This window comes from Pseudomonas sp. microsymbiont 2 (genome assembly GCF_054788395.1).
In genome coordinates this window covers 3,564,859-3,619,502 of the sequence record NZ_CM139112.1, presented here as the reverse complement: position 1 = coordinate 3,619,502, position 54,644 = coordinate 3,564,859, and the positions used below count along the sequence as shown (strand labels likewise).

General features: G+C 62.8%; 58 protein-coding genes and 1 tRNA gene (2 of these 59 only partly in view). 32 read left to right on the top strand and 27 right to left on the bottom strand.

Annotated features, from left to right (window positions below; all coding sequences use genetic code 11):
- Window positions 1-1,097 carry the 5' portion of a GMC family oxidoreductase gene (locus ACYUME_RS16175; protein ID WP_460415747.1) on the bottom strand. Its footprint begins 598 nt before the window's first position, so the window shows 1,097 of its 1,695 coding nt (coding positions 1-1,097); the start codon lies at window positions 1,095-1,097; its stop codon lies beyond the left edge, outside the window.
- A 187-nt stretch (window positions 1,098-1,284) separates the two neighbouring features.
- Here ACYUME_RS16175 and ACYUME_RS16170 point away from each other — a divergent pair, with 187 nt between their 5' ends.
- The 8 genes from ACYUME_RS16170 to ACYUME_RS16135 all read left to right on the top strand — a co-directional run bounded on the left by ACYUME_RS16170 (window position 1,285) and on the right by ACYUME_RS16135 (window position 9,673).
- Window positions 1,285-2,211, top strand: coding sequence for a LysR family transcriptional regulator (locus tag ACYUME_RS16170; protein WP_460415745.1), 927 nt, complete (start codon window positions 1,285-1,287; stop codon window positions 2,209-2,211).
- Window positions 2,212-2,357: 146 nt separating this feature from the next.
- Window positions 2,358-3,152 carry a class II aldolase/adducin family protein gene (locus ACYUME_RS16165; RefSeq protein WP_158020248.1) on the top strand — a complete coding sequence of 265 codons (795 nt, stop codon included), beginning with the start codon at window positions 2,358-2,360 and terminating at the stop codon, window positions 3,150-3,152.
- Window positions 3,153-3,173: 21 nt separating this feature from the next.
- Entirely contained in the window at window positions 3,174-4,625 is a 1,452-nt protein-coding gene (locus ACYUME_RS16160) for an aldehyde dehydrogenase family protein (RefSeq protein WP_011533781.1), read from the top strand.
- Between the two features lie 149 nt (window positions 4,626-4,774).
- The gene (locus tag ACYUME_RS16155; protein ID WP_011533782.1) at window positions 4,775-5,512 is read left to right on the top strand and encodes an SDR family oxidoreductase; all 738 of its coding nucleotides are present in this window, start codon (window positions 4,775-4,777) and stop codon (window positions 5,510-5,512) included.
- Window positions 5,513-5,541: 29 nt separating this feature from the next.
- On the top strand, window positions 5,542-6,441 hold the full coding sequence (locus ACYUME_RS16150) for an SDR family oxidoreductase (protein WP_011533783.1): 900 nt from the start codon (window positions 5,542-5,544) through the stop codon (window positions 6,439-6,441).
- Between the two features lie 50 nt (window positions 6,442-6,491).
- Window positions 6,492-7,265, top strand: a complete 774-nt coding sequence (locus ACYUME_RS16145; protein ID WP_011533784.1) for an SDR family oxidoreductase — start codon at window positions 6,492-6,494, stop codon at window positions 7,263-7,265.
- 93 nt (window positions 7,266-7,358) lie between these two features.
- A complete protein-coding gene (locus tag ACYUME_RS16140; RefSeq protein ID WP_460415742.1) occupies window positions 7,359-9,134 on the top strand; it encodes a monovalent cation:proton antiporter-2 (CPA2) family protein in 1,776 nt (591 codons plus the stop codon).
- Window positions 9,131-9,673 carry a DUF924 family protein gene (locus tag ACYUME_RS16135; RefSeq protein WP_011533786.1) on the top strand — a complete coding sequence of 181 codons (543 nt, stop codon included), beginning with the start codon at window positions 9,131-9,133 and terminating at the stop codon, window positions 9,671-9,673. Before ACYUME_RS16140 ends, ACYUME_RS16135 begins: the two co-directional genes overlap by 4 nt.
- Before the next feature lie 425 nt (window positions 9,674-10,098).
- On the opposite strand, the gene ACYUME_RS16130 is transcribed toward ACYUME_RS16135, so the two are convergent.
- Complete coding sequence (locus tag ACYUME_RS16130; RefSeq protein ID WP_460415740.1) at window positions 10,099-11,061, bottom strand: LysR substrate-binding domain-containing protein; 963 nt, start codon at window positions 11,059-11,061, stop codon at window positions 10,099-10,101.
- A gap of 142 nt (window positions 11,062-11,203) precedes the next feature.
- Here ACYUME_RS16130 and gtdA point away from each other — a divergent pair, with 142 nt between their 5' ends.
- From gtdA to ACYUME_RS16110, 4 genes are all read left to right on the top strand, one after another.
- Window positions 11,204-12,259 carry a gentisate 1,2-dioxygenase gene (gtdA, locus tag ACYUME_RS16125; protein WP_011533788.1) on the top strand — a complete coding sequence of 352 codons (1,056 nt, stop codon included), beginning with the start codon at window positions 11,204-11,206 and terminating at the stop codon, window positions 12,257-12,259.
- Window positions 12,260-12,276: 17 nt separating this feature from the next.
- Window positions 12,277-12,975 carry a fumarylacetoacetate hydrolase family protein gene (locus tag ACYUME_RS16120; RefSeq protein ID WP_460415739.1) on the top strand — a complete coding sequence of 233 codons (699 nt, stop codon included), beginning with the start codon at window positions 12,277-12,279 and terminating at the stop codon, window positions 12,973-12,975.
- Between the two features lie 367 nt (window positions 12,976-13,342).
- Window positions 13,343-13,984 carry a maleylacetoacetate isomerase gene (gene maiA, locus ACYUME_RS16115; RefSeq protein WP_460415737.1) on the top strand — a complete coding sequence of 214 codons (642 nt, stop codon included), beginning with the start codon at window positions 13,343-13,345 and terminating at the stop codon, window positions 13,982-13,984.
- 36 nt (window positions 13,985-14,020) lie between these two features.
- Window positions 14,021-15,235 carry a 3-hydroxybenzoate 6-monooxygenase gene (locus ACYUME_RS16110; RefSeq protein ID WP_460415735.1) on the top strand — a complete coding sequence of 405 codons (1,215 nt, stop codon included), beginning with the start codon at window positions 14,021-14,023 and terminating at the stop codon, window positions 15,233-15,235.
- 266 nt (window positions 15,236-15,501) lie between these two features.
- Here ACYUME_RS16110 and ACYUME_RS16105 read toward each other — a convergent pair whose 3' ends face one another.
- Window positions 15,502-16,458, bottom strand: coding sequence for a LysR family transcriptional regulator (locus ACYUME_RS16105; protein WP_460415733.1), 957 nt, complete (start codon window positions 16,456-16,458; stop codon window positions 15,502-15,504).
- 41 nt (window positions 16,459-16,499) lie between these two features.
- Between ACYUME_RS16105 and ACYUME_RS16100 the strand changes: the two genes are divergently transcribed.
- From ACYUME_RS16100 to ACYUME_RS16090, 3 genes are all read left to right on the top strand, one after another.
- Window positions 16,500-16,931, top strand: a complete 432-nt coding sequence (locus ACYUME_RS16100) for a GFA family protein (RefSeq protein ID WP_460415732.1) — start codon at window positions 16,500-16,502, stop codon at window positions 16,929-16,931.
- 138 nt (window positions 16,932-17,069) lie between these two features.
- A complete protein-coding gene (locus ACYUME_RS16095) occupies window positions 17,070-17,690 on the top strand; it encodes a tyrosine-type recombinase/integrase (protein WP_460415731.1) in 621 nt (206 codons plus the stop codon).
- Between the two features lie 152 nt (window positions 17,691-17,842).
- Entirely contained in the window at window positions 17,843-18,403 is a 561-nt protein-coding gene (locus tag ACYUME_RS16090; RefSeq protein ID WP_460415730.1) for a nucleotidyltransferase family protein, read from the top strand.
- A 144-nt stretch (window positions 18,404-18,547) separates the two neighbouring features.
- Here the strand turns inward: ACYUME_RS16090 and ACYUME_RS16085 are convergent, their stop codons facing one another.
- The 11 genes from ACYUME_RS16085 to ACYUME_RS16035 form a co-directional block, all read right to left on the bottom strand.
- Window positions 18,548-18,766 (bottom strand): HNH endonuclease, encoded by a 219-nt coding sequence (locus tag ACYUME_RS16085; RefSeq protein WP_460419377.1) that lies wholly within the window; start codon window positions 18,764-18,766, stop codon window positions 18,548-18,550.
- Window positions 18,767-18,917: 151 nt separating this feature from the next.
- The gene (locus ACYUME_RS16080) at window positions 18,918-19,109 is read right to left on the bottom strand and encodes a hypothetical protein (RefSeq protein WP_460415729.1); all 192 of its coding nucleotides are present in this window, start codon (window positions 19,107-19,109) and stop codon (window positions 18,918-18,920) included.
- Window positions 19,106-19,669 carry a hypothetical protein gene (locus ACYUME_RS16075; RefSeq protein ID WP_460415727.1) on the bottom strand — a complete coding sequence of 188 codons (564 nt, stop codon included), beginning with the start codon at window positions 19,667-19,669 and terminating at the stop codon, window positions 19,106-19,108. Before ACYUME_RS16075 ends, ACYUME_RS16080 begins: the two co-directional genes overlap by 4 nt.
- A 212-nt stretch (window positions 19,670-19,881) precedes the next feature.
- Window positions 19,882-20,841 (bottom strand): carbohydrate kinase family protein, encoded by a 960-nt coding sequence (locus tag ACYUME_RS16070; RefSeq protein ID WP_460419376.1) that lies wholly within the window; start codon window positions 20,839-20,841, stop codon window positions 19,882-19,884.
- Between the two features lie 41 nt (window positions 20,842-20,882).
- Entirely contained in the window at window positions 20,883-22,373 is a 1,491-nt protein-coding gene (gene xylB, locus ACYUME_RS16065) for a xylulokinase (protein ID WP_460415726.1), read from the bottom strand.
- A gap of 16 nt (window positions 22,374-22,389) precedes the next feature.
- On the bottom strand, window positions 22,390-23,865 hold the full coding sequence (locus ACYUME_RS16060; RefSeq protein ID WP_460415724.1) for a mannitol dehydrogenase family protein: 1,476 nt from the start codon (window positions 23,863-23,865) through the stop codon (window positions 22,390-22,392).
- A gap of 365 nt (window positions 23,866-24,230) precedes the next feature.
- On the bottom strand, window positions 24,231-25,343 hold the full coding sequence (locus ACYUME_RS16055) for an ABC transporter ATP-binding protein (RefSeq protein ID WP_460415723.1): 1,113 nt from the start codon (window positions 25,341-25,343) through the stop codon (window positions 24,231-24,233).
- A gap of 178 nt (window positions 25,344-25,521) precedes the next feature.
- Window positions 25,522-26,355: a carbohydrate ABC transporter permease gene (locus ACYUME_RS16050; protein WP_011533227.1), complete on the bottom strand. Its 834-nt coding sequence runs from the start codon at window positions 26,353-26,355 to the stop codon at window positions 25,522-25,524.
- Between the two features lie 10 nt (window positions 26,356-26,365).
- The gene (locus tag ACYUME_RS16045) at window positions 26,366-27,289 is read right to left on the bottom strand and encodes a carbohydrate ABC transporter permease (RefSeq protein ID WP_460415721.1); all 924 of its coding nucleotides are present in this window, start codon (window positions 27,287-27,289) and stop codon (window positions 26,366-26,368) included.
- 70 nt (window positions 27,290-27,359) lie between these two features.
- Complete coding sequence (locus ACYUME_RS16040) at window positions 27,360-28,670, bottom strand: ABC transporter substrate-binding protein (RefSeq protein WP_460415719.1); 1,311 nt, start codon at window positions 28,668-28,670, stop codon at window positions 27,360-27,362.
- A gap of 275 nt (window positions 28,671-28,945) precedes the next feature.
- The gene (locus ACYUME_RS16035) at window positions 28,946-29,851 is read right to left on the bottom strand and encodes an AraC family transcriptional regulator (protein ID WP_279887001.1); all 906 of its coding nucleotides are present in this window, start codon (window positions 29,849-29,851) and stop codon (window positions 28,946-28,948) included.
- A gap of 353 nt (window positions 29,852-30,204) precedes the next feature.
- On the opposite strand from ACYUME_RS16035, the gene ACYUME_RS16030 reads away from it, so the two are divergent.
- Window positions 30,205-30,501 carry a DUF3077 domain-containing protein gene (locus ACYUME_RS16030; RefSeq protein WP_460415717.1) on the top strand — a complete coding sequence of 99 codons (297 nt, stop codon included), beginning with the start codon at window positions 30,205-30,207 and terminating at the stop codon, window positions 30,499-30,501.
- A gap of 102 nt (window positions 30,502-30,603) precedes the next feature.
- Here ACYUME_RS16030 and ACYUME_RS16025 read toward each other — a convergent pair whose 3' ends face one another.
- Window positions 30,604-31,377, bottom strand: a complete 774-nt coding sequence (locus tag ACYUME_RS16025) for a hypothetical protein (RefSeq protein ID WP_460415715.1) — start codon at window positions 31,375-31,377, stop codon at window positions 30,604-30,606.
- A gap of 257 nt (window positions 31,378-31,634) precedes the next feature.
- On the opposite strand from ACYUME_RS16025, the gene ACYUME_RS16020 reads away from it, so the two are divergent.
- A complete protein-coding gene (locus tag ACYUME_RS16020) occupies window positions 31,635-32,381 on the top strand; it encodes a sulfite exporter TauE/SafE family protein (RefSeq protein ID WP_460415713.1) in 747 nt (248 codons plus the stop codon).
- A 157-nt stretch (window positions 32,382-32,538) separates the two neighbouring features.
- Window positions 32,539-33,282, top strand: a complete 744-nt coding sequence (locus ACYUME_RS16015; RefSeq protein WP_460415711.1) for a hypothetical protein — start codon at window positions 32,539-32,541, stop codon at window positions 33,280-33,282.
- A 41-nt stretch (window positions 33,283-33,323) separates the two neighbouring features.
- Here ACYUME_RS16015 and ACYUME_RS16010 read toward each other — a convergent pair whose 3' ends face one another.
- Window positions 33,324-34,907 (bottom strand): methyl-accepting chemotaxis protein, encoded by a 1,584-nt coding sequence (locus ACYUME_RS16010; RefSeq protein ID WP_460419375.1) that lies wholly within the window; start codon window positions 34,905-34,907, stop codon window positions 33,324-33,326.
- Between the two features lie 261 nt (window positions 34,908-35,168).
- Window positions 35,169-36,368, bottom strand: a complete 1,200-nt coding sequence (locus ACYUME_RS16005; protein ID WP_460415710.1) for an NAD(P)/FAD-dependent oxidoreductase — start codon at window positions 36,366-36,368, stop codon at window positions 35,169-35,171.
- 260 nt (window positions 36,369-36,628) lie between these two features.
- On the opposite strand from ACYUME_RS16005, the gene ACYUME_RS16000 reads away from it, so the two are divergent.
- Window positions 36,629-37,171, top strand: a complete 543-nt coding sequence (locus tag ACYUME_RS16000) for an RrF2 family transcriptional regulator (protein ID WP_279887010.1) — start codon at window positions 36,629-36,631, stop codon at window positions 37,169-37,171.
- A gap of 382 nt (window positions 37,172-37,553) precedes the next feature.
- The gene (locus tag ACYUME_RS15995) at window positions 37,554-37,739 is read left to right on the top strand and encodes a hypothetical protein (protein WP_460415708.1); all 186 of its coding nucleotides are present in this window, start codon (window positions 37,554-37,556) and stop codon (window positions 37,737-37,739) included.
- 25 nt (window positions 37,740-37,764) lie between these two features.
- On the opposite strand, the gene ACYUME_RS15990 is transcribed toward ACYUME_RS15995, so the two are convergent.
- The 3 genes from ACYUME_RS15990 to ACYUME_RS15980 all read right to left on the bottom strand — a co-directional run bounded on the left by ACYUME_RS15990 (window position 37,765) and on the right by ACYUME_RS15980 (window position 38,676).
- A complete protein-coding gene (locus ACYUME_RS15990) occupies window positions 37,765-38,178 on the bottom strand; it encodes a DoxX family protein (protein ID WP_460415706.1) in 414 nt (137 codons plus the stop codon).
- A gap of 107 nt (window positions 38,179-38,285) precedes the next feature.
- Window positions 38,286-38,370: transfer RNA gene (locus ACYUME_RS15985), tRNA-Leu, on the bottom strand.
- Between the two features lie 93 nt (window positions 38,371-38,463).
- Entirely contained in the window at window positions 38,464-38,676 is a 213-nt protein-coding gene (locus tag ACYUME_RS15980; RefSeq protein ID WP_279887014.1) for a hypothetical protein, read from the bottom strand.
- A gap of 102 nt (window positions 38,677-38,778) precedes the next feature.
- Between ACYUME_RS15980 and ACYUME_RS15975 the strand changes: the two genes are divergently transcribed.
- From ACYUME_RS15975 to ACYUME_RS15960, 4 genes are all read left to right on the top strand, one after another.
- Window positions 38,779-39,060: a hypothetical protein gene (locus ACYUME_RS15975; RefSeq protein ID WP_279887015.1), complete on the top strand. Its 282-nt coding sequence runs from the start codon at window positions 38,779-38,781 to the stop codon at window positions 39,058-39,060.
- An 80-nt stretch (window positions 39,061-39,140) separates the two neighbouring features.
- The gene (locus ACYUME_RS15970; RefSeq protein ID WP_279887017.1) at window positions 39,141-40,301 is read left to right on the top strand and encodes a two-component system sensor histidine kinase NtrB; all 1,161 of its coding nucleotides are present in this window, start codon (window positions 39,141-39,143) and stop codon (window positions 40,299-40,301) included.
- A 6-nt stretch (window positions 40,302-40,307) separates the two neighbouring features.
- On the top strand, window positions 40,308-41,753 hold the full coding sequence (locus ACYUME_RS15965) for an ATPase domain-containing protein (RefSeq protein ID WP_460415703.1): 1,446 nt from the start codon (window positions 40,308-40,310) through the stop codon (window positions 41,751-41,753).
- A 12-nt stretch (window positions 41,754-41,765) separates the two neighbouring features.
- Complete coding sequence (locus tag ACYUME_RS15960) at window positions 41,766-42,125, top strand: response regulator (RefSeq protein WP_460415701.1); 360 nt, start codon at window positions 41,766-41,768, stop codon at window positions 42,123-42,125.
- Between the two features lie 72 nt (window positions 42,126-42,197).
- Here ACYUME_RS15960 and csrA read toward each other — a convergent pair whose 3' ends face one another.
- From csrA to ACYUME_RS15925, 7 genes are all read right to left on the bottom strand, one after another.
- Window positions 42,198-42,395 carry a carbon storage regulator CsrA gene (gene csrA / locus ACYUME_RS15955; RefSeq protein WP_279807587.1) on the bottom strand — a complete coding sequence of 66 codons (198 nt, stop codon included), beginning with the start codon at window positions 42,393-42,395 and terminating at the stop codon, window positions 42,198-42,200.
- A 334-nt stretch (window positions 42,396-42,729) separates the two neighbouring features.
- Window positions 42,730-43,821 (bottom strand): molybdenum ABC transporter ATP-binding protein, encoded by a 1,092-nt coding sequence (gene modC / locus ACYUME_RS15950; protein ID WP_460415699.1) that lies wholly within the window; start codon window positions 43,819-43,821, stop codon window positions 42,730-42,732.
- Between the two features lies 1 nt (window position 43,822).
- Window positions 43,823-44,503: a molybdate ABC transporter permease subunit gene (modB, locus tag ACYUME_RS15945; protein WP_186661628.1), complete on the bottom strand. Its 681-nt coding sequence runs from the start codon at window positions 44,501-44,503 to the stop codon at window positions 43,823-43,825.
- Window positions 44,503-45,261 carry a molybdate ABC transporter substrate-binding protein gene (gene modA, locus ACYUME_RS15940; protein WP_460415697.1) on the bottom strand — a complete coding sequence of 253 codons (759 nt, stop codon included), beginning with the start codon at window positions 45,259-45,261 and terminating at the stop codon, window positions 44,503-44,505. The genes modB and modA overlap by 1 nt, the downstream gene beginning before the upstream one ends.
- Before the next feature lie 97 nt (window positions 45,262-45,358).
- Window positions 45,359-46,432: an NAD(P)H-dependent flavin oxidoreductase gene (locus ACYUME_RS15935; RefSeq protein ID WP_460415695.1), complete on the bottom strand. Its 1,074-nt coding sequence runs from the start codon at window positions 46,430-46,432 to the stop codon at window positions 45,359-45,361.
- Window positions 46,433-46,466: 34 nt separating this feature from the next.
- Complete coding sequence (locus tag ACYUME_RS15930) at window positions 46,467-46,637, bottom strand: hypothetical protein (RefSeq protein WP_279887025.1); 171 nt, start codon at window positions 46,635-46,637, stop codon at window positions 46,467-46,469.
- A gap of 4 nt (window positions 46,638-46,641) precedes the next feature.
- Window positions 46,642-46,944, bottom strand: coding sequence for a DUF1883 domain-containing protein (locus ACYUME_RS15925; RefSeq protein ID WP_279887027.1), 303 nt, complete (start codon window positions 46,942-46,944; stop codon window positions 46,642-46,644).
- A gap of 165 nt (window positions 46,945-47,109) precedes the next feature.
- Between ACYUME_RS15925 and ACYUME_RS15920 the strand changes: the two genes are divergently transcribed.
- The 8 genes from ACYUME_RS15920 to ACYUME_RS15885 form a co-directional block, all read left to right on the top strand.
- Window positions 47,110-47,469 carry a hypothetical protein gene (locus ACYUME_RS15920; protein WP_460415693.1) on the top strand — a complete coding sequence of 120 codons (360 nt, stop codon included), beginning with the start codon at window positions 47,110-47,112 and terminating at the stop codon, window positions 47,467-47,469.
- Between the two features lie 145 nt (window positions 47,470-47,614).
- Window positions 47,615-48,265, top strand: a complete 651-nt coding sequence (locus tag ACYUME_RS15915) for a c-type cytochrome (protein ID WP_460415692.1) — start codon at window positions 47,615-47,617, stop codon at window positions 48,263-48,265.
- Window positions 48,262-49,176 (top strand): c-type cytochrome, encoded by a 915-nt coding sequence (locus ACYUME_RS15910; protein WP_460415690.1) that lies wholly within the window; start codon window positions 48,262-48,264, stop codon window positions 49,174-49,176. Before ACYUME_RS15915 ends, ACYUME_RS15910 begins: the two co-directional genes overlap by 4 nt.
- A gap of 217 nt (window positions 49,177-49,393) precedes the next feature.
- Window positions 49,394-50,233: a UTP--glucose-1-phosphate uridylyltransferase GalU gene (gene galU / locus ACYUME_RS15905; protein ID WP_279887031.1), complete on the top strand. Its 840-nt coding sequence runs from the start codon at window positions 49,394-49,396 to the stop codon at window positions 50,231-50,233.
- A gap of 181 nt (window positions 50,234-50,414) precedes the next feature.
- Window positions 50,415-51,770, top strand: a complete 1,356-nt coding sequence (gene gorA / locus ACYUME_RS15900) for a glutathione-disulfide reductase (protein WP_279887033.1) — start codon at window positions 50,415-50,417, stop codon at window positions 51,768-51,770.
- Between the two features lie 254 nt (window positions 51,771-52,024).
- Entirely contained in the window at window positions 52,025-52,588 is a 564-nt protein-coding gene (gene ahpC / locus ACYUME_RS15895) for an alkyl hydroperoxide reductase subunit C (RefSeq protein WP_279807573.1), read from the top strand.
- A 284-nt stretch (window positions 52,589-52,872) separates the two neighbouring features.
- On the top strand, window positions 52,873-54,435 hold the full coding sequence (gene ahpF, locus ACYUME_RS15890) for an alkyl hydroperoxide reductase subunit F (protein WP_460415687.1): 1,563 nt from the start codon (window positions 52,873-52,875) through the stop codon (window positions 54,433-54,435).
- Window positions 54,436-54,606: 171 nt separating this feature from the next.
- A protein-coding gene (locus ACYUME_RS15885) for an SPOR domain-containing protein (protein WP_279881045.1) crosses the window boundary here: on the top strand, window positions 54,607-54,644 show its 5' end (the start). It continues 532 nt past the right edge of the window; the window shows 38 of its 570 coding nt (coding positions 1-38); it begins with the start codon at window positions 54,607-54,609; the stop codon falls past the right edge of the window.

Genomic DNA, 54,644 nt, shown 5'->3' with positions numbered 1-54,644 from the left:
GCCAGGATCAGTTGTACGTCGGGATGCGCGAGGTCTGCTTGGCTGCGAATAAGCCCCACCGCCGCAGCGGGTATTCGACTGGAGAAGCCGTTGCCGCCAAGCAGTGTACGCAGGACATCTAGGACAATTCTGTCGGCGCGCATCATGCGGTGTAACGGGCCGGGAGTGCGCCGCCGCCAGCGGAGATCGAAGACAATATGGTCGTGCAGGTTGCTGCCCACACCCGGCAGGTCCACCAAGCTTTCGATACCATGCGCCTGCATTTGTTCAGCAGGGCCGATGCCCGACAGCATCAGCAATTGTGGCGAGTTGATTACCCCGCCGCAGAGGATGACCTCTCTGCGGGCCTCTGCACGATGTAGCTCGCCGTTGCGGGCGTATTCGACCGCGACGGCACGCGGCGTGGCTTGGTCGTTGTCGAATAGGATGCGTCTGGCTAGTGCGCCGGTCACTAGGGTGACATTGCCACGGGCCAAGGCCGGGCGCAGGTAAGCGACTGCCGCGCTGCAGCGGAGTCCATTGCGAATGGTGGCCTGCATCGGTCCGAAACCTTCATTTGAGGCTCCATTGTAGTCGGGGTTTTCGGGATAGCCGCATGCCCGTGTCGCTGCTAGGAATCCATCGATCAAGGGGTCCTGATAGTCGAGCCGGCCAACCGTCAGCGGACCGCAGCCCCCGCGCAAGGCGCTTTCGCCCCCTTCCCAGCTTTCGCTGCGCTTGAAATAAGGCAGCACATCATCATAAGTCCAGCCCTCTAGGCCCAGCTCATTAGCCCAGCCGTCATAGTCCTCCCGCGCTCCCCGAGCATAAGCCATGCCATTGATCGATGAGGATCCACCGACTACCTTGCCCCGGGCACATTCGATCCGGCGGCCTTGCATGCCGGCTTCTGGCTCGGTGAAGTACCCCCAGTCGAACAGCCGGTTCTTGAGTATCACGCCCCAGGTCAGCGGTACCTTGATGTAGGGGGAGCGGTCCTGGCCACCTGCCTCGAGCACCAGGACACTCACCTGCGAATCTTCGCCTAGGCGATAAGCGAGGGCGCATCCGGCGGAGCCGGCGCCGACGATCACGTAGTCGTAACTGGAGAATTTCATTTCAGCACCTCGCGATAGGTGACTGTACGTTCCCATGGCCGGGAGGGGGTGGGAGTCAGAGGAACCATTTTTGTCTCCTGTTAGGCAGGCTTGTTGTTGGTTACGGAGATCATGAGTAATGCAAATGATACCTTCAAATACGTATTACACTTTGTTCAAATAGCCATTCGAATATAGGAGTGCAGCCGTGCGTGGTTTTGATTCGTATCTCACATTCCAGAAGCTTGAGGTGTTTTGCACCGTTGTGGAGTTGGGCAGCGTAACCCGAGCCGCGGACCGGTTATGCATAGCCCAGCCGGTGGTCACTGCCCATGTACGCAGCATGGAGGCTCGGCTGGGCTATGCCCTGGTTAGGCGTTCGGGCCGCAACATCGCGTTGACCGAGGCGGGCGAGCGCATTTATCGGTGGGCGGCGGAGGTTATTACGCGTACCCGCGAGGTGGAGCGCGAGTTGGCGGGACTGGAAAGTGGCGAAATGGGCAATGCTGTGGTGGCTACGTCAATGTCGGTGGGGTCCTATGCGTTGCCGCCGCTGCTACTGGACTTCCACCGGCTGCATCCCGACGGGCTGGTGACGGTAGATATCTCTAATCCGCAGGGTGCTGTCGATGCCACGCGTATGGGGGCATGCGATTTCGCGGTAATTCTCTTAGCTGTTGGACAGGATCTTGATGGCTTGACGACTTTGCCCTTGTGGGAAGACGACCTAGTGCTGGTGTGCTCGCCCAGCAGCCCATGGGCAAACTTGCCGCTGGCCGATCTCGACGTGCACCAGATTCCTTTCGTCAGCACGCCGCGCAATATGCCGCGTAGAGAATTGGAGGAGTCATTGCTGCGTCGACAGGGGTTTGAGCAGCGGCGAGTAGTCATCGAGCTAGGCCATCCGGAGGCCATGAAGCATGCGGTGCGACAGGAAGTCGGCGTGAGCTTCATGTTCGCCTCGGCGGTGCGCGCCGAAATTGCCCGTGGCGAGCTGCAGGTGCTGGCACGCCCCGATCTATCCATGAAGGTACCGATCTATCTGGTGCACCGCGAGGACAAGCGCTTCTCAGCTTTCCAGACTCAATTGGTCCAGTTCATTCTCAGCCGTGCGGTGCCGGGCTCCACGTCCTGATCTCATAGTCATCTGACTATGGTTAGTTGTGGCAATAGCTAATGGATATATGGTAAAGCCGCTCCTAATCTACGAGTGTGTATGGCGAGCCAGCCAGGTCATGAAGGCTCGCACTGAAGCCTAACCACTCAGGGAACATGCCTACCATGCTTAACCATTCTTGCCAGACCCATGGCAGCGCAGCGTTTGCTAACGATTCTGGGCATATCGGCATCACACCGGATCCCGCGCTGATCGAAGACCTGGTTCGTGCCAACCATATTCTGTTCGATCAGGGCATTGTCGATGCCTTCGGTCATGTCAGCGTCCGTCACGACAAAGATCCCGAACGATTCCTGCTGGCGCGCAACATGGCCCCAGGTACCGTGCGCCCCGAAGATATCGTCCAGTTCACCATGGACGGAGCGCCGGTTGATGCCGGCGGACGAGCGGTCTATCTCGAGCGTTTTATCCATGCAGAGATTTATCGGCTGCGCCCTGACGTGCAGGCGATTGTCCATAGCCATTCACCTACCGTCCTGCCGTTTAGTGTCTCGCGTGCTGTTGCGCTGCGACCGGTATGCCACATGAGCGGCTTCCTGGGGGCGGGTGCACCGGTTTTCGAGATCCGCGAGAGCGGCGGCGATGCAACCGATCTGCTGGTGCGTAACAACGCCCTTGGCGCGGCGCTGGCCCGCAGCCTGGGCGACGCGTCATTCGTGCTGATGCGTGGGCATGGCTCTACGGTGGTGGCACCGACCCTTAAGCAGGCCGTGTACCGGGCCGTATATGCCGAGGTCAACGCACGCATGCAGATGGAGGCGCTGAACCTGGGTGATGTGGTCTACCTAAGTGAAGAGGAGGCGGCCACCGCCTGCGCCAACATCGAGACCCAGGTCGACCGGCCATGGGAATTGTGGAAAAAGCGTGTGCAACGCCTGCACGCTTCCGATGTCCATTGAGCGACTGGAGAGGATGGGAGCATGCAAGACTCATTGATCACTGGGCGCCTGCTGATCGACGGCGAGCTGGTCGAGAGCGAAGGAGCAGGCTGGGTGGAATCGATAAATCCCGCCAACGAACAGGTCATTGGCCGCGCGCCCGCCGGTACTCGACGGGATGTTGAGCGGGCGGTGGATGCTGCCCGCCGTGCGTGGCCGGCCTGGGCCGAGCGTACCGGTGAGGAGCGCGGCGAGCTGCTGCGCACCTTCGGCGAGCGTATCCAGGCGCGTGCCGAGGAGCTGTCTCGGATCGAGGTGCTGGATTCGGGCAATACCTACTCTCCTACCCTGGCCAGTATGCACGAGACCGTGCGTAGCCTGCGTTACTATGCGGGTCTGATACACGGGCTGCACGGCGAAACGATTCCCGCCACTGGCAGACATCTGCACATGACGGTGCATGAGCCATATGGCGTGGTTGGCCGTATCGCCGCGTTCAACCACCCGGCAATGTTCTCTGCTGCGCGCACCGCCTCGGCACTGGTGACCGGGAACACGGTTGTGGTTAAGCCCCCGGAAACCTCGCCGTTGTCAGTGCTGCTGCTGGGAGAAATCGCGCGGGAAGTGTTGCCGCCCGGCGTATTCAACATCGTCAACGGCACTGGCCAAGAGGTTGGCGATGCATTGGTGCGTCACCCCGAGGTCAAGCGCATTGCGCTTATCGGCTCGGTACCGACTGGCATGGCGATCCAGCGCAGCGCCGCGCAGGTCGGGATCAAGCACGTGACCCTGGAGCTGGGCGGCAAGAACCCAATGATAGTGTTCCCCGACGCTGATCTCGATGCCGCAGCCGACAGTGCGGTACGCGGAATGAACTTCTCCTGGCAGGGGCAATCTTGCGGCTCCAATTCGCGGCTGCTGGTCCACGAATCGATTTACGAAGCCCTGCTGCAGCGCGTCGTCGAGAAGGTGGCGGCGATAAAAGTGGGCGACCCCATGGCCTTGGATACTGGCATGGGGCCGATCAACTCAGCCAAGAGCTATGCCCATGTGATGAGCTTCCTTGACCCGGCGCAGACGAAGGGGGCTCGCCTGATGACCGGCGGCCGCCGCCCGACAGGCGCGGCCTTCGCCAAGGGCTTCTGGGTCGAACCGACTGTTTATGCCGACGTTCTCCCCGGTATGCGGCTATGGCGCGAGGAAGTCTTTGGGCCGGTGCTATCGGTCAGCAAATGGCGCGGCTTTGAGCAAGTTATCGACATGGCCAACGACACCGAGTATGGACTATCCGCCGCCATCTGGACCCGGGATATCCAACAGGCATTCGATACTGCCCGCCGGGTGCGGGCTGGTAGCGTCTTCATCAACGGCAGCAACACCCATTTTCTCGGCGTGCCCTGGGGCGGTTTCAAGAACAGCGGCGTGGACAGGGAAGAAGGCATTGAGGAGCTGTACAGCTACGTGGAGAAGAAGGTCATCAACGTCATGCTGTAAACGTTTGATGTACTGACAGGCCCGGCGCAGCGAGGCGCGGGCGTCACGGTTGTCGAGGGACCAACTGTAACGGAAATGGCGCTGGCCCATGAGGGCGCGGTTCGCCCTCTGGTGCCTGCACGACACTGACCCAGCAAGAGGTTTCTTTCATGAGCGAAACAAACAAAGTCGCGTTGATCACTGGATCATCGCGCGGGATCGGTGCGGCCCTGGCCCAGCGCCTGGCTGGCGAAGGTTTCCGGGTAGTTGTGAACTACGCCGGCAGCGCCGGCCCGGCCGCGGCAGTGGTCGCCTCCATTGAGGCTGCCGGTGGTCAGGCTCTGGCCATTCAGGCTGATGTGGCAGATCCAGTGGCGGTTGGAGTGATGTTTGAAGAAGTTGAGAGAGCGTTCCAGGGCATCGACGTAGTCGTCAACTGTGCCGGCGTAATGCAGCTGGCCAGCGTTGCCGACAGCGACGACCAACTGTTCGATCGCACGGTGGCCATCAACTTCAAGGGCACTTTCAATGTCTGCCGTGAAGCCGCGCGACGTCTGCGCGACGGTGGCCGGATTATCAACTTCTCATCCAGCGTGATCGGGATGCGTAGCCCTACCTACGGCGTCTATATCGCCACCAAGGCGGCCGTGGAGGGGTTGACTCAGGTGCTCGCCCAGGAAATGCGCGGGCGCGGCATCACTGTCAATGCGGTGGCGCCAGGGCCTGTGGCCACTGCGCTGTTTCTTGACGGTAAGAGCCCGGAACTGATCGAACGCATGTCCCGAGTCGCGCCGCTGGAGCGCCTCGGTGAACCCGGGGATATCGCTGAAGTGGTCGCATTCCTCGCAAGTACACAAGGGGGCTGGGTTAACGGACAGGTCGTGCGAACCAATGGCGGCCTATGCTGAGCGGCAACACTGAATAGAAGGAGCCTTTCATGAAACAGATCGTTCTGGTAACCGGCGCATCGAGCGGCTTCGGTCTGCTCAGCGCCCAGCGACTGGCTCAAGCGGGCCATACCGTTTACGCTTCGATGCGGGAAACCCAGGGGCGCAATGCGCCGCGGGTGACCGAAATCGCGGCCTATGCACAAACGCATGGCGTAGATTTGCGCACCGTCGAGCTCGACGTGCAATCGCAAGCGTCTGTGCAGGCCGGCATAGACAAGGTCGTGTCGGACAATGGCCGGCTCGATGTAATCGTCCACAACGCGGGGCATATGGTGTTCGGCCCCGCCGAAGCCTTTACCCCCGAACAGTACGCGCAACTTTACGACATCAATGTGCTGTCGACCCAGCGCGTGAATCGCGCGGCATTGCCTTATATGCGTAAGCAGGGGCGCGGGCTGCTGGTATGGGTGTCGTCGTCCTCGGCTCGTGGCGGTACGCCGCCGTTCCTGGCGCCATACTTCGCCGCTAAGGCAGCGATGGATTCCCTCGCCGTTTCCTATGCTTGCGAGGTTTCACGCTGGGGCATCGAGACCTCGATCGTGGTGCCCGGCGCGTTTACCAAAGGCACCAATCATTTTGCCCATGCCGGCAGTCCTGCCGACGCGGCGGTTAAGGCGGCCTACGACACGGGGCCCTATGCCGACGTGGCGGTCAAGTCCCTGGAGGGTCTGGCAGCACAGGAGCCGGAAGACGCCGACGCTTCGTCCGTCGCGGTGGCCATCAACGAGATCGTCGATGCGCCCTTCGGAAAACGGCCGTACCGGGTGTACGTCGACCCAGCGCAGGACGGTGCAGAGGAAGTATTTCGGGTTGGTGATCGGATCCGTCGCGAGATGTTCCGCACGATTGGTCTTCAGGATCTGCTCAAGCCTCGCATCAACGTATGACCTTCGATCACCCTGCCCCCTAAGTTAAGCTTCGCAACAGGAGAGATACCATGACCGACCACAGCATCAATGGCAAGATCGTCATCATCGCCGGCGGCGCCAAGAATCTCGGTGGCCTCATCGCACGCGATCTTGCTGCGCACGGCGCGAAGGCCGTCGCCATCCACTACAACAGTGATTCAACAAAGGCTGAGGCCGATGCTACGATCGCCGCGATCAAGGCTGCGGGTGCCCAGGCGGTGGCGTTCCAGGCCGACCTAACCCGTGCCGGGGCCATGGAAAAGCTGTTCGCCGATGTGGTTGACGCCGTCGGCCGTCCCGACATTGCCATTAACACGGTGGGCAAGGTACTCAAGAAACCAATCGTTGACATTAGCGAAGCTGAGTACGACCAGATGAGCGATGTCAACGCCAAGTCGGCATTCTTCTTCCTCAAGGAGGCCGGCAAGCACCTCAATGATAACGGCAAGATCTGCATGCTGGTTACCGCCTTGCTGGGGGCTTATACCCCATACTACGCCGCGTATGCGGGCACCAAGGCTCCAGTGGAGCATTTCGTGCGGGCAGCGTCCAAGGAGTTGGGCGAGCGGGGTATTTCGGTCACCGCGATCGGCCCAGGTCCGATGGACACACCGTTCTTCTATCCAGAGGAGGGTGCCGATGCAGTGGCGTACCACAAGACGGCCGCCGCGCTGTCGAATTATTCGCGCACGGGCTTGACCGACATCGAGGACATCGTTCCATACATTCGCTTCATGGTGTCCGAAGGGTGGTGGATGACCGGGCAGACAATTCTTGTAAACGGCGGTTACACCACTAAGTGAGCCAAAGGAGGCCGCTTCCCCATGGGGGAAGCGGTCATGTCCTGCGATCAGCGTGCCCACCAGTGCGGTACGCTACTGTTGGGGTGGAGCATTATGACCGGCGAATCCGTTTCACAGGCTGCCGAAACGGCGGTCCATCAGGGGTTCGGCCTGCTACCCGTGGTCGTGCTGTTGGGAGCTGCGGTGATCGCCGTACCGCTGTTCAAACGTCTGGGGCTGGGTTCAGTACTGGGCTATCTGGCGGCCGGGGTAGTTATCGGGCCATTCGGTCTGGGCTTTTTCGACGACACCCACTCGATCCTACAGGTCGCGGAACTGGGGGTGGTGATGTTCCTCTTCATCATCGGCCTGGAGATGCAACCGTCGCGCCTACTGTCGATTCGCGGGGATATCTTTGGGCTTGGCTTGGCGCAGGTTCTGGTCTGTATCGGGCTGCTCACCTGCGTCGGGCTGCTGCTCGGCTACCCGACTGAGCAAAGCTTCGTCGCCGGCACAGGCTTCGTGCTTACCTCCACCGCGATCGTCATGCAGATGCTGCAGGAGCGTCGACTGTTGGGGCAGCCCAAGGGGCGGAGGATCGTTGCCATACTTCTGCTCGAAGACCTAGCCATCGTCCCGCTCCTGGCGCTGGTCGCCTTTCTCGCGCCGGGGGGCGGGCAGATCAGCCAGGGCGGACGCTGGATCGAAGTCGCCACTGGGGTAGGTGCCATTGTCGGCCTGTTGGTGGCGGGGCGCTACCTACTCGATCCGCTGTTCCGCGTGCTGGGTAAGGCGAAGGCTCGTGAAGTAATGACAGCGGCAGCCCTGTTCGTCGTGCTAGGGGCGGCATTGCTCATGCAGTGGGGCGGGTTATCCATGGCCATGGGCGCGTTCTTGGCCGGGGTATTGCTGTCTGAATCGTCTTTTCGCCACCAGTTGGAGGCCGATGTCGAGCCATTTCGCGGCATTCTGTTGGGGTTGTTCTTCCTCGGCGTGGGCATGTCGCTTGATGCCGGCATCGTGGCGGGCAACTGGCGGCTGATTGCGCTGTCCGTGCTGGCCTACATGGTGTTGAAGATGCTTGGCATCTTCTTGGTTGCCCGACTGATGGGGGCCGGCAACCGCGAGGCTCTGGAGCGGGCGGTATTGATGGCCCAGGGCGGAGAATTCGCTTTCGTGCTGTACGCCGCCGCCATGGCGGTGGGGCTGATCGATCGGCACGGCAATGCCATCCTGACGGCGACCATCATCCTGTCCATGGCGCTTACTCCGATCCTAGTGATGGCCCATGACCGCTTGATGCCCAAGGTTTCTCCGTCGCTGGAAGGCGTCGAGCCTCCGGACAACCTCACTGCCAGCGTGCTGCTGATCGGTTTTGGGCGGTTTGGGCAAATTGTCAGCCAGCCACTGCTTAGTCATGGCTGTTCGATCTCGATTATTGAGACTGACCCAGATGCCATCCGCGATGCCGGCGATTTTGGCTTCAAGGTGCACTACGGTGATGGAGCTCGCCTGGATATTCTCCAGGTTGCGGGAGCGGCGAATGCACGGCTGATCATCGTCGCCGTTGATGATCGCGAGGCCAGCCTGAAGATTGCCGAACTGGTTCATACCAGCTTCTCGCAGGTCCCGGTGCTGGCACGTTCGTTCGACCGGGAGCATGCCATCGAACTGCTTAATGCAGGCGCTACCTGGCAAGTCCGGGAAACTTTCGAGTCGGCGCTAACACTGAGCGAGCACGCCCTGGAGCTGATGGAAACGCCGGAGCAAATGCGCCGTCAGATCATGGACGACGTGCGGCGTCGTGACGCCGAGCGCTTCGCCCTGGAAACGGCGCAGGGAATCTACGCTGGGCGCAGCCTGATCCATGGCAACCGGAGTGCACCATGAATTCCCCAGGTACCGAGTTGATAGACTTCTGGCGACGGGCTGGAGACCAAGGTCTATGGTTCGCTAAACAGGCCTCGTTTGATCGAGCCTTCCGACGACGTTTCCTCAATCTGCACCTGGCCGTTGTGGACCGGCATTACGATGACTGGATCGAAACGCCACTGGGCGCGCTGGGATTGCTATTGCTGACTGACCAGTTCCCCCGCAATGCTTTTCGCGGTTCCGCACGGATGTATGCCACTGATCCACTGGCTCGACATTTTGCTCTCCAGGCCCTGGAGGCCGGACACATGCCTCACGTTGACGCGCCGTTGCGCGTGTTCTTCTGCCTACCATTCGCCCATTCCGAGGATCTAGCCGACCAAGCGCTGTCGATACAGTTAAACAAGCAACTCGGTCAACCCTGGCTGGCGCATGCCGAAGGACATCGCGACATCATTCGCCGTTTCGGGCGATTTCCTCATAGGAACGCGATTCTAGGCAGGATCTCGACCCAAGAAGAAGAGCGATTTCTTCAGAGAGGCGGTTTTGGCGGTTGACTGCGATCTGTCGACCTGCCTGAGCGTGAGCTTATAAGTTGCTGACAAGTGTCAGCCATGGACATGATTTCCTTATGAGTGGGTGAACGAGGTCCATGTTGCTTTTAGGCTGTTGGAGGCGCAGTGTTAAGCTGCAAGCGGACCACAACACCCTCTAATGGCGCCCTTGACAGCGCCCCACTTGGCCGAAGGCACCAGTGATCCTGTCGGTAACTGGGAATAGCTTCGACTGGACAATTGATTGAGTCGGCCACCTGTAGTATTGACGGCGCCATACCAACGAGGTCGCCATGATTGAGTATGCATAAACCAAGAGACTGTAATTAAATACACCGGGTAAATCGGAAATGACTGTTGGATCAAGGGATAATCAGGCCGGCCATTGCCATGCAGCGATAGTCATCGGCCAGATCGACACGAGCCCTTCAACTTGGATCATGGCCGATTTCGCTCGCGGCTGGTGCTGCCCGACGGATCGGATACTGCGCTGCCTCGCGCAGGCTATCGAGAAGATCCAGGACGGCGCTATCAGGATGAGCTTCGTCACGCCAGCACATACCTATTGCGCCCTTTACATCCAGCTCGAAGTCCAGGCGTCGCACCAAGCCTCGAGTATGGAAATGCTCAGCAACTCGCCCGGACACAGCGGATAGCATGTCGCTGTTTTGCATCAGCCAAAGGTTGGCCATCAGCGAAGATGATTCCACTCTGCAAGGCAGCGGCTTGAGACCAGCATTAGTTAGAGCTGCATCCAGGCGGTTGCGTATCGGCGACCCCGGTGGCCATAGCAGCCACTCATATTCGTAGAGATCGTGCCAAGCCAAATCATGGCGCTGCAACAGCGGATGTCCTTGTCTTCCTACCACTTGCATAGGTTCACGGAAGAGCATCTCACTGTTGAGGTCATGACTGGGGTGGTAGTTGTCGATCCGTCCTACCACCACATCCAGATGGCCAAGTCTCAAACGCTCGAGCAGCACGTCCATGGTGCTTTCCTGAAGCGAAATCTGTGCCTTGGGATGTCGCTTGAGGAAGTACAGGATGGCATCAGGCACAAGACTGGGGGCCGCCGCTGGAGATGTGCCGATTGCGACGCTGTGAGTGTTGCCTTCACGCAGCGCATCCAGATTCGATTGCGCCCGCTCCATTTCGCTAAGGATGCGTCGCGCATGGTTCACCAGCATGGCGCCTTCGGTGGTTGGGCGTAGCCCACGAGCGAGCCGTTCGAACAAGAGTGTTCCCGCATCCTCCTCAAGATCCTTCAAGAACTTTGAGAGTCCCGGCTGGGTGGTGAACGCCCGACGCGCCGTGTCGCTGAGGTTTCCTGTTTCTGCAAGGGTGACTAACAGCTGGAGGTGGCGTGGGCGTAAGCGTCGAGTCCAATGCATGCTGGATTCCCATCAATATTTTTGTATGGATGCATATGAAAATATCATTTTTTTTGTATATGGAGTGAGCGTTTAATCGCATCGTCATAGGGGATTAATTGATGCCGTTAGCCCCAAATCACAGCCCACCATAGGTGAAGCGATGAATAACAAAGACAACATCGGCTCGGCCCGCGCCGACTTTTATCAACGCATCGGCACTCAGGCCTTGTTCCCCCTATGGGAACAATTGCATAACCTGGTGCCGGCGCAGCCCACCACTTCGTGCGTGCCCGCACTCTGGCGCTTTAGTGAAGTGCGCCCGTACCTCATGGAAGCCGGCCAGTTGATCAGCGCCGAAGAAGCTGTGCGCCGGGTGCTGGTGTTGGAGAACCCGGGCATCCGTGGCCAGGCGTCGATTACCCCGAGCCTATACGCCGGCCTGCAGTTGATCCTGCCAGGCGAGATCGCTCCAAGCCATCGTCACAGCCAGTCGGCCATGCGTTTCGTGATCGAAGGCAAGGGCGCCTACACGGCGGTGGATGGTGAGCGCACTACGATGCACCCCGGCGACTTCATCATTACCCCGTCCATGACCTGGCACGACCACGGAAACCCCAGTGAAGCAGAGGGTGGTGAGCCGGTGATCTGGCTCGATGGTCTAGACATTCCCACCGTACGTTTCTATGGCGCCGGTTTTGCCGAAAACTACCCCGAAGTGGTGCAGCCCGTCAGCCGGCCAGAGGGTAATAGTCTGGCCCGCTATGGCGCCAACATGCTACCGCTGCGTCACGAAGTGCAGGGCACCACGTCACCGATTTTCAGCTACCCCTATGCAAGTACCCGCGAAGCGCTGGCCACCCTCAAGCAGCAAGGCGAAGTGGATGCCTGGGACGGCGTGAAACTGCGCTATGTCAACCCAGCCACTGGCGGCTGGGCCATGCCCACCATCGGCACCTGCATGCAGTTGCTGCCGCGCGGCTTCGTCGGCAAGACGGCTCGTTGCACCGACGCCACCGTGTACTCGGTGGTCGAGGGCCGTGGCCGCGCCATTATTGGCTCGCAGACCTTCCACTTCGAACCCAAGGATACTTTCGTGGTGCCGAGCTGGGCGCCGTTGAGTCTGCTGGCCGACGACGAGTGTGTGCTGTTCAGTTATTCCGATCGGCCGGTTCAGGAGGCTCTCGGCCTGCTGCGTGAGACCCGCGAAGACCATTGATCCAAGGAACCCCTGCCATGACCTACCTGTTCGAACCTGCCGCCGTCACTAGCCTGTCGATTGTCGGCAGCGCCAAGCGCTTTCCGGTACGCCGTGTGTACTGCGTGGGCCGCAACTACGCGGCTCACGCCCGTGAAATGGGCTTCGACCCCGACCGCGAGCCGCCCTTCTTCTTCTGCAAGCCAGCTGATGCCGTGGTGCCGGTGGCAGATGGCCAAACTCTGGAGCTGCCCTACCCGGAAGAAACCAGCAACTTCCACTACGAAATCGAGCTTGTCGCGGCCATCGGCAAGGGCGGCCGCGACATCCCGTTGGAGCAGGCTAACGATCACGTGTTCGGCTACGCCGTGGGTCTGGACATGACCCGCCGCGACCTGCAGATGAAAATGCGTGAAATGGGCCGGCCGTGGGAAATCGGCAAGGCCTTCGACGCCTCCGCGCCGATCGCTGCGTTGTACCCGGCCAGCCAGGTCGGCCACCCGGCCCAGGCGGCCATCTGGCTAAAAGTCGAAGGCCAGGACCACCAGCGCAGTGACATCGACCAACTGATCTGGTCGGTGCCAGAAATCATTGCCTATCTGTCACGCTTCTTTGAGCTGCAGCCGGGTGACCTGATCATGACCGGCACTCCGGAAGGCGTCGGTCCGGTTGTGGCCGGCGAGCTGATGGTGGGCGGCATCAATGGACTGGGCGAGCTGCACGTCCTTGTCGTCTGATTGCCTCGGGGTCGGCATGGTCGACCCTTTCCTCCTTTACCCTGGGCGCGGTCATGGGGGATGGGCTGTAGCTTCAGTGGCTTCGCAGTTTGAGGCAACGCCCTGGCTGCCGCCCATTACCCCGCCAGCAGCCGTGCCACAGGCGTCAGCTGTGCACACGGATTAGGTCGAATCGGTTCGATCCGCGGCACCTTCGCTGGCACATTCCTGATGGGGGCCGGACTGCCCTTCGAGATGTGTTCGCCGTGTTGATGCTGCCCGCCGCCGTAGCGGCGGTGGCGATCCTTTTCAATTCAATAGCGTGCGGGCGGGAGCTCAGCTGCGCGTAAAAGTACCGACTCCACTCTGAAGAACCAGGATGACTGCCATGCAGCTTTACAGCTTTTTCAACAGTTCCACCTCTTACCGCGTGCGCATTGCCTTGGCGCTCAAGGGGCTCGAGGTGGATTACCACGGCGTCAACTTGCGCGCTGGCGCACAGCGGCAGGCGCAGTACCGTGAACTCAGCCCAATAGGCGGTGTGCCGGTATTGGTTGGTGACGATGGCATCAGCCTGACTCAGTCGCTGGCGATTATCGACTACCTCGATGCGCTTTACCCGCAGGTACCGCTGGTGCCTAAAGAATGGCTGGTTCGCGCGCGGGTACTGGAAGTCGCACAACTCATCGCCTGCGATATCCACCCACTGAACAACGTGCGTGTTTTGGGTTATCTGCAAAGCGTGCTGAAAGCCGGCGCTGAGGAAAAGGACCGCTGGTACGCACACTGGGTTGCTGAAGGCCTGTCCGCACTCGACGCCCTGTTGCAGCGCCACGGTAGCGGCCCGTATTGCTTCGGTGAGGAGCCGACCCTGGCTGACTGCTGCCTGGTGCCCCAGGTGGCCAACGCCGAGCGGATGGGGTGCGACTTGAGAGCCTATCCCCGGGTGATGGCCGTCTACAGCCATTGCCAAACCCAGCCTGCCTTCCAGCGCGCAGCCCCTGGCCAGCAACCTGATTTCATTCATTAAGCAGTAAAGGCTTAGGCCTGAACGGAGATCCGAATCATGACTGAAAAAAAACAACAAAAAATCATTATCGTCGGCGGTGGCATTGGTGGACTGGCTGCAGCCCAAGCCCTCACCGCCCAGGGTATAGAGGTTCTCTTACTTGAGCAGGCCGACCATATTGGTGAGATTGGCGCCGGAATCCAGCTTGGCCCCAATGCCTATGCTGCGTTGGATGCCTTGGGCGTCGGACACGCAGCGCGAAACCGCTCGGTCTTTACCGACCAGCTGATCATGATGGACGCCATCGATGCCAAAGAGGTAGGACGCATCGAAGTAGGTGCGCGTTTCCGCCAACGCTTCGGTAACCCCTACGGTGTGATCCATCGCGCCGATATTCACTTGTCGATTTTGGAAGCAGTCCAGCAGAACTCACTGATCCGCTTCCAGACCTCGACTCGCATCGTCAGCATGGAGATGGACGATCATGGCGTGATTCTGACTGACTGCAAGGGCAACCGGTACCAAGCCGATGCTGTAGTAGGATGTGATGGCGTGAAATCAGTAATCCGCGAGCGTACGGTGGGCGACCAGGCTCGGGTCACCGGTCATGTGGTTTATCGCGCAGTGGTGGATGTCGAAAACATGCCCAAAGATCTTCGGGTCAACGCCCCAATGCTGTGGGCGGGGCCACGTTGCCACCTGGTTCACTACCCGCTGCGCGGTGGCAAACAGTACAACTTGGTGGTGACTTTCCACAGCCGCAATGAAGAACAGTGGGGCGTCACTGACGGTAGCAAGGAAGAAGTGCTCTCATACTTCGAGGGTATACACGAGCGCCCGCATCAAATGCTTGACCGACCAACCTCATGGCGCCGCTGGGCCACTGCCGACCGTGATCCTGTGGAGCAGTGGGGTGAAGGGTGTGCGACCCTCCTTGGCGATGCTGCTCATCCGATGACCCAGTACCTAGCCCAAGGGGCGTGCATGGCGCTGGAAGATGCAGTAGTGCTGGGTCAGGCGGTCAAGGCTTGCGAGCATGACCTGCAGGCTGCATTCCGGCTGTACGAGTCGATCCGTATTCCACGTACGGCGCGGGTTTTGTGGTCTGCGCGAGAAATGGGGCGTCTGTACCATGCAAAAGGGGTCGAGCGTTTGGTGCGTAACCAGCTCTGGGCTGGTCGAAGCCAGGACCAATTCTATGATGCTGTTCAGTGGCTGTATGGATGGAACATAGAAAACTGTCTTGAGCATCAGCTTGCAGCGCAAGCTTAGGTTCCGACGCCTCAAAGTCGGTATGCGTTGAGCAAAGCACATTACAGGAATCTAACTGCGAGAAGCGCTACAGTAACGCTTGGGGTAGCCACGAGCTGAAGTTGTGATCTTCACCAGGGATGAAAGCATCATACTGGATGACCTCATTTCGGCCGTTAAACAGGCGCGTACGGCAGCTTTGGGTTGCAATAAGTCATGCTCGAATGACCGCTTGCGACCCATTGCAGCCGTTAAGACCAAGCAGTGGATGCGACGGCCTACGCTGCTCACTGATCGGCCAAGCATAGATACTGATGCAACTGCTCTCCAAGAACCTCGAACGCCTGAGCGATCCTGTTAATTTTGCGCAGGTCATTGTGCATTGCGATCCACACGTCTACCTCAAAGCCAAAATCGTGTGGTAGGACATGTACCAAGCCGTGCGATTTTGCGATTTGCGTCGGGCAGAGTCCGAAGCCCAAGCCCGCTTTCAGTGCGGCCAACTGTGCAAGGTGATGATCAGAGGCGATGGCGAAATGCTGGTCGGCATCGCACAGACCTGCGTCGACCAACCGACGCAAATCCGCTGAGCGTCTGTCCGGCCCGATCAGTGGCCCATGGCGCAGCGACAGCAGGGAGGCTGGTTTACCGTAGCGCTCCAGGCACCCGGCAGTGGCATGGATGCCAATCCGCAAACTGCCGACAAGCCGCACCGTGATATCCGCTTCATTGGGACGCATCAGCCGCACCGCAATATCCGATTGCAGCCTGGCGATGTCTTCAAGGGCATCGCTTATGCTCAGCTCAAAGTTGAGTCCGACGTGTTCGTAATGAAAAGGGCGCAGCAGGTCGGGCAATACCTCGACGCCAAGCAACTCACCACAGGTCAGCCGGACTGTACCGTGATCCATCGACGCTTCAGAGCTGGCCATGCGGTTGAAGGTTTGCGCGGCCAGATCCATGGCCTCCACATGTTCGATCAGACGCTGCGCTCCGGTAGTAGGCGTCAGTCCTTGAGGTGTGCGGGTGAACAGGCTCACACCGAGAGCGTGTTCAAGATGGTCGAGGCGCCGGCGCGCAGTGGCCTGAGCTATACCCAGCAGCTTCGCCGCGCCACTCAGGCTGCCAGAGCGCAACACGGCGAGAAATACACGCTGGCTTTCCCATTCAATACCGCTCATACATTCTTGGCCAACAGTTGCTCCTAATTTGATCTTCTGCCCGAGCCCGTTAAAAGCGATCATTCGCCCACATTTTTCCGGGTGTCATTGTAAGGAACCAACGCATGAGAATCACCGGTCAGTGCCGATGTGGGCAAGTCACCCTTGAGATCGTGGCGCAGCAATTGCCGCCGCTGTATGCCTGCCACTGTTTGAACTGCCAGCGCTGGAGCGGCAGTGCCTTTGGTCTGCACTTGCTGAGCGTAGCTTCGGCTGTTCAGGTGTCTGGCGAAACGGCGATCTTTGAGCATGAACACCAAGGTCAAACGTCTACCCAACATGCCTGCGGTATATGTCATACCCGGCTGTTCAACGAGACCACGGCAGCGCCCGGCATGCGAGTGGTACGGGCAGGTATCCTGGAAGGCTCTGAGCGTTTCGAGCCGGTTGCGCACATCTGGACACGGCGCAAGCAGCCATGGCTGGTGCTGCCGGGGACTATCGCACAGTGGCAGGAGAGCCCCACGCCAGAAGCATTCGCCGCCGCGCTAGGGTAAAAGAGCTTGCTCTTCCATAAGTGAAGGTGTCGCTCGCCGAACGGCAAATTATCAGGGTTGACTACGTCCGCTAGGGGGCGGTTAGCGCCTCTGTGTCGAGCTGACCATCCTTGTCCTCCCTTACATGGAGGACAAGCCATGAATACCACTTCGACCAGCAGCCATCAGCCTTGGAACAAAGGAAAATTGGTCGGGCAAAAAGCTCCGCTCCGACTGAAAGACATCTGGGCCATTCGGGTAAGGCTTCAAATCGCGGAGGAAACCCGTGATTTAGCTCTTTTCGATCTGGCCATCGACAGCAAGCTACGAGCCTGCGATCTGACCAAGCTTCGCGTACGCGACGTTGCTCATGGGGAGCACGTGTCATCGCGAGCAATAGTAATGCAGCAGAAAACCCAACGGCCCGTGCAGTTTGAAGTTACAGACCAAACGCGGCTGGCCCTACAGGCCTGGATACATCAAGCCCAGCTCCACAGCGAGGATTGTCTTTTTCCAATCCGGTTACACGCATCAGTGCATCTCTCCACCCGGCAGTACGCCCGGATCGTCAAAGCGTGGATAAAGTCTATTGGGCTAGATCCAGCTATGTACGGCACCCACTCGATGAGACGTACGAAGGCATCGCTGATCTATCGCAGGACAAAGAACCTGAGAGCAGTTCAGCTCCTGCTCGGCCATACAAAGCTTGAAAGCACGGTGCGATACCTAGGCATTGAAGTCGATGACGCATTGGAGATGGCAGAGCAGACGGAGGTCTGACAGCGTCCAGCGACGGTCGAGGTATGACCGTCGCGATTCGACCCATAGTTGCCGCTGGTGAAGAGCGGTGATCGAGATTTGCTGGCTATTCACTGATCTCGATGTCGTTCAGGTAAGCTCAGCCCTCTGCACCGCCACCAAGGACGGTACCCATGCATTCACTCACCGATGAGCAGCTACTTGAGATCATCCGTCATAACCCAATAAACCGAGAGCTATTGGAGATTCTCCCAACGCTCGGTATCCCTGATTCCATGGTGGTCGCAGGCGCTTTGTTCCAAACGTTCTGGAATCACCGCTCGGGACAACCTCCTGAGTGGGGTATCAAGGACTATGACATCGCCTACTTCGACGATGACTTGTCTTGGGAAGCGGAAAACCGGGTCATAGCCCAAGCTCATCAGGCGTTCTCGCACCTGGGTGTTAACGTCGAGATACGCAACCAGGCCCGCGTGCATTTGTGGTACGAAGGGAAATTCGGCGGCACCTATCCACCGCTGAAAAAGGTAACGGATGGTATCGACCGCTATCTGATTCGGTCGACCTGCCTAGGCGTTGATGCTTGTAAGGGTAAGCTCTACAGCACCCATGGCCTGAACGACCTCTTGAACAACTGGCTCAGGATGAACGAGTTGAATCCGCGTCCAGACTTATTCAGGGCGAAAGCTGCCAGCTATCAGGCGCGCTGGCCATGGCTTCAATTGGTTGAATGAACGTCCGCAATGGGTCGATAGCGGTCAATCGCGGCCGGCGGCTATCAACCCAAAGCCGCTGCTTGGGAGGGGTGGTAATCGGCTAGAAGCTCCCATCCGAGGGTGCCTACGAATCTAAGGACATTTCAGTTTGACAAATTAAACTCAGCCTTCAATTGCTTTGAGTCGCTGCTTCAACTGCTCGTTGAGCGACATGCCGTGCACACCTGAGTGAATTTCGCGATGGCAAGATGGGCAGACAGCACCTACGTACCGAGGGTGGTCGAGGCCTCCGTCGGAGAGCCGATTTACATGATGCGGTTCGAGGTACGGGGTTCCATCCTTCTTAATGAAGGGGGCTGGCTTTTCACAGCTTTCACACATGCCTTTGGCACGCATGAGGACGTAGTGAGCGACCTTCCGGCTGCGCTGGTAAATTTTGCGATGCGCCGATTGGTCCATTGCATCCGTTACCGGCCTACAGGCAGCCAGCGCAGCTATCCGAGCAGCCGCTAACGAATCTGCAAGTTCAACCTCACCAGCCCAACTGCACCCCAGCGCCACCGGGCAACGGCTCCATGCGCATGGGCGGGCCGAAGAAGTCGATGGCCTGCTTGGCGTCGCGCCCTTGCCATTGGTTGCCCGCCATCAGCTCCGGCAGGGTCGGGATGCAGCCGGCCAGCGCAGGCAATAACAGGCCAAGGATCAGCAGAGGGCGCGTGCTCATCGTGGGGTGTTGCCCAGCATGTCGTCCAGCTCCTGCACCGCCTGGCTGTTGGCCTGGATGCCGATCAACTCGATGAACATGGCCTGGATAGTGGCGACCATCTTCGCCGCCGGCATCTTGCCGATCGACAGCATCTGGTTGCGCGCGCGGTTGTCGGGGGCGCAGACGAAGGCGAAGGTGCGCTGCAGCCAGTAGTCCTTTGGTGCGACCCAGTCTTTGGCGTTGGTTTTCACATCGCGCACGGCGCCGTCGAAGCGACGTATCGCCCGGGCGCTGTCCAGGCGGATCTGGCGCTGTTTGCATTTGACCTGCACCTCGTAGGCGGCGAGGGTCGGGAAGGCCGGGTCTTCGAACAGCTGCATGACCTGGGCCGATTGCACGCCACCGGGCTTTTGCAGGATGCCGGCGGCATCGGCGACGTAGACCTCGTTGTGCAGGCGTTCGCCTTTGCCGTAGATGATCCAGTAGTCGCCTGAAGCGGGTGCGGCCAGGGCAGGGGTGCTGCAGGTGAGGGCCAGGATGGCCAGCCATCGGCAGAGGGGTGGAAGTTTGTGACCCATGGAGTCCTTTCCTGGTTTTTGTAATCAAGAAGGGACTATACGAGCGCTGGGTGAGGAGGGTCGATTAGGGCGGTTGTGCTAATGGCCAAGGGCTTGTAGCGCGGTGAGGCAGTGGGCAGAGTCTTGGATGGTGGGCAGTTGGATTCGGGATTGTGGATTGAGCGGAAATCGCTGGGACCGCTTTGCGGTCCTTTCGCGACGCAAGGCCGCTCCTACAGGGGGGCGGCGTATGGGTTGGCTGGCAGCTCATGGTCGAAGGGCAGGTTTGGGCCTGTTCGGGAGCAGGTGATTGCTGCGGCATGGATTGCGTAGGCGAGGATTGCATCGATGGTTTTGTGGGGGAGCTTCGCCACACCGGCCGGGCTGTCTACTCCGAGGCGTGCGAGGTAGGAGAGCACGGCGGCTTGGAAGGTGTCACCGGCGCCTACGGTGTCGCTTACTGGCAACGAGGTATCTGCTGGGCGCTGCCATGAACCATGTGCGCAATGCACGCTGGCTCCGTCTGCCCCATGAGTAATGAAAACCAGTCGGCAGCGCTCGTTTAGCCAGCCTTGAGCCACGTCACGCGTCTTCCGGCCTGGGTAGAGCAGGGCGATATCTTCCTCACTGGCCTTGATCACATGCGCATGCCCGGCAAACGCTTCCACCTGCCGCCGCCACAGCGCCACATCCGGCTGCGGATTCAGCCGCACATTCGGATCAAGGCTGATCAGCCGCCGGTCCCGCTCGCGCTCCACCAGTGCCATAAGCGTATCGGCCACGGGCTGCACCACCAGTGTGTACGAGCCCACATGGATTCCCCGCACATGCTCATCCAGCTCCGGCAGATGTGCCAGCGTCACCTGCCGATCCGCACACCCTTCACCGCGAAACTGATACTGCGCCGAGCCATTGGCATCTAGCCCAACCATGGCCAGGGTGGTCGGCGCATCGCTGGTCACCACATAGCGGCAGTCCACCCGTTCCTCTTCCAGCACCCGCCGCAGCCGGGCACCGAGGTAGTCGCTGGACAACCCGCCGTACAACGCCGAATCCACGCCCAGCCGGCGCAGGCCGACGGCCACGTTGAACGGCGACCCGCCGGCAATCGCGGTAAACCCCAGCTCGCTGCTGCGGCTGCTGTTTTCCAGGCTGAAGACATCGAACAGGGCCTCGCCACACACCAGGTACATGCAGTTCTCCAGATCGAAAGACAAGGGAAGGATACCCGCACTCAGCGCGCAGGCAGTTGCTCCCGGTAGCGTTGATAGACGACCTCGTACTCGGCCTGTTGCGCCGGACGGGGCAGGGTTCGGGTGCTTTCGTCGAGGGCGACGCAGCGTTTGCACAGGGTTTCGAGGCTATCGCCTTGGTCCAGCTGGCGGCCGAGGCTCCAGGCGGCCTGGATCGCGGCGCCCAGGGCGGCGGCTTCGGTCTGTTGGGGGCATACCATTGGCAGGCCGAGGAGGTCGGCCAGTGTCTGGCGCCACAGCGGGCTTTTCGCCGCGCCGCCGACCAGGCGGATTTCGCTGCCTGGCAGGCCGCTGGCGCGCAGCAGGTCGAGGCCGTAGCGCAGGCTGAAGCAGGTGCCTTCAAGCACGGCGCGGCAGAGGTTGGCGCGGGTCAGGTTGGCGCTGGTCATGCCGTGCAAGCTGGCCGTGGCTTCGGGCAGCGCGGGCACGCGCTCGCCGTCGAAGAAGGGCAGCATCAGCAGGCCATCGGCGCCGATCGGGGCTTGGGCAGCGAGGGCAGTGAAACGGTCGAGGTCGAGCTCCAGCAGTTCGCGCACCAGGGCGCAGGCGCTGGTGAGGTTCATGGTGCAGATCAACGGCAGCCAGCCGCCGCTGGAAGCGCAGAAGGTCGCCACTTCGCCCTGGGCGCTGACGTGTGGTTGGTCGGCGTAGGCAGCCAGGGTGCCGGAGGTGCCGAGGCTCAGGGTGATTATGCCGGGGGTGATATTGCCGGTGCCGATGGCACCGAGCATGTTGTCGCCGCCGCCCGTGGCCACCCAGGTCCGTGGGCTCAGGCCGAGGGCAGTGGCGGCCTGTTCGCGAAGGGTGCCGATGCAATCGCCAGATTCGATCAACTCAGGTAGCGCAGCCAAAAGACGCTCGCCCGGCTCGATGTGCTGAAGGACATCGGGTGCCCAGGTGCGTCGGCGCACGTCGTAGTAGCCGGTGCCGGAGGCGTCGCCGGGCTCCGTGCAGGCGCGACCGGTCAGCCAGTAGTTCAGGTAGTCGTGGGGCAGCAGGATATGGGCGAGGCGGGCGAACAGCTCGGGATGATGGCGCTTGGTCCACAGTAACTTGGATACGGTATAGCCCGGCGCGATCACCAGCCCGAGGCGTTCAAGCGAGCCTTGGGCGCCGCCGAGGGCATCGAGCAGTGCCTGGTTCTCGGGCGCGCTCTCGGTGTCGCACCAGAGCTTGACCGGGCGCAGCACCTGGCCCTGGGCGTCGAGCATCACCAGGCCGTGCTGCTGGCCGGACACGGCCAATGCGCGGATCGCGTGGCCATCCACACCGGCTTCTCGCAAGGCAGCGGACACCGCCGCACGCAGGGCGTCCAACCAGTCGGCGGGATCCTGCTCGCGCCGGCCGTCACGGCCTTGGGGCGGCGCGTGGGCAACGCTGCCCAGGCCGAGCACCTGGCCGCTGCGAGCGTCCAGCACCAGGGCCTTGGTGCCCTGGGTGCCGCAGTCGATGCCGAGGAATAATCCATCCATTTCGAAACACTCCGTGTCAGTCGCCGAGGACCTGGCGCAGGGTTTCACTTACGCCAATTTCGCGCAAGCTGTCGTACAGGCGCTCGAAGGCGCTGACGAAAGCCTTGGACGCGGGGATCGCGCTGCCGAAGATCGCCTCGTCGCCCAGCACACGGGCGGCCAGGCCGTCGCGCTGTACCACTCGGGCCTGGCAATCGGCGGCGCGGGGGTCGGGGATGCTGTAGCGGTTGCCGTGTTCGTCTTCGCCGCGCAGGTACAGGGCCCAGGCGGCCACCACCAGGGCCACGCGCTCCAGCGGCTTGCCGTCGGCGATCAGGCGGTTGGCGGTGGGCACGATGAACTTGGGGAACTTCGACGAGCCGTCGGAGCACACGCGCTCCAGCTGGTCGGCGATGGCGCGGTTGGCGAAGCGTTCGCTGAGGCTTTGCTTGTAGCGCTCAAGATCGATGCCGGGCACCGGGGCCAGTTGTGGGGTTACGTCCTGGTCCATGAAGGTGTGCATGTAGCGGCGCAGCAGCGGGTCGGCGAGGGTTTCGTGGACGAAACGGTAGCCTTGCAGAAAGCCCAGGTAGGTGAGGGCCAGGTGGCTGCCGTTGAGCAGTTTGATCTTCATCTCTTCATAGGGGGTGACGTCGCGGGTGAACTGCACGCCGACCTTTTCCCAGGCCGGGCGCCCGGCGACGAAGGTGTCTTCCACCACCCATTGCAAAAACGGTTCGCACACCACCGGCCAGGCATCGTCGACGCCGTGGCGCTCGCGCAGTTGCTGGCGGTGGGCGGGGCTGGTCATCGGGGTGATGCGGTCGACCATGGCGTTGGGGAAGCTGACCTGGCTGGCGATCCAGTCGGCCAGGTCGGGGTCGAGGCGCTGGGCGAAGGCCAACAGGGCCTTGCGGGCGACGTCGCCATTGTGCGGGAGGTTATCGCAGGACATCACGGTGAACGGGCCGGTGCCGGCGGCGCGGCGGCGGCGCAGGGCTTCGCAGAGGTAGCCGAACACGCTTTGCGGGGATTGCGGGTTGGCCAGGTCGTGCTGGATTTGTGGCAGGTCGGCGCGGAACTCGCCGGTGCTGTCGTCGATGCAGTAGCCGCCTTCGGTGATGGTCAGCGAGACGATACGGATGCCGGGTTCGGTCAGCTTGGCCAGCAGCGGTTCGGCGCCGTCCTCGGCCAGCAGCATGCCGTTGATGGCGGCGATCACGCGTACCTTGGTGTCGGGCTGGTCGCCCAGTTCGAACAGGGTGTAGAGATGGTCCTGGCCGGCCAGGGCGTCGCGCATGGCGCGGTCTTCGCTGCGTAGGCCGACGCCGCAGATGGCCCAGTCGAGGCCTTCGCCGCAGTTCATCAAGGCGTCGGTGTAGGCGGCCTGGTGGGCGCGGTGGAAGCCGCCGACGCCGATGTGGACGATGCCCTGGCGCAATTGGGTTGGGTCGTAGCTGGGGCGGGCTACGGTGGGGGGGAGGTGGTTGAGGTTGGGGTGGTTGAGTTTCATGCTGGGGGCATTCCTTATCGGGGTCATGTTGGATCGCGTGATGGCGGCGAGGTGCTTGGCGGGAGCCTTGTGGCGTTCTCGAGATCGAGCGCCGCCCGCGCGGCGCATCGCGACGCAAGGCCGCTCCTACATTTGTTGCAACGTACCGAACCTGTCAGGCCATGGTTGCCCGCCTTGGCACATGTCTTGAGACAGGTGCAGCGGCAGTGGTGCCCACGCTGAAACCGCGTCGTACCAACAAGGCGGACCAGGCAATGGCACAGGATTGACTGGCCCGAAACAGATGTAGGAGCGGCCTTGCGTCGCGATGCGCCGCGCGGGCGGCGCTCGATCTCATAGGCGCCACAACCCGCTCGACGAACACCTCAGGCCACCTTCTGCAATCGCTTGTCGATCGCCTGCCCATTGCTATCAAACAAATGGCAATGGCCTGGATCAAAGCCCAACTCCAACCCCTCGCCAAACCCCGGCGCAAAGTCCCCGCGCACCCGCACGGTCAGCATTTCCCCGGAGGCCGCACGCACATGGCAGTAGCTATCGCTGCCCAGTCGCTCGCTGACATCGGCAGTCACCTGCAGCGAGCCTTGGGTACCTTGCCCGGCGCGATCAATGTTCAGGTGCTCGGGACGAATCCCCAGCGTCACCTGGCTACCGGTATGCAATTCCCCCGCGCACAACGGCAGGGCGATGCGCGCGCCGCACTCAAGCGCCACCTCGCACTGGTTGCCCTGATTACGGCTCAGGTGCCCACGCAAGAAGCCCATCTTCGGCATCCCCAGAAACCCCGCGACAAACAGGTTGGCCGGATGGTGATACAGCTCCAGCGGCGAGCCGACCTGCTCGATGCGCCCGCCATTGAGTACCACCACCTTGTCGGCCAAGGTCATCGCCTCAACTTGGTCATGGGTCACGTAGATCATGGTCGCGGCCAGCTCCTGGTGCAGGCGCGCCAGTTCCAGGCGCATCTGCACGCGCAGGGCGGCGTCGAGGTTGGACAGCGGCTCGTCGAACAGGAAGATCTTCGGGTTGCGCACGATCGCCCGGCCGATCGCCACCCGCTGGCGCTGGCCGCCGGAGAGCTGGCGGGGCTTGCGTTCGAGCAGCGGTTGCAGCTCGAGGATGCGCGCGGCGTTGTCGACCTTGGCGCTGACTTCCTGCTTGCCGACGCCGGCCAGGTCCAGGGCGAACGACAGGTTCTTGCGCACGGTCATGTGCGGGTACAGCGCGTAGGTCTGGAACACCATGGCCAGGTCGCGCTTGGCCGGGGCGGTGTCGGTGATGTCGGCGCCGTCGAGGGTGATGCTGCCGCTGCTGACTTCCTCGAGGCCGGCGATCAGGCGCAGCAGGGTGGACTTGCCGCAGCCGGAGGGGCCGACGAACACCACGAACTCGCGGTCGCGCACATCCAGGTCGATGCCCTTGATGATGGCGTGGCCATCGAAGCCTTTGTGCAGGTTGCGGATTTTCAGGTCAGCCATGGGGGGTGTCCTCGTCAAGGCGTGGAAAGGGGGCGTGGAAAGGGGCTGGCGTGGGACCGGGTGGCGTGGGAGCGGGCTTGCCCCGCGATGCAGGCGGCGCGGTGGATGGCACCGGCGTAGCCGGTGATCGCGGGGCAAGCCCGCTCCCACGCCAAACGCGAAATCAGGGGCCTCGGGGTCATTTCACAGCCCCAAACGAAAGCCCACGCACCAGTTGCTTCTGGCTGATCCAGCCAAAGATCAGGATCGGCGCGCAGGCCAGGGTCGAGACGGCCGAGAGCTTGGCCCAGAACAGCCCTTCAGGGCTCGAATAGGACGCCACCAGCGCGGTCAGCGGCGCGGCAGCGGACGAGGTCAGGTTCAGCGACCAGAACGCCTCGTTCCAGCACAAAATCAACGACAGCAGCAGGGTCGAGGCCAGCCCGCCACGGGCGATCGGCAGCAGCACGCGGACGATCTCCTGCCAGGTGCCGGCGCCGTCCAGCCGCGCGGCTTCGAGGATGTCCACGGGGATGTCCTTGAAGTAGGTGTACACCATCCACACCACGATCGGCAGGTTGATCAGGGTGTAGACGATGATCAGCGCCAGGCGCGAATCCAGCAGGCCGAACTGCTTGGCCAGCAGGTAGATCGGCATCAAGACGCCCACCGGCGGCAGCATCTTGGTCGACAGCATCCACAGCAGCGTGCGCTTGGTGTGGCGGGTTTCGAAGAAGGCCATCGAATACGCCGCAGGCACCGCGATCAGCATGCACAGCAGGGTCGCCGAGAACGAGATCAGCACCGAGTTCCAGGCGTAGGCGAAATAGTCGCTGCGCTCGTTGATGTGCAGGTAGTTCTCCAGCGTCGGCGCGAAGATGAACTGCGGCGGCGTGGCGAAGGCGTCCAGCTCGGTCTTGAAGCTGGTCAGCAGCATCCAGAAAATCGGGAAGAAGATCACCAGGGCGATGGCCCAGCACAGCAGGCCGAGCAGCGCGTTCTTCAGGGTGCGGGTTTGCTTGAGTGTCAGCATGGCGGGCTCCTCAGCTGCGCGCGGTGAGGTTCTTGCCGATCATGCGAACCAGCACGATGGCAGCGATATTGGCGATCAGCACGGCGATCAGGCCACCGGCCGAGGCCATGCCGACGTCGAACTGCAGCAGCGCCTGGTTGTAGATCAGGTAGGCGAGGTTGGTGGACTCGTATCCCGGGCCGCCGCTGGTGGTGGTGAAGATCTCGGCGAACACCGAGAGCAGAAAGATCGTCTCGATCATCACCACCACGGCGATGGGGCGGGCCAGGTGCGGCAGGGTCAGGTGCCAGAAGATCGCCAAGGGGCCTGCGCCATCCAGGCGGGCGGCTTCCTTCTGCTCCTGGTCCAGCGACTGCATGGCGGTCATCAGGATCAGGATGGCGAACGGCAGCCACTGCCATGACACGATCAGGATGATCGACAGCAGCGGGTAGTGCGCCAGCCAGTCCACGGGTTGTGCGCCGAACAGGCGCCACACGGCGGCGAGAATGCCCGACACCGGGTGGAAGATCAGGTTCTTCCACAGCAGCGCGCTGACCGTGGGCATGATGAAGAATGGCGAGATCAGCAGTACCCGCACCACGCCGCGGCCCCAGAACTCGCCGGCCTCCAGCAGCGCGGCGATCAGCACGCCGAGCACCACGCTGATCGCCAGCACGCTGCCGACCAGGGTCAGGGTGTTGAGGGCGCCGGGCATGAAGCCGGCGTCGGTGACGAAGAAGGCGAAGTTCTCAAGGCCCACGAACTGGTTTTCGCCGGGGTACAGCAGGTTGTAGCGGATCAGCGAGAAATACAGGGTCATGCCCAGGGGCACGATCATCCACAACAGCAGCAGCGCCACCGAAGGGCTGACCAGGAACCAGCCGGGGCCGACGCGGCGTTTGCCGGGGCGCGCGGTGGTGAGGCTCGGGGTGTCGAGGGCCGATGTGTTCATGGCGACTCCGTGTGCATCGGAAAGGGGCGGTCACCGCGCCGCAGGATGGCGCGGTCTACGGCGGTGCGAGCTACTTGGGGTAGCCGGCGCGCTTCATCTCGCGTTCGGTGGACTGCTGGGCCGAGGCTAGCACCTGGTCCACTTTCATCTGCCCGGTGAGTGCGGCGGAAAACAGCTTGCCGACCTGGGTACCGATGGCCTGGAACTCGGGGATGGTCACCAGTTGGATGCCGACGTAGGGCACGGGCTTGAGAGTAGGGTGGTTGGGGTCGACACGTTTGAGCGATTCCAGGGTCACCTGGGCGAACGGCGCGGCGGCCAGGTACGCATCGCTGTAGGTCGAGGCGCGGGTGCCCGGTGGCACGTTGGCCACGCCTTCCTGCTCGGCCACCAGCTTGCCGTAGGCCTCGGAGGTGGCCCAGGTGCTGAAGGTCCTGGCGGCGTCCTTGGCCTTGGAGCTGGTGGGGATCGCCAGGGCCCAGGAATACAGCCAGGTAGCGCCTTTATCGGTGACTTCCTTGGGCGCAAAGGTGAAGCCGACTTGGTCGGCGACCTTGCTCTGGCTCTTGTCGGTGACGAACGAGCCGGCGACGCTGGCATCGACCCACATCGCGCACTTGCCGCTGTTGAACAGCGCGAGGTTTTCGTTGAAGCCGTTGCTGGAGGCGCCGGGCGGGCCGTATTGCTTGAGGGTGTTCACATAGAAATTCAGCGCGTTCTTCCACTCGCTGCCGCTGAACTCGGGTTTCCATTGTTCATCGAACCAGCGCGCGCCGAAGGCGTTGGCCACCGTGCCGATCAGCGCCATGTTCTCGCCCCAGCCGGCCTTGCCGCGCAGGCAGATGCCGTACTGGCCCTGGTCGGGGTGGTTGAGCTTGGCGGCGAACTCGCCAAGCTGGGTCCAGGTGGGTTGCTCGGGCATGCTCAGCCCGGCTTTTTCGAACAGGTCCTTGCGGTAGTAGGTGATCGAGGCTTCGGCGTAGAAGGGCAGGGCGTACAGCGTGCCATTGGCCGACAGGCCGTTGCGCACCGAGGGGAACACGTCGTCGAGGTTATAGTCGGCCGGCAGGTCGGTCATCGGTGCCAGCCAGCCCTTGGCGCCCCACAGCGCGGCTTCGTACATGCCGATGGTCAGCACGTCGAACTGGCCGCCCTGGGTGGCGATGTCGGTGGTCAGGCGCTGGCGCAGCACGTTCTCTTCGAGCACCACCCATTTGAGCCGGATGTCCGGGTGCTGCTGTTCGAACACCTTGGCCAGGCGCTGCATGCGGATCATGTCGTTGTTGTTGACCGTGGCGATGGTCAGGGTCTCGGCGGCCTGGACGTGCAGCGGCAGGCTGAGGCAGGCGGCGGCCAGGCAGGCCTTGATCGAGTCGTTCATCGGTGAACTCCCTCGGGGAAGACGTTATTGTTTTTGTGTCGCTCGCTGCCGATTACACCGTTGTGCGACGACGCCGACAAAGCCTCGCCTGCACCTTGACTGATACTTTTTTGCAGTGACTTGCGGGATTTACATTCCCCTGTAGGAGCGGCCTTGTGTCGCGAAAGGGCCACGCAGCGGCCCCAGGGTTTCGGCGTTAACGCATAAATCGCCGGGGCCGCTGCGCGGCCCTTTCGCGACACAAGGCCGCTCCTACAGGAGATTGCGTATGATGTTCAGGCGCGGTTCTGCTCGGTCAGCCGCTGGGTCACCAGGCTGCGGTAGTCGGAGGGGGTCATGCCCTTGAGCTGCAAAAAGCGCCGGTTGAAGTTCGACAGGTTGCTGAACCCCGACTCGAAGCACACCTCGGTCACCGGCAGCTCGCCCTTGGCCAGCAGCTCGCACGACTTGCTCACCCGCAGCCGGTTGACGAACTCGACGAAGCCGCGCCCGGCGGCCTGCTTGAAGAAGCGCGAGAAGTAGGTGGGGGTCATCCCCAGGTGCTCGGCCACTTCGTTCTGGCTCAGGTCCTGGGCGTAGTGCTGGAAGATGTAGTCCACCGCCCGGTTGATGCGCTCGACGTTGTGCTCGTCGGCCAGCTGCGAGGAGGTGACGGTGGACAGCAGCTGGTAGTCGTCACAGGCGGCCAGCTGCTCCATGAGGATAAAAAAGTATCCCAGGCGGGTCATGCCGCGACTGTCCGCGATGCGTTGCAGCAGGTGGCGGCTCTCGCGGATCAGCGCCGGGTCGCGGAACTCGATGCCGTAGCGCGCCCGGGCCAGCAGCGGGGCAAGCTGGGTGAGCTCGGAGAACACCTGGCTGCCGTCTTCAAGCACCTCGTCGGTGAAGTTGACCAGCATGTCGCGCTTGCCTACCACTTCGTCGGGGCCGACCTGGCTGATCCAGTTGTGCGGCAGGTTGGGGCCGGTGAGAAACAGCGTGTCGGGGGCGAAGTTGCCGATGTAGTCGCCGATGAACACCTTGCCGGCGCTGGCGACGATCAGGTGCAGCTCGTATTCCTTGTGAAAGTGCCAGCGCACCAGCGGGCTGGGGAAGCCGTGCTGACGGTAGATCAGCGAGTGGCCTTCGTGGTCGTCCATCAGTTCGTAGGACGGATCGGTGACTTTGCTCGTTCTGGGCATGACGATGGCTGTACGTGTGAAAGCGGGGTTGGCCGCGATGGGCTGCCGAGCAGCGCCTTTTTCTACGACTGACAGACATTAGCCTGTTTGCCGTCGTTAGTGCAGATCGATTTCGTAGGTCCTACTCCTTTTCTTCCTCTGTTCGTGTAGTCCATTTCCTAAAGGGGCTTTTTCCTCCTGATCGACCGTTGTGGTGGTGTAGTGGGCGCTTTAGTCTCGCCCTGCTCGTCGTGTTTCGCCATCCGGGGTCGACCGAGCTTCTGGGCAGAGCGCCGTGCAGGGATCGCGCGGTTTGGTTCGGGGGTTCTGGAGGTGATGCGCGGCGAGCTCTTTCTTTTTCAAGGGGGCGGATCATGGACAGGGACGAGCAAGGCAAGGGCTGTGGGGAGTTGAAGATCATCAGCCTGGTCGGGCGTACCAGGCGCAGCCCGATACGCGACTGGGTGCAGGTGGTACCAGGCTTGCCACCAGGACAGGTGTTGCAGGAAACATCGGTGATCCTCGGTGTCATCACCGGGCTGACGCAGCAGGCGTTGAGCAGGCCGGTGGAGGCGCAGACGCTGCTACGGGCGACGTACTACCTCAGCGGTATGGCCAAGGCCATGATCGATGGGCAGCTGCCGGCCGGCAAAGAGCAGGGTGACGGTTGAGCATCGTTTGAACGACAACAGCCGCTTTCGAACGATCGAAAGCGGCTGTTGCGTGTAGCGCTGCTGTTTTCATCGAGGGGCGGCTTCACAAGGGTGCGCTGATCAGTTTGCCGGTGCGCGACGCAGGGCAGCGGCCAGGGCAACGGTCAGCAGCACGGCCACCGCCATCGCCAGGCCGATGGCCACGGCAATCCCCAGACGCTCGAGCAGACCCGCCATCGTCAGGTAGAACGCAATCACCCCTACCGCGCCAATGGCATTGCCGCGCACCATCGCCGCCATCCCGGCGCGGCCACCCTGCACATGGGCAAACACCACCAGCGGCCAGGCGATCACCGGGATCGGCGCCAGCATCCCGCTGGTGGCTGGCCCCAACCAGCTGGCCAGGCTGGTCGTGACCATCAGCAAGGTGGTGGCCGAAACCATGCGCAGCGGGATCTCCCAATAGCGATGCCGGGGGCGGGCGAGCGTGTCGGGCCTGGGTTCGCGGCCGCTGGCGTGGATCAGCACAGCGATCAGCAGCAGTGCCACGGCGATCGACAGGTACAGCCCGCCCCAATGGGTGAAGGCATAGGCCGCCGCACCGTAGAACAGCACCGCCAGCGGTACCGCCGGGCCGATGCCGATCCTGCGCGTGGCGAACAGGTAGAAGGTGTAGGTCGCCTGCACCGCCGCCAGGCCGCCGAGCGCGCCGGGTACCGCGCCGAGGGCGAAGCCGGGGCCCTGTTCCAGGCTCAGGAAGGTCATCACCAGTGCCGAGGTGATTGGTAGCCCGGACAGCAGTCCACCCAGCAGGCCGCCCCAGCGGCGCGAAGCGAGGGAGATGGCCCACATCAGCAGCGGGGTGACGATGAGCTTGAGGTAGAGGAGCGTCATTGCGTGGGTATCCGCTATTGCAAGGGCGGGGGCCTGCCGTTGGCATTGGATGGAGGGCGCCGTCGGTCACGGCCGGCCTCGAGCGTCCGAGCATGGGGGCGCCGATACGGCTGGTCAAGCCCGCGGGGGCGTGCGCTGCTACCGGGGTCATGGTCCGAACCGGACAAGTTGCAGGCGGCAGATGCAAATCCGCGCACGATCGGCCATTGTTGCGAGCATGCCGTGCAATCATCCACCGTCCTTTGCAGGGAGCCCCTATGGACCCGCTCTATCTCATCGCCCTCGGCGCTGTTGTCGCCGGTTTCGTCCAGGGCTTGTCCGGCTTTGCCTTCGGCATGGTGGCGATGTCGTTCTGGGCGTGGGGGCTGGAGCCTCGCGTGGCGGCGGTGCTGACGGTGTTCGGCAGCCTCACTGGTCAGTTGATCGCTGTATTCAGCGTGCGCAGGGGCTTCAGTTGGACCTTGCTGTGGCCCTTCGTGCTGGGCGGCCTGGCGGGGATTCCACTGGGTGTCTGGGTCCTGCCGTACCTCGACATGTTGTGGTTCAAGGCGGTGTTCGGCACCTTGCTGGTGGTGTGGTGCCCGCTGATGCTGCTGGCGCCGCGTTTGCCGCGCCTGCAGGGTGGGCGCCTGGCGGACGGCGCGGTGGGCATGGTCGGCGGCGTGCTGGGTGGCATCGGCGGCTTCACCGGTACGGTGCCTACGCTTTGGTGTACCTTGCGCGGTTTCGAGCGCGACACGCAGCGGGCGGTGATCCAGAACTTCAACCTGTCGATGCTGGCGGTGACCATGCTCACCTACCTGGGCAGTGGTCTGGTCACCCGGGCGCTGCTGCCTTCGTTTGCCGTGGTGGCACTGGCGATGCTGCTGCCGACTGTGCTGGGGACGCGATTGTACCTGGGGATCAGCGAGCTGGCTTTTCGTCGCATCGTGCTGAGCCTGTTGACGCTCTCGGGCGTGGCGATGCTGACGGTGGCGGTGCCGGGACTGCTGGCACGCGGCTGATCCTGCCGCTGAGCAAGCTGCGCCCCAGCATCCAGGGCGAGTCCGCGCCGCTCGATTGCTGTCGCGGGTGTTTCGCACCTTGCCTTGACGTCGGCTTCTTGGCACCCTTTGCCAGCCATGTCGCATCGTCAACACCGCACAACAAGGAACCCTCAAGGTGAGCTGGGAAAAAGTCGGTAAATTGCTCGTGGGCCTGCTGCTCATCGCTGCCGTCGCGGCCATGCTCCATGCCGTGCTGGGCGATGACCGGCGTCTGCAGGCGCGCCTGACCTACGCCCACCTCACTTACCCCGGCCAATTCAACGAGCGGGTCAGCCAGAGCAACGACCTGCTCAAATACGAGCGTTTGCATGCCCGTATCAGCGACATCGGCGCTGGCGCGCTCGATCATGCGCAGATCGACAAACTGGTGGAGCTGGCCCAGGCGCCGTACCTGCAACTGTTCGCCAGGCCGTTCGAGGCCGGATTGGTGGATCATCGCACCGGCCTGTTGATCGAGCTCGCTAACCCGGCGTCGGAACCGGTCAAGGCGGTGCAGATCCGCTTGCCGGCGAGGGGGCTGGTGCAGGTGCGCGACGCGGCCGGCAATGACACGCTGATCCAGGCGCCCACCAATCTCGTCGACATCCCCGGCATCGACGGGATGAGCGAGAGCAAGGTCTGGGTGTATTTCGACAACGACTATTCGCAGATTCGCCAGGGCGGAATCAGCATTCGCTCCGAGGATGGCGGTGCCGACATCCAGGTGTACCGCGAGGTGACGGGGTTCCCGGCACTGCTGGCGCGTTACAGCCAGATGGTCGTCGCGTTGTTCGCCGCGTTGCTGGCGGGCATGCTGTGGCTGGGCCATGCCTGCCTGGCACGGCGGCGCAAGGGCATGGTGGGCATGGCCCGCTCCTGACCCCGGTAGTGTGACGGGGCCGCCCTTGCGCTGTCGGCGCGTTACACCTTGAACTGCGCCACCATCGTGTTCAACTCCACCGCCAGGCGAGAAAGGTCCTGCGCCGCCGCGCTGGTCTGGTTGGCGCCGGCCGAGGTCTGTGTCGCCAGGTCGCGGATGTTCACCAGGTTGCGGTCCACCTCCCGGGCCACCTGGGCCTGCTGTTCCGAGGCGCTGGCGATCACCAGGTTGCGCTGGTTGATCGAGGCGATGGCTTCGGCGATCAGTTCCAGGGCCTGGCCGGCGGACTGCGCCACTTCCAGCGTGCCGCCGGCCCGGCCCTGGCTGCTGTGCATCGCATTGACCGCACGCTCGGTGCCGGTCTGGATCCCGCCAATCATCTGTTCGATTTCCGCCGTGGATTGCTGGGTCCGGTGGGCCAGCGCTCGGACCTCGTCGGCGACCACGGCAAAGCCACGCCCGGCTTCGCCGGCGCGGGCCGCCTCGATGGCGGCGTTCAATGCCAGCAGATTGGTCTGCCCGGCGATCGAGCCGATCACATCGAGTACCCGGCTGATCTCGTTGGCGCTGCTGGCCAGCTGTTCGATTTCGTGGGCGGTGCCGGTGACGTCCTCGACCAGATACTGGATCGAGGTCAAGGCCTGGTTGACCTGGTCGCGGCCGTCGCGGGTCGTCTGGTCGGCGCCCCTGGAGGCGTCGGCGGTGCTCACGGCGTTGTTGGCGACTTCTTCCACCGCGACGGTCATCTGGTTGACGGCGGTGGCGGCCTGGTCGATCTCGGCGCTCTGCTGGTGCAGGCCGCGGCTGGTGTCCTCGGTGACGGTATGCAGCTCTTCCGAAGCCGAGGCCAGTTGGTCGGACGAGGCGGCGATCTTGCGGATGGTGTCGCGCAGGCTCTGTTGCATGCGGCTCAAGGCCCGCAGCAGCTGGGCCGGCTCGTCGCGCCCGACGATCACGATGTCGTGGGTGAGGTCGCCACTGGCCACTCGCTCGGCGACTGCCACGGCTTCGGCCAACGGTACGACGATGCTGCGGGTCAGCAGGGTGGCGATGGCCGCCAGGGCAAGCAGGATCACGGCCAGGGCGCCGATGATCAGGGTCAGCGCACTCTGCGACGCGGCACTGCTGCGCAGCGAGGCTTTCTCGGCTTCGTGCTTGTTGTAGTCGATCAGTGCGGCGAGGGCGCTCATCATGCTGTCGGCATATTCGGCCAGCGGGCCATTGATCAAGCGCTTGGCTTCGTCCAGCCGTTCATTGCCGGCGGCCTCGCGGATGGACTTTTGCAGGGTGTGGTAGCGGTCGCTCAGCCTGACGAACGCGTCGAACAGGGCGCGATCCTCGGCGGCGGCAATGGTGCCTTCGTAGGCTTTGAGGTCGCCTTGCAGCTGTTGGTTGACCTGCTCGATCCGCTCCAGGGTGGCGTGGCGTGCGCCGCTGCTGTCCTCGAGCGCGCTGCGCAGGGTGAGGGCGCGTGCCCGGCCGAGGTTGCTGCTGACCTCGCCAAGGGCGATCACCGCAGGCATCCAGTTGACTCGAATTTCGTTGGTGGCGCTGTCCATCCTGCGGGTTTCGTAGAGGGCGATCAGGCCCATGGCCAGGACCAGTACGCCGAGCAAGGCGAACATGCCCGCTGCGCGAATGCCGATCTTCATGTTCCGTAACTGCATGGGACGCTCCTTGACAGTGGCTGGAAGGCGTCAAGAGCACGGTTTGGCCGGGCTCGGCTGGTCTTGCTCTCAAGGCGCCGGGAGGGAGGTTATTTCCTTACGATTCATGTTGTTTATCTCGAATGATGCCATAATGATATCATTATTGACAATCCGTCAAAGGTCGTGCTCAGGCTGAAAAGGCCCTTCACTTGAGTGTCGGGCCTGTCGTTCAGGTACTCAGACGATGGCGATGGCCGGGTCGGCGGCTGCCAGGGCCTGGGCGCGGTCGGCGGCCGGTGGGTAGATCCACACCGAGTTGATCTGTTGCTTGAGCGCCTTGCCCTCCTGGCCCTGCAGTTTCAGTTCACGCTCCCAGCCTTCGCTGTACGCCGCGCCCCATTCACCCAGGTCGAGGCAGGTGACGTACTTGGGCTGGCGGTACACCACCGGCGCGATGCCCAGCAGGTCGGCCATGGCGTTGTTGCCCGAGTGGCGCCCCATGGGAATGGCGTGCTGGCAGGTCATCAGGGCGTGGTTGCCCAGTTCGTCGACGGCGGCCCAGGCCACGTCGCCCGTGGCGTAAATATGGTCCTGGCCGATCACCTTGAGATGGTCGTCGACCCGCAGGCGGCCCAGACCGTCACGTTCGCCGTCCACCTGCGCGGTCAGTGGACTGGCCTTCACGCCCACGGTCCAGATCACCGTCTTGCTGGCGATGTATTCGCCGTTGTCGAGGGTTACGCCGCCTGCGTCGACCGCGACGACCGAGGTGCCAGTGAGCCACTGCACACCCGCTTTCTCCGAGGCGGCGATGATCGACGGGGTGATGCCGGCGCCCAGTGCGGCGCCGATGTGCTGGCCACGGTCGACCAGGATCACACGGGCCTGCCCTTGGCCGAGGATGGCGTTCAGGCGAGCAGGCAGCTCGGTGGCGGTCTCGATGCCGGTGAACCCGCCGCCGCAAACCACCACGGTATTTCGCGCAGGTGAAGCGGGCAGGGCGGCGAGACCGACCAGGTGCTGCTCCAGGCGCACCGCTGACTCCATCTGGTCGACATCGAAGGTGTGCTCGGCCAGGCCCGGCACCGCAGGGCGTGCCACCTGGCTGCCGGCGGCGAGAACCAGGCGGTCGTAGCCGATCAGCCGAGGCTGGCCGTCGGCATCGGCGTAGCCGACCTGACGGGTCGCGCTGTCGATGGTCTTGGCGTTGCCCTGGATGAAGTTCACGCCCGTGGCCTTGAACAAGTCGCCCACCGAGGCCTGCATGCGCTGCACGTCCGCTTCATAGAAGCGCGGGCGGATGCGCAGTTGCGCCTGCGGGGCCAGCACGCTGATGCGCACGTCGTCACGCTGCGCCTGGTCGAGCAGACGGGCGGCGCTCAGGGCGCTCCAGACACCAGAGAAGCCGGCACCGATGATGAGGATGTGAGAGGTCATGCAGATGCTCCGTGAGGTAGGGGATGGGTCTTCGACGAGGTACTGAGTGCCTGTCGGATAACTACGACTGTATTGATCGTAGTTTAAGTCGGCAAGTGTTTTTTTTCTGGGGGGCGCCCCGGGCAGCGCTTCCTTGTGCCGTGAAACGCCGTGATTCCTGAGGTTTAAGGGTGAGGGGGAGATGACGAACGGTGCCGATGGGCTTTGCCTGTCGTTCATGAAGGGCGTACTATTTGCGACAAAACTAGTCGGAGATTGACATGTCGCTTTACAGTGCCGGCGTCGAGTACGGCATCCACTGCCTGTTGTTCCTGGTCGATGAGCGTGGTGACAGCCGGGAGTCCAGCGTGCGCGACCTGGCCGAGTTGCAGGGCGTGCCCCAGGAGTACCTGGCCAAGGTCTTCACCAAGCTGGCGCGTGCCGGGCTGGTGGTGGCCACCGAAGGGGTGCGCGGTGGTTTTCGCCTGGCACGGCCTTCCGACGAGATCTCGGTGCTGGATATCGTCACGGCTATCGACGGGCCGAAGAAGATCTTCGACTGCCGGGAGATTCGCGAACGTTGCGTGGTATTCGAGGGCTCGGCGCCGGGCTGGGCGACCGAGGGCACCTGTGCCATCCATGCGGTGATGCTGGGCGCGCAGAAGCGCATGGAGGAGGCGCTGGCGCAGCAGACCATTCTCGATCTGGCACGACGGTTCGGGCGCAAGGCGCCGGCGGAGTTCGGGCAGAAGGTCAATGACTGGATGAACGAGCGCCGCGATGGCAAGGGTGGGGGCGGGGATGTTCCGCTGCGTGCGATCTGATCGTTGTCGGGCCTGTCGCCCGAGCGCCAGTCAGGCGGAAAAAGAAAACCCGCCACGTGGGCGGGTTGAACAGAACGTATCGAAGCCTGTTCAGTCTGCCTGCGCGAATGTCAGAATTTCGTGAAGCGCGCCTTTAGAGGACGTGAATATCCGTAACTGAATTTTTCATTGGTCTGGGGCCTGCCATGGCATAGGGCGAATGTCGCGGCCCGGCGCCATCAGGCACGCAAAAAAAGCCCGCCAGGGTGGCGGGCAAGTGCGTTTTTGAAGGGAGAGTGCGTAGCGTGCGCCGTGTCGGTTAAGCCAAGGTTAACCATCCTGGAGATTGACCCTGCGCACCGATCGGCCTATACAGGCGGGCTCGTAGCGACCGGAGGCTGCCATGCACGACGAAGACGATCTGCCCGAACCTGAACACGACCACCTGCTGGACCCTGAATTCCATGAGGGTTTCGACCCGGAAGCGGACGCCTACGGCGCGCTGGACGATGTCGAGGAAGATGAAGCATCGATGGATGATTGCGACGATGACGATCATCCAGCCTGGCACGACGACCTCGACGACTGACCCGTGGCCGCCGTGCCTTGCGAGGTCAGCGGCGATCGAGGGAGAAGCGCCCGGCACCTGTCAGGGCCAGCAGGAGCAGCCCGCCGATGATGCTCAGGTTCTTCAGGAACTGGGTCATGTTGGCGCTGCGCTCCGGCTCGACCATGGTCCAGAACGGGTGGCCCAGCAGGGCGGTCCCGAGCACGAACAAGGCGAACAGCAGGGCCAGTGGGCGGGTGTAGAAGCCCAGGATCAGCAAGATGGCGACCACGAACTCCATGAACACCGCGACCGCTGCGGCAAGCATCGGTACCGGGGCGCCCAGTGACGTCATGTAGCCGACCGTGCCTTCGAAGCCGGTCAGTTTGCTCCAGCCAGACAGCACGAACAGGATCATCAGCAGGATACGGGCGAGCAGGAGGATGATGTCGCGTTGACCTTCGAGCAGGGTATAGCGCATGGCTACGCTCCGGTGGAAATGGACAACGTCCACTCTAGCAGTTGCCTGGAGGATTGCCGGAGGGCATGAAAAAGGCGCCTCGCGGGCGCCTTCTCATTGACAGGGAGTGGTGCGAGTGGCGGGACTCGAACCCGCAAGGCTCACGCCGACAGATTTTAAGTCTGCTGTGTATACCAATTCCACCACACTCGCACGTTCGGCTACCGCGCTTCATGGACAGAAGGGGTAGGCGATCAGGCGCGCTTTATAACCCATTGTTATAGAAGCGTCAACCGGGCGAAGGGTTCAGGGCGCGATGCCGCGGGCGATACCGCGCATTTCGCTGGCGCTGTGGCGCAACTCTCCGGTATGCCCATCCATGGCTCGAGCGTCGGCGTGGTGGATCGAGTGGCGCAGGTACATGGCGTGTCCCTCCAGTGTCTGGCACAACGCATCGAGTTCCGTGGCGGTGCGCATCAGGTCGTCCTGCAGCCCTTGCATGCGGAAGTTCGATGTCATGTCGCGTCCTTGGAGTGATCGAGGCGCGCCACTATAGGTCAATTGACAGGTTGCCGCCATTGCGCCACTGTGCGTGTTTTGGATCCAACTCGGCACGTCACCATGTCTTCGCGTTCTCCAGGTTCCACCCCTACAGAGCGAACCGTGCGCCCCAAGCTGTTCTGGCGGCTGCTGTTCTTGCAGGTCTGCCTGCTGGCGGCATTTCTCTATGTCGGTTTCATGAGCCTGGGCGGCTACCTGCTGATGCTGGGGCTCGACCCGCAGCATCCGCGGCGATACCTGGCGCTGGGGGGCGGCGTGCTGGTCCTGCTGGTAGGGCTGTGGCTGCTGAAGGTGGCGATGCCGCGGCGGCTCACGCCGTCGGTCGTGGAGCGCCACCGCTGACGATCGTCGCATGACGCCGCGCGCGGGTGGTACTTTGGCTACGCTCAGTTGTGTCCTTTCTCGGTGCCTGTGGAGTGCGCATGGCTTCAGTGACCCGACCGGCCCACTCGCTGATGCCCGAGGCCCGCTATGAACAGTTGGTCCAGGCGGTGGTGGACTATGCCATCTACATGCTCGACCCTGCGGGACATGTGGTGTCGTGGAACGCCGGCGCCGAACGAATCAAGGGCTATCGCGCCGATGAAGTGATCGGTCGGCATTTCTCGCTGTTCTTCACCGACCACGACCGCGCCGAAGGTCGCCCCGAACGCCTGCTGCAGCAGGCACTCACGCGGGGTGTCGCTCAGGACGAGGGGTGGCGGGTGCGCAAGGATGGCACGCAGTTCTGGGCGTTGGCGGCGTTGGATGTGATCCGTGACGAGCAGGGGCAGATCATCGGTCTGGCCAAGGTCACCCGTGATATCACCGATCGCCGCGAGTCCGCGCTGCAGATGGATGCCATGCGCGCGCAACTGTTCCAGGCGCAGAAGCTCGAGGCTCTGGGGCAACTGACCGGTGGCCTGGCCCATGACTTCAACAATCTGCTGACCATCATCCTCAGTTCGGCGCGCCTGGCGATTGGCAGCGCGGACCCGGCACGCACCCAGCGCCTGCTCGAGCATATCCTCGATGCGGGTCAGCGGGGCACGCAGCTCACCCAGCAGCTGCTCAGCTTCGCCCGCCATCGGCAGCTGAGCGTTGCCTGTATCGCTCCGGCCCAGGTGGTCGAGTCCACGCGTGCCCTGATGGAGCACGCCTTGCCGCGCGACATCGAACTGGATCAGCAGGTGCAGGCCAACCTGCCGATGATCGAAGTGGACGCCGGGCAACTGCAGATGGTCCTGCTCAATCTGATGTTCAACGCCCGGGACGCGATCGAGAATACCGGCCATATTCGCCTGCTGGTCGACTGTGTTCAGCTGGCCGGGGAGGTGGAAGGACTGCATGGGCACTTCGTGCGCTTCGAAGTGCGGGACGATGGTCAGGGCATCGACCCACAGGTGTTGCCACGCATCTTCGAGCCGTTTTTCACCACCAAGGCATTCGGCAAGGGCACTGGCCTGGGCCTGAGCCAGGCCTACGGCTTCGCCAGGCAGAGCAGGGGCGCGATCCATGTCGACAGCCAGCCTGGGGAGGGCACCTGCATGAGCCTGTACTTGCCCGTGAGTCTTGGCCCTGATCAACTTTCGAGCGATGGGTAGAAGGCGATGGTAGAACAACTCAAGCGGCTGCCCACGGGTATCGAAGGGCTCGACGCGCTGCTCAAGGGCGGACTGGTCGTTGGCGCGTCCTATATCGTCCAGGGCCATCCCGGATCGGGCAAGACCATCCTGGCCAACCAACTGGCCTGCAATCATGTGCGCGATGGTGGACGAGTGCTGGTGGCCACATTGCTCAGCGAGTCCCATGAGCGGTTGTTTCAGTACCTGTCGACGCTGACGTTCTTCGACCCGGCGCTGATGGGCGATGCGATCCAGTTCGTCAGCGCCTTCGACACCCTGGAACAGGATGGGCTGGACGCGGTGGTGAGGCTGTTGCGCCAGGAGATCGCCCGGCAGCAGGCCACCCTGCTCATCGTCGACGGCTTGCTCAATGCCCGCTCGCGGGCGGAAACCACCCTTGACACCAAGAAGTTCGTCTCCGAGCTGCAAGGGCATGCCGCTTTCGCCGGCTGCACCGTGCTGCTGCTGACCAGTGCGCGCCTGGAAGAGGGCAGCCCCGAACACACCATGGTCGATGGTGTCATCGAACTGAGCGAGCACATGGTCGGCAGTGTCGCCGTGCGCCATGTCCAACTGCGCAAGACGCGCGGCAGCGGCGCGCTTTCCGGCTGCCACGAGTGCCTGATCAACGAGACCGGGTTGCAGGTGTTTCCACGGCTGGAGTCGCTTTACAGTCGCCCCAGCGGGCCTGGCTCGCAAACGCTCGATCGCGTGACGACCGGGGTGGCCGATCTGGACAGGATGCTCGGTGGTGGCCTGGCCGAGGCATCGGTGAGCCTGTTGATGGGGCCCTCCGGGGTGGGCAAGACCGCACTGGGCATCGCTTTCCTGGCCGCTTCGAGCGCGACCGAACGCGGCCTGCATTGCGGTTTCTATGAAACGCCGGCGCGCTTGCGGTTGAAGGCCGCGGCGCTGGGTTACGACCTGGCGGAACTGGAGCGCAGCGGCGCGGTGCAACTGAGCTGGCAGCCGACCACCGAAGGCCTGCTGGACCAGGTCGGCGCTCGCTTGCTGGCGCAGGTCGAGGCGATGGGCGCCACGCGTGTGGTGATCGACAGCCTGGGCGCCTTCGGTCGCCTGGCGTTGGACCCGGCCCGGCTGAACGCCTTTTTCCGCGCCTTGACCGGCGAGTTGCGCGCACGCGGTGTCACGGTCCTGCTGACGTGGGAGATGCGTGACATCTTCGGCGCGGAAATCACCGCGCCCGCGCCGGATCTGTCGAGCATCGTGGACAATCTGATCCTGATGCGTTTCGCCGAACTGGAGGCGCAGCTGCACCGTGCGTTGTCGATCGTCAAGGTCCGCGACAGCGATCACGACCCATCCTTGCAGTCGCTGATCCTGGGGGCTGACGGTATCAGCCTGGAGCGGGTGTTCGAGGGGGCCAGTGGCGTGCTCAGTGGCTCAGCGACCTCGGCGGGAGATCGCTGATGGGATAACGCGATGAACAGCATCCTGATCGTCGATGACGAGTACCTGATCGCCGATATCCTCGGTTTCGCCCTGGAGGATGCGGGGTTCCTGGTGGAAAAGGCCAGCAACGGGCGCAAGGCCCTCGAGGCGCTCAAAGAGAAGCGGGTGGACCTGGTGATTACCGACTACATGATGCCGCTGCTCAATGGCGAGGAGCTGCTCAAGGCCATTCGTGACGAACTGCAACTGGCGGACCTGCCGGTGATTCTCATGAGCGCCGCCCAGGCCAGCCAAGCTCGCGCCAGCCCCGAGAGGTTCGCGGCGGTGTTCGACAAACCCTTCGAGATGGAGCGGATGATCGCCACGGTGCGCGAGCTGCTGGGCACCTGAAGCGTCGGGAGGGGCACCCCGCACGGGCGGGCAATCGATCAGGCGCATCCGTGCGGCATGATGCGGATCGCTTCAATGTTGTTCGTTGTCTTTCTCCGGGGCCGGGCTGCCGGCCTGGATGCGCTTGTAGATCTCTTCACGGTGCACCTGGACATCCTTCGGTGCATCGATGCCGATCCTCACTTGCATCCCCTTGACGCCCAGAATGGTGACTTTGATGTCATCGTCGATGACGATGCTTTCGCCAACCTTGCGGGTGAGTATCAGCATGTAGTTCTCCTTGGTGATATAGAAAACCACGGGGCGATTCGCCCAGTGGTGGGAGCCTGTCCCTCTTCCTTCTCATTAAAGACGCTTTCGGCGGATAGTAATTCCCCGGCGGACAAATTCTGTTGCCGGTCTTCAGTCGCAGGAGCCGATGGGCATGCGGCGATGCCCGTCGGCGGAGGTGCTCGGTGGCAAGGATAGGGGGCTTGGCGTCATATGGGAAATTTCTGTGTGCGATGAAGTAAATAGTCGTGCTCAATGATCGTCTGGTTGCCACGCTGCCAGCAGGAATTGCCGCAGTCCCGGCCCCCGATTGCCGTGGCGCTGGCTCGGCGGCTCAGCCGAGCAGGGCCACCGACTTGATCTGCGCCCACAGCCGCAGGCCGGGTTGCACACCGAGCTGGTCCGCCGAGTAGCGGGTGATGCGTGCCAGCAGTCCGCTGCCGGACGCGTCCAGGCTGACCAGTACATGGGCGGGGTTGTCCGCCGGGCGGCACTCGCGCACGCGTACCGGCAAGCGGTTGAGGATGCTCGAGGGCGCATGGGCATCCAGCGCGAGGCTGACATCACGGGCGTGGACCTTGAGCCGCAGGGTGCTGCCGACATGCAACGCCGGGTGGGCGATGCGCAGCAACTGGCCTTCGCTGCCGGGCAGGCGCAAGTCGAACAGTTCATAGTGCGGGTCGTGGCCGACCACCACGCCTTCGAGCACCACCCCGGCATCCTCGCCCTGGGCCAGGGACAGGTCGAGGCGGGCCAGGGTCTGGCCGATCGGCCCGCTGGCCACGGCCTTGCCGTGCTCCAGCAGCACCAGGTGGTCGGCCAGGCGCGCCACTTCGTCCTGGGCATGGCTGACATAGATGAGCGGGATATCCAGCTCATCGTGCAGGCGTTCCAGGTAGGGCAGGATTTCTCGTTTGCGTGCGCTGTCCAGCGCTGCCAGGGGTTCGTCCATCAGCAACAGGCGCGGGCTGCTGAGCAGCGCCCGGGCGATGCCGACCCGCTGGGCTTCGCCACCGGACAGCGTGCCTGGCTTGCGCGCCAGCAGGTGGCCGATGCCCAGCAACTGGCAGGCCTGGTCTTGGCTGATCTTGCGTTCGGCAGGGGCGATACGGCGCCAGCCGAACTCGAGGTTGCCGCGCACGGACAGATGCGGGAAGAGGCTGGCCTCCTGGAACACATAGCCCACCGGGCGCTTGTGCGGGGGGAGGAAATGTCCGCGCTGGCTGTCTTCCCAGACTTCGCCGTTGACCTCGATGTAGGCGCTGGCGGCGCGCTCCAGCCCGGCCAGGCAGCGCAGGCAGGAAGTCTTGCCCGAGCCGGAATGGCCGAACAGCGCGCTGATGCCGCGGCCAGGCAGGTCCAGGTCGACATCCAGGGTGAAGTCGTCGCGCGCCAGCATCAGGCGCGCTTGTATCGATGCACTCATCTCAGCTCCAGCCAGCCTTGCCACGGCGGCCGGCGTAGAGCATCAGCAGCACCAGGAAGGAGAACACCAGCATGGCCCCGGCCAGCCAGTGGGCCTGGGCGTATTCCATGGCTTCGACGTGATCGAAGATCTGCACCGAGACCACGCGGGTCTTGTCGGGAATGTTGCCGCCGATCATCAGCACCACGCCGAATTCGCCCACGGTGTGGGCGAAGCCGAGGATGCTGGCGGTAATGAAACCCGGGCGGGCCAGCGGCAGCACCACATGGACGAAGGTGTCCCAGGGGCTGGCGCGCAGCGTCGCGGCCACCTCCAGCGGGCGCTGGCCGATGGCGCCGAAGGCGTTCTGCAGTGGCTGCACCACGAACGGCATGGAGTACACCACCGAGCCGATCACCAGCCCGGTGAAGCTGAACACCACGCTGCCCAGGCCCAGGGCCTGGGTGGCCTGGCCGATCCAGCCGTGGGGGCCGAGGGCCAGTAGCAGGTAGAAGCCGATCACCGTTGGTGGCAGCACCAGAGGCAGCGCCACCACCGCGCCGATCGGCCCGCGCAGCCAGGAGCGGGTGCGCGCGAGCCACCAGGCGATGGGCGTGCCCAGCACCAGGAGGATCGCGGTGGTCAGGCTGGCCAGCTTGATGGTCAGCCAGATGGCACCCAGGTCACTGGCGTCGAGCGGCATCAGATTTCATAGCCGTAGGACTTGATCACCGCAGCGGCCTTCGGGCCTTTGAGATAGTCGACCAGGGCCTTGGCGGCCGGGTTGTCCTTGCCCTTGTTGAGAATGACCGCATCCTGGCGGATCGGGTCATGCAGCTCGGCGGGCACGATCCAGGCCGAGCCTTCGCTGACCTTGCCGTCCTTGTAGATCTGCGACAAGGCGACGAAGCCCAGCTCGGCATTGCCGGTGGAGACGAACTGGAAGGCCTGGGTGATGTTCTGGCCTTCGACGATCTTGGCCTTGGTGGCTTCGGTCAGCTTCAGCTTGTCCAGCACCTGGGTAGCGGCCAGGCCGTAGGGCGCGGCCTTGGGGTTGGCGATGGACAGGTGCTTGAAGTCGTTGTTCTTCAGGACCTCACCCTTGGCGTCGACGTAGCCCGGCTTGGCCGACCACAGGGCGAGGGTGCCGATGGCGTAGGTGAAGCGCGAGCCGGCAACGGTCTCTTTTTCCTGTTCGAGCTTGGCCGGGGTGGTGTCGTCGGCGGCGAGGAACACTTCGAACGGCGCGCCGTTCTTGATCTGCGCGTAGAACTGGCCGGTGGCGCCGTAGGCGGCGACCAGCTTGTGGCCGGTGTCTTTCTCGAAGTCCTTGGCGATGGCCTGGATCGGGGCAGTGAAGTTGGCGGCCACGGCAACCTGGACCTCATCGGCCAGGGCGCTGTTGACGCAAATCAGGGTGGCCAGGGCGCTGAAGGCCAGGTGGGAGAGGCGAGTACGCATGCGAACGGCTCCTAAGGGACGGCGGGGTTTTCGTTATGTCGCTGAATATATAGCGATACGCCATCCGTCGGGAAGGTCTGTCGAAACTATTTCCTGATCAGTGAGTCAGTTTTTGTGCTCCCAGGCCCGCAATGGCCTGGGTCAGCTCGCCGGCGGGCATTTGTCGTCCCAGGCGCAGTGCCTGGCCGGCCCACAGGTTGCTGAAGTCGCTGTTGCCCTGTGTATCGGTGATTGCCCGCAGGGGCATCAGCGCACCCCCGGCCAGGGGGAAGCGTGGCGCCAGGTCGCTCATGGGCCCCAGCTCGCGCATGATGCGGTTGTTGATGCCGCGCGCCGGGCGTCCGGTGAACAGGTTGGTCAGTGCGGTATCGCTGGCGGACGCATTGTCGAGGGCACGGCGATGGGCCGGAGAAACCTTGGCCTCGGGACAGAACAGGTAGGCGGTGCCGATCTGCACCGCCGAGGCCCCCAAGGCCAGCGCGGCCACCAGGCCACGATGATCGGCGATGCCACCGGCCGCGATCACCGGGACGTTCACGGCGTCGACGATCTGCGGCACCAGCGCGAAGGTGCCAATCTGGCTGGTGATGTCGTTGCTGAGGAACATGCCGCGGTGGCCGCCGGCCTCATAGCCCATGGCGATGATCGCGTCGCAACCGTGTCGTTCCAGCCAGAGCGCTTCCTCCACCGTGGTGGCGCTGGACAGCACCTTGGCGCCTGTCGCCTTGACCCGTGCCAGCAGTTCGGCCGCTGGCAGGCCGAAGTGGAAGCTGACCACCTCTGGGCGCAGCTCCTCGACCAGTCGGCAGCTCTGTTCGTCGAAAGGCGCGCGATTGGAGATCGGCGACGGCGCGTGGTAATCGGCCCCCACTTCCTCGTAGTAAGGTTTGAGGAGCGCTTTCCAGCGCGCATCGCGCTCGGGGTCGGGGGCCGGCGTCTGGTGGCAGAAGAAGTTCAGGTTGAGCGGGCCCCGGCAGGCGCCGCGGAATGTTTCGATCTCGTCGCGCGCCTGCTCGACGCTGAGCATGGCGCAGGGCAGGGCGCCCAGGCCACCGGCATTACCGACGGCGATGGCCATGGCCGACGCGCTGGCCCCGGCCATGGGCGCCTGGAGGATGGGCAGCTCGATGCCCAGCAGATCGAGGATGCGGCGGTCTTGCCAGGTGCTCATGGGCGACTCCTTGAGTGCGGCGGATCGGGCGTCGTTACAGGGCCTTGCTGACCTGGATGTCGCTGATCTTGTCGGCGTCGTCGCCATGGATCTGGCGCAGGGCCTGCCGGGCCTGCTCCAGGGAGGCATCGGGCATCAGGGCGAAGTCCCAGCGGCGCTGGCCATCGAGTTTGTACTTGATCACGTATTTGAGGGTCTGGGTCATGCGCTTATCCGAGTTTCGACGACGAGCGGCGAATGATCTTGATCTTGTGGGTGAAGGTGGGCTTGCGTGTCACCGAGATCGGGCGCGCGCTCACGGTGTCGATGGTGATGTTCCAGAAGCCGCTGCTGGGCACGGTGATCTTCGCGGGGAACCGCTCGAAGTGGCCGCCGTGGTAGGTGTGCCGTCCGCCATTCTTGAAACTGCGGAAGTTGGCGTCGTTCATCAGGCGGATGTTGCAGCGCTGGGAGCATTCGATGACGACGATATCGTCCTCGTTCAGATGCTCGCGCTGGTGTACGAATTTCATGGGGGGCTCCGCAAGGATTGGTTCTGCAAACGCTGAAAGATACCACGATGTGAGGTTACACTTGCGCCCGGACTGGCCCGGTCAGGGAGATTTCTGCCAGGCGCGGGAGCAAAACCGCCTGGATGTGGTCAGAGGATGACTTTGAAGAAGCTGGAGATGGCGTGCATGAAATGGGTGGTAACGGCGGTGGTGCTGGCGTTGGGCGGATGCGTCAGCGTGACTGAATTGGAACAGTCTCACGAAACCATGGATGTGATATCCGGCAAGACGCCCCGCGAGTATGCCGATTGCGTGAAGCTCAAACTGGCCGGTACCCGTGATCCGCTGCAAGAAGAGGCACGTGGTGACGGGCTGCGCCTGATCGTGCCGCAGAAGCTGACTGCCGGTGTCGGCCCGGCGGCATTGCTGGATATCGACAAGCGTGGCAGCGGCAGCGCGATCAAGGTGTACGAGCGGCTGAACAACTTCCCTCTGCGCCTGGGCGATGTGCGCACCTCGGCGACCCAGTGCATCTCCGGTTCTTGATCCAGCGCAGTTAATCGGCGATTAGCTGGCGAAATGCCATTTTCCTTCCCGGCGGCACGTTGTCGCACGCCGGGGAATAAGCCTAGTATTTCTGGGCTTATATCGTTTGAGCCTAAGCTTATAACAAGGAAATGGAGTCTCCGTGATGAATCCCTTGAGTCGTGTCGTGATCGGCAGCCTGCTGATCCTGGCCTGGCCCTCGGCGCACGCTGCCGACGGCCAGAAGGTCTTCAACCAGGGCGGGCAGAACCCCGCCGCCATGGCCTGTCTGGGCTGCCATGGGCCGGATGGCAAAGGCATCGCCGCTGCCGGCTTTCCTCGCCTTGCCGGCTTGCCCGCCGGCTATCTCGCCAAGCAGCTGCATGACTTTCGCGCCGGCAGCCGCAAGCAAGCGGTGATGGAGCCGCTGGCCAAGGCGCTGGACGACGCGGAAATCGAAGCGGTGAGCGCCTACCTGGCCAACTTGCCCGCCGATACCGCGCCTGACCTGCGTCGCCAGCAGATTGCCGGCGATCCCGCGACGCGCCTGGCGCTGTATGGCGACTGGAGCCGGAATATTCCCGGCTGCGTGCAGTGCCACGGCCCGGGCGGCAGCGGCGTCGGCGAGCACTTCCCGCCCCTGGCCGGGCAGCCCGCCGGCTATCTGGTGGCGCAGCTCAATGCCTGGCGCGACGGCAGCCGCAGCAATGACCCGAACCAGTTGATGCTCGACGTGGCCAAGGCGATGACCGATGCCGAGGTCAAGGCGGTCGCCGAATACTTCGCTCACCCGGCCAGCCAGGAGGTCAAGCCATGAAACCGATGATTCCCGCCCTGCTGTTGCTGGCCGTGGGCACGGTCCAGGCCGCCCCCATCGCCATGGAAGATCAGTCGCAGCTCAAGGTTCCGAGCGCAGACGCCGCGGCGCGGTTCGTCCCCCCGGCGGAAAGCGCGATTCCGGACAACGCCTTCGGCAAGATGGTCCGTGAAGGGCACGCGCTGTTCGTCGATACCCGCCGACTGATGCCCGAGGCCGTCGGCAACGGCATGAACTGCAGCAACTGCCACCTGGACCAGGGGCGCATGGCCCATTCCGCGCCGTTGTGGGGCGCATATCCGATGTATCCGGCCTATCGCAAGAAGAACGACAAGGTCAACACCTTTGCCGAACGCATCCAGGGCTGCTTCACGTTCAGCATGAACGGCAAGCCACCGGCCGCCGACAGCCCGCAGATGACGGCGTTGAGCGTGTACGCCTATTGGTTGTCGACCCAGGCGCCCACGGGTGTCGAGATTGCCGGGCGTGGTTATCCGGAAGTGCCCAAGCCCAAGGACGGCTACGACTTCAAGCGTGGCCGGCAGGTGTATGAACAGCAGTGCGCGCTTTGCCACGGCAACGATGGCGAAGGGCAGAAAGTGGCAGGGGAGTACGTGATGCCGCCGCTGTGGGGCAAGGACTCCTACAATTGGGGGGCCGGCATGCACCGCATCAACACCGCGGCCTCGTTCATCAAGTACAACATGCCCCTGGGCAAGCCTGGCAGCCTGAGCGACCAGCAGGCCTGGGACGTGGCGGCCTGGATCAATCGGCATGAGCGGCCCCAGGATCCGCGACTGGTCGAAGGCTCGATCGAGAAGACCCGGCTGAAGTTCCATGCCAACGACGGGGTCAACCTGTACGGGCAGAAGGTCGATGGCGTGCTGATCGGGCAGGGGGTCGGCGGCTGATTCGACATCATCGCGGGGCAAGTCGCATCGGCGCACCGCCAATGCGACTTGCCCCGCGATGATGCTGCCGTTCGCCTGAAGTTCACGCCTTGGCGGAACTATCTACACTGGAATATCTCTATGATGGCATCGGCCAGCGCGGGGGGCATTGTAAGGTGATCGCCGCCTGATTAGACTGCGCCGAATTTCGTACGCAAAGCCCTTGTTAAGGACGTATATGATCAAGAAATGCTTGTTCCCGGCAGCCGGTTACGGCACCCGCTTCCTGCCCGCTACCAAAGCCATGCCCAAGGAAATGCTGCCGGTGGTCAACAAGCCACTGATCCAGTATGGCGTCGAAGAGGCACTGGACGCCGGCCTGAACGAGATCTCCATCGTCACCGGCCGCGGCAAGCGCGCCCTGGAAGACCACTTCGACATCAGCTATGAGCTGGAAAACCAGATCAAGGGCACCGACAAGGAGAAATACCTGGTCGGCATCCGTCGTTTGCTGGACGAGTGCTCGTTCTCCTACACCCGTCAGACCGAAATGAAAGGCCTGGGCCACGCGATCCTGACCGGTCGTCCACTGATCGGTGACGAGCCTTTCGCTGTGGTGCTGGCGGATGACCTGTGCGTCAACCTCGATGGTGAAGGCGTGCTCGCGCAGATGGTCGAGCTGTACAAGCGCTACCGTTGCTCGATCGTCGCCATCCAGGAGGTCGATCCGCAGGAAACCAACAAGTACGGCGTGATCGCCGGTGAAGAAATCCGCGACGGTATCTTCCGCGTGGACGCCATGGTCGAGAAGCCCAAGCCGGAAGACGCGCCGTCCAACCTGGCGATCATCGGCCGCTACATCCTGACCCCGGACATCTTCGAGAAGATCGAGCAGACCGAGCCGGGCAAGGGCGGTGAGATCCAGATCACCGACGCGCTGATGAAGCAGGCCGCCGAAGGCAACGTCATCGCCTACAAGTTCAAGGGCAAGCGCTTCGACTGCGGCGGTGCCGAAGGCTACATCGAGGCGACCAACTTCTGCTTCGAGAACTTCTACAAGACCGGCAAGGCCTACTGACAAGCCGCTGCCGAGCTGAACCGGGGCCGCCTTGCGGCCCATCGCGGGCAAGCCCGTTCCCACAGGATCATACGGTCCCTGTGGGAACGGGCTTGCCCGCGATGGGCCGCAGGGCGGCCCCAATGCTTTTGGTGGGCCGCCAACGGCGCTATGCTGGGCGCCTGCTTAGGAGACTGACTGCATGGCCTACGATTTTGATCTGTTCGTGATTGGCGCGGGTTCCGGTGGTGTGCGTGCGGCACGTTTCGCTGCCGGTTTCGGTGCCAAGGTGGCGGTGGCCGAAAGCCGTTACCTGGGGGGCACCTGCGTCAATGTCGGATGTGTGCCGAAAAAACTGCTGGTGTACGGCGCCCACGTGGCCGACGAGCTGGAGCAGGCCGCCGGCTTTGGCTGGACCCTCGAGGAGGGCCACTTCGACTGGGGCACCCTGATCGCCAACAAGAACCGCGAGATCGAGCGTCTCAACGGCATCTACCGCAACCTGCTGGTCAACAGCGGCGTCACTTTGCTGCAGGGGCATGCGCGCATGACCGGCGCTCACGAAGTGGAAGTCGAAGGCCAGCGCTACAGCGCCGAACACATCCTGATCGCCACTGGCGGCTGGCCGCAGGTGCCGGACATCCCAGGCAAGGAGCTGGCCATTACCTCCAACGAGGCGTTCTACCTCAAGGACCTGCCGCGCCGGGTGCTGGTGGTGGGGGGAGGTTACATCGCCGTCGAGTTCGCCGGGATCTTCCAGGGCCTGGGCGCCGATACCTCGTTGCTCTACCGTGGCGACCTGTTCCTGCGCGGCTTCGACGGTTCGGTGCGCACGCACCTGAAGGAAGAGCTGGAGAAGCGCGGCATGAACCTTCAGTTCAACGCCGATATCCAGCGCATCGACAAGCTCGACGACGGCAGCCTGAAGGCCACCCTCAAGGACGGTCGCGAGCTCGTTGCCGACTGCATCTTCTACGCCACCGGGCGCCGGCCGATGCTGGACAACCTGGGCCTGGAGAACACCGGGGTCGAACTGGACCCGCGCGGCTTCATCCGCGTCGACGAGCAGTACCAGACCACCGAGCCGTCGGTGCTGGCCATTGGTGACGTGATTGGCCGTGTGCAACTTACCCCCGTGGCGCTGGCCGAAGGCATGGCCGTGGCCCGGCGCCTGTTCAAGCCCGAGCAGTATCGCCCGGTCGACTACCAGAACATCCCGACCGCGGTGTTCAGTCAGCCGCCTATCGGCACCGTGGGCCTGACCGAGGAGCAGGCGCTGGCCGCCGGGCACAAGGTGCAGATCTTCGAGAGCCGCTTCCGGGCGATGAAGCTGACCCTGACCGATATTCAGGAAAAGACCCTGATGAAGCTGGTGGTCGATGCCGACACCGACAAGGTGCTGGGCTGCCACATGGTCGGACCGGATGCTGGCGAGATCATCCAGGGGCTTGGGATTGCCCTGAAGGCGGGTGCGACCAAGCAGCAGTTCGACGAGACCATAGGCGTGCATCCGACGGCCGCCGAAGAGTTCGTGACCATGCGCACCGTGACCCGTTGATCTGGACTCGTCGCGGTCTCTGTGGGAGCGGGCTTGCCCGCGAAAATGACACTGCGGTGTATGGCACGGGCTACGCCCGTGTTCGCGGGCAAGCCCGCTCCCACACGTTTGCTCAGCCCAATCCCTTCTATTAATAATCCCGCCTTATAGCCAAAACCAATCACCAGCATGAGCTTTGCCAATGAGCCTTCATCGGGACCAGCGGTTAGGATTCTCTCCGTCAACCGATTTCAACCCATGAAGGAGCGTCTCTCATGCCAATCATCAACAGCCAGGTCAAACCGTTCAACGCCACCGCCTACCACAACGGCGAATTCGTCCAGGTAAGCGAAGCCGACCTGAAAGGTAAGTGGTCCGTGGTGTTCTTCTACCCAGCCGACTTCACCTTCGTCTGCCCGACCGAGCTGGGCGACCTCGCTGACAACTACGCCGAGTTCCAGAAGCTGGGCGTGGAAATCTACGGTGTGTCCACCGACACCCACTTCACCCACAAAGCCTGGCATGACACCTCGGACACCATCGGCAAGATCAAGTACCCGCTGATCGGTGACCCGACCCACGTCATCGCCCGCAACTTCGACGTGCTGATCGAAGAAGCCGGCCTGGCCGATCGCGGTACCTTCGTGATCAACCCGGAAGGTCAGATCAAGATCGTCGAAATCAACGACGGCGGTGTAGGCCGTGACGCCAGCGAACTGCTGCGCAAGGTCAAGGCTGCCCAGTACGTTGCCGCCCACCCAGGCGAAGTCTGCCCGGCCAAGTGGAAAGAAGGCGAAGCCACCCTGGCGCCATCCCTTGACCTGGTCGGCAAGATCTAATTTTCGTCCGATAAGCGCCTGCGCGACGACCATGCTGCGTTGAAAACAGGCTCGGAATGCTCATTTGCACCCAGCAAAGTCGAGCGCGACTCCGACCGTTCCTCGCCTGTTTTCGCCTTGCCTGATCGCCGCGCAGTCACTTCTCGAACGAAAATCCGGTTATGCGCCAATCGCGGGCGGTAGACAGCCGCCAAAGCTGAAGAAGTTACCGCCCCGTAAGAACGCCCGGGCGATCTCGCCTGGGCGTTTTTGTATCCGAGTTTTGAAAAAAAGGAATCGCCCGTATGTTGGACGCCACGCTTAAATCGCAACTGAAAACCTACCTGGAGCGGGTCACCCAGCCGATCGAGATCGTTGCCTCCCTCGACGACGGCGCGAAGTCCCGCGAACTGCACGACCTGCTGGTGGAAATCGCCGGCCTGTCGAACCTCATTACCTTCAGCGCGGACGGCAACGACGCCCGTCGTCCCTCGTTCTCGCTGAACCGCCCAGGGGCCGATATCAGCCTGCGCTTCGCCGGCATCCCCATGGGCCACGAATTCACCTCCCTGGTGCTGGCGCTGCTGCAGGTCGGCGGTCACCCCTCCAAGGCCAGTGCCGAAGTGATCGAGCAGATCCAGGCGCTGGAAGGCGAGTTCACCTTCGAGACCTACTTCTCGCTGTCGTGCCAGAACTGCCCGGACGTGGTCCAGGCACTGAACCTGATGGCGGTGCTCAACCCCAATGTGCGCCACGTCGCCATCGACGGCGCGCTGTTCCAGGAAGAAGTCGAGTCGCGCAAGATCATGGCGGTGCCGAGCGTCTACCTGAACGGTGAAGTCTTCGGCCAGGGCCGCATGGGCCTGGAAGAGATCCTCGGCAAGATCGACACCAATGCCGGCGCCCGCCAGGCCGAGAAGATCAACGCCAAGGACGCCTTCGACGTGCTGGTGGTCGGGGGTGGCCCGGCGGGCGCCGCCGCCGCGATCTACGCCGCGCGCAAGGGCATCCGTACCGGTGTCGCCGCCGAGCGCTTCGGCGGCCAGGTGCTCGATACCCTGGCGATCGAGAACTTCATCTCGGTGCAGGAGACCGAAGGGCCGAAGCTGGCCACGGCCCTGGAAGAGCACGTCAAGCAGTACGACGTCGACATCATGAACCTGCAGCGCGGCGAAGCGCTGGTCCCGGCCACCGATGGCGGCCTGCACGAAGTACGCCTGGCCGGTGGCGCCTCGCTCAAGGCCAAGACCGTGATCCTCGCCACCGGCGCCCGCTGGCGTGAAATGAACGTGCCGGGCGAGCAGCAATACCGTGCCCGTGGCGTGGCCTACTGCCCGCACTGCGACGGCCCGCTGTTCAAGGGCAAGCGCGTGGCGGTGATCGGCGGTGGCAACTCCGGCGTGGAAGCGGCCATCGACCTGGCCGGTATCGTCGCCCAGGTGACCCTGATCGAGTTCGACAGCCAGCTGCGCGCCGATGCCGTGCTGCAGCGCAAGCTGCACAGCCTGGCGAACGTCAAGGTGATCACCAGCGCGTTGACCACCGAAGTGGTCGGCGATGGCGAGAAGGTCACCGGCCTGCGTTACAAGGACCGTACCAGCGATACGCTGCATGACCTGGCGCTGGAAGGCATCTTCGTGCAGATCGGCCTGCTGCCCAACACCGACTGGCTCAAGGGCACGGTCGAGCTGTCGCCGCGTGGCGAGATCATCGTCGACGCCAAGGGCCAGACCAGCATCCCAGGCGTGTTCGCCGCCGGTGACGTGACCACGGTGCCGTACAAGCAGATCGTCATCGCCGTGGGCGAAGGCGCCAAGGCATCGCTGGCCGCGTTCGATCACCTGATCCGCACCTCGGCGCCGGCCTGAGTCGCCGCCGTCACGAAAACGCCGTCATGCCGCAGGCATGGCGGCGTTTTCGTACGCTTGAATCTGCAACTTCCCGCGACATACGTTGCAACTGTCCGCTATCGCTTCATCCCGCCGGTTATCCCTCCCTCCCGTGCTAGAATACGCGCCTTCGAATCTGGAGGTAGACGCGTGCGCAAACTGGCGGTGGTAATGGCGGTGCTGGCCCT

Bases quoted from the DNA above. Each gene is read 5' to 3' on its own strand.
- ACYUME_RS16110 (WP_460415735.1), top strand. From the start codon at position 14,021: ATGACTGAAAAAAAACAACAAAAAATCATTATCGTCGGCGGTGGCATT.
- ACYUME_RS16035 (WP_279887001.1), bottom strand. From the start codon at position 29,851: ATGCCCAGAACGAGCAAAGTCACCGATCCGTCCTACGAACTGATGGAC.
- ACYUME_RS15980 (WP_279887014.1), bottom strand. From the start codon at position 38,676: ATGACATCGAACTTCCGCATGCAAGGGCTGCAGGACGACCTGATGCGC.
- ACYUME_RS16095 (WP_460415731.1), top strand. From the start codon at position 17,070: ATGAATACCACTTCGACCAGCAGCCATCAGCCTTGGAACAAAGGAAAA.
- ACYUME_RS16085 (WP_460419377.1), bottom strand. From the start codon at position 18,766: ATGTGTGAAAGCTGTGAAAAGCCAGCCCCCTTCATTAAGAAGGATGGA.
- modB (WP_186661628.1), bottom strand. From the start codon at position 44,503: ATGCCGCTCGACGCCAGTGACCTGGGTGCCATCTGGCTGACCATCAAG.
- ACYUME_RS16060 (WP_460415724.1), bottom strand. From the start codon at position 23,865: ATGAAACTCAACCACCCCAACCTCAACCACCTCCCCCCCACCGTAGCC.
- ACYUME_RS16070 (WP_460419376.1), bottom strand. From the start codon at position 20,841: ATGTACCTGGTGTGTGGCGAGGCCCTGTTCGATGTCTTCAGCCTGGAA.
- ACYUME_RS16165 (WP_158020248.1), top strand. From the start codon at position 2,358: ATGCTTAACCATTCTTGCCAGACCCATGGCAGCGCAGCGTTTGCTAAC.
- ACYUME_RS15935 (WP_460415695.1), bottom strand. From the start codon at position 46,432: ATGAGCACCTGGCAAGACCGCCGCATCCTCGATCTGCTGGGCATCGAG.
- ACYUME_RS16080 (WP_460415729.1), bottom strand. From the start codon at position 19,109: ATGAGCACGCGCCCTCTGCTGATCCTTGGCCTGTTATTGCCTGCGCTG.
- ACYUME_RS16075 (WP_460415727.1), bottom strand. From the start codon at position 19,669: ATGGGTCACAAACTTCCACCCCTCTGCCGATGGCTGGCCATCCTGGCC.
- gtdA (WP_011533788.1), top strand. From the start codon at position 11,204: ATGAATAACAAAGACAACATCGGCTCGGCCCGCGCCGACTTTTATCAA.
- csrA (WP_279807587.1), bottom strand. From the start codon at position 42,395: ATGCTGATACTCACCCGCAAGGTTGGCGAAAGCATCGTCATCGACGAT.
- xylB (WP_460415726.1), bottom strand. From the start codon at position 22,373: ATGGATGGATTATTCCTCGGCATCGACTGCGGCACCCAGGGCACCAAG.
- ACYUME_RS16135 (WP_011533786.1), top strand. From the start codon at position 9,131: ATGAATTCCCCAGGTACCGAGTTGATAGACTTCTGGCGACGGGCTGGA.
- ACYUME_RS15915 (WP_460415692.1), top strand. From the start codon at position 47,615: ATGAATCCCTTGAGTCGTGTCGTGATCGGCAGCCTGCTGATCCTGGCC.
- ACYUME_RS16140 (WP_460415742.1), top strand. From the start codon at position 7,359: ATGACCGGCGAATCCGTTTCACAGGCTGCCGAAACGGCGGTCCATCAG.
- ACYUME_RS16020 (WP_460415713.1), top strand. From the start codon at position 31,635: ATGGACCCGCTCTATCTCATCGCCCTCGGCGCTGTTGTCGCCGGTTTC.
- ACYUME_RS16120 (WP_460415739.1), top strand. From the start codon at position 12,277: ATGACCTACCTGTTCGAACCTGCCGCCGTCACTAGCCTGTCGATTGTC.
- ACYUME_RS15910 (WP_460415690.1), top strand. From the start codon at position 48,262: ATGAAACCGATGATTCCCGCCCTGCTGTTGCTGGCCGTGGGCACGGTC.
- maiA (WP_460415737.1), top strand. From the start codon at position 13,343: ATGCAGCTTTACAGCTTTTTCAACAGTTCCACCTCTTACCGCGTGCGC.
- ACYUME_RS16105 (WP_460415733.1), bottom strand. From the start codon at position 16,458: ATGATCGCTTTTAACGGGCTCGGGCAGAAGATCAAATTAGGAGCAACT.
- ahpF (WP_460415687.1), top strand. From the start codon at position 52,873: ATGTTGGACGCCACGCTTAAATCGCAACTGAAAACCTACCTGGAGCGG.
- ACYUME_RS16150 (WP_011533783.1), top strand. From the start codon at position 5,542: ATGAAACAGATCGTTCTGGTAACCGGCGCATCGAGCGGCTTCGGTCTG.
- galU (WP_279887031.1), top strand. From the start codon at position 49,394: ATGATCAAGAAATGCTTGTTCCCGGCAGCCGGTTACGGCACCCGCTTC.
- ACYUME_RS16010 (WP_460419375.1), bottom strand. From the start codon at position 34,907: ATGTTCGCCTTGCTCGGCGTACTGGTCCTGGCCATGGGCCTGATCGCC.
- ACYUME_RS16050 (WP_011533227.1), bottom strand. From the start codon at position 26,355: ATGCTGACACTCAAGCAAACCCGCACCCTGAAGAACGCGCTGCTCGGC.
- ACYUME_RS16045 (WP_460415721.1), bottom strand. From the start codon at position 27,289: ATGAACACATCGGCCCTCGACACCCCGAGCCTCACCACCGCGCGCCCC.
- ACYUME_RS16145 (WP_011533784.1), top strand. From the start codon at position 6,492: ATGACCGACCACAGCATCAATGGCAAGATCGTCATCATCGCCGGCGGC.
- ahpC (WP_279807573.1), top strand. From the start codon at position 52,025: ATGCCAATCATCAACAGCCAGGTCAAACCGTTCAACGCCACCGCCTAC.
- ACYUME_RS16160 (WP_011533781.1), top strand. From the start codon at position 3,174: ATGCAAGACTCATTGATCACTGGGCGCCTGCTGATCGACGGCGAGCTG.
- modA (WP_460415697.1), bottom strand. From the start codon at position 45,261: ATGCGTACTCGCCTCTCCCACCTGGCCTTCAGCGCCCTGGCCACCCTG.
- ACYUME_RS16130 (WP_460415740.1), bottom strand. From the start codon at position 11,061: ATGCATTGGACTCGACGCTTACGCCCACGCCACCTCCAGCTGTTAGTC.
- modC (WP_460415699.1), bottom strand. From the start codon at position 43,821: ATGAGTGCATCGATACAAGCGCGCCTGATGCTGGCGCGCGACGACTTC.
- ACYUME_RS16025 (WP_460415715.1), bottom strand. From the start codon at position 31,377: ATGACGCTCCTCTACCTCAAGCTCATCGTCACCCCGCTGCTGATGTGG.
- ACYUME_RS16090 (WP_460415730.1), top strand. From the start codon at position 17,843: ATGCATTCACTCACCGATGAGCAGCTACTTGAGATCATCCGTCATAAC.
- ACYUME_RS16100 (WP_460415732.1), top strand. From the start codon at position 16,500: ATGAGAATCACCGGTCAGTGCCGATGTGGGCAAGTCACCCTTGAGATC.
- ACYUME_RS15970 (WP_279887017.1), top strand. From the start codon at position 39,141: ATGGCTTCAGTGACCCGACCGGCCCACTCGCTGATGCCCGAGGCCCGC.
- ACYUME_RS15960 (WP_460415701.1), top strand. From the start codon at position 41,766: ATGAACAGCATCCTGATCGTCGATGACGAGTACCTGATCGCCGATATC.
- ACYUME_RS15995 (WP_460415708.1), top strand. From the start codon at position 37,554: ATGCACGACGAAGACGATCTGCCCGAACCTGAACACGACCACCTGCTG.
- ACYUME_RS15965 (WP_460415703.1), top strand. From the start codon at position 40,308: ATGGTAGAACAACTCAAGCGGCTGCCCACGGGTATCGAAGGGCTCGAC.
- ACYUME_RS15990 (WP_460415706.1), bottom strand. From the start codon at position 38,178: ATGCGCTATACCCTGCTCGAAGGTCAACGCGACATCATCCTCCTGCTC.
- ACYUME_RS16055 (WP_460415723.1), bottom strand. From the start codon at position 25,343: ATGGCTGACCTGAAAATCCGCAACCTGCACAAAGGCTTCGATGGCCAC.
- ACYUME_RS16040 (WP_460415719.1), bottom strand. From the start codon at position 28,670: ATGAACGACTCGATCAAGGCCTGCCTGGCCGCCGCCTGCCTCAGCCTG.
- ACYUME_RS15920 (WP_460415693.1), top strand. From the start codon at position 47,110: ATGAAATGGGTGGTAACGGCGGTGGTGCTGGCGTTGGGCGGATGCGTC.
- ACYUME_RS16000 (WP_279887010.1), top strand. From the start codon at position 36,629: ATGTCGCTTTACAGTGCCGGCGTCGAGTACGGCATCCACTGCCTGTTG.
- ACYUME_RS16030 (WP_460415717.1), top strand. From the start codon at position 30,205: ATGGACAGGGACGAGCAAGGCAAGGGCTGTGGGGAGTTGAAGATCATC.
- ACYUME_RS16155 (WP_011533782.1), top strand. From the start codon at position 4,775: ATGAGCGAAACAAACAAAGTCGCGTTGATCACTGGATCATCGCGCGGG.
- ACYUME_RS15975 (WP_279887015.1), top strand. From the start codon at position 38,779: ATGTCTTCGCGTTCTCCAGGTTCCACCCCTACAGAGCGAACCGTGCGC.
- gorA (WP_279887033.1), top strand. From the start codon at position 50,415: ATGGCCTACGATTTTGATCTGTTCGTGATTGGCGCGGGTTCCGGTGGT.
- ACYUME_RS15930 (WP_279887025.1), bottom strand. From the start codon at position 46,637: ATGACCCAGACCCTCAAATACGTGATCAAGTACAAACTCGATGGCCAG.
- ACYUME_RS15925 (WP_279887027.1), bottom strand. From the start codon at position 46,944: ATGAAATTCGTACACCAGCGCGAGCATCTGAACGAGGACGATATCGTC.
- ACYUME_RS16005 (WP_460415710.1), bottom strand. From the start codon at position 36,368: ATGACCTCTCACATCCTCATCATCGGTGCCGGCTTCTCTGGTGTCTGG.